50 protein-coding genes and 2 pseudogenes (2 of these 52 running past the window's edge) are annotated in these 56,646 nt (G+C 73.1%); 27 read left to right on the top strand and 25 right to left on the bottom strand.

From position 1 onward, the window contains the following. The 4 genes in view from AB0G56_RS11580 to AB0G56_RS11565 are tightly spaced (at most 55 nt apart) and all read right to left on the bottom strand, a layout consistent with a single transcriptional unit that may run on beyond the window. A protein-coding gene (locus tag AB0G56_RS11580; RefSeq protein WP_360967240.1) for an NADP-dependent oxidoreductase crosses the window boundary here: on the bottom strand, window positions 1-265 show its beginning. It extends 710 nt beyond the left edge of the window; only the first 265 of its 975 coding nucleotides appear in the window; the start codon lies at window positions 263-265; its stop codon lies beyond the left edge, outside the window. Window positions 266-268: 3 nt separating this feature from the next. Continuing rightward, window positions 269-1,168 carry an alpha/beta hydrolase fold domain-containing protein gene (locus AB0G56_RS11575; RefSeq protein WP_360967237.1) on the bottom strand — a complete coding sequence of 300 codons (900 nt, stop codon included), beginning with the start codon at window positions 1,166-1,168 and terminating at the stop codon, window positions 269-271. Between the two features lie 55 nt (window positions 1,169-1,223). After that, the gene (locus AB0G56_RS11570) at window positions 1,224-2,117 is read right to left on the bottom strand and encodes an SDR family NAD(P)-dependent oxidoreductase (RefSeq protein ID WP_360967234.1); all 894 of its coding nucleotides are present in this window, start codon (window positions 2,115-2,117) and stop codon (window positions 1,224-1,226) included. Window positions 2,118-2,162: 45 nt separating this feature from the next. Beyond that, the gene (locus AB0G56_RS11565; RefSeq protein ID WP_360967232.1) at window positions 2,163-2,924 is read right to left on the bottom strand and encodes an SDR family oxidoreductase; all 762 of its coding nucleotides are present in this window, start codon (window positions 2,922-2,924) and stop codon (window positions 2,163-2,165) included. Window positions 2,925-3,061: 137 nt separating this feature from the next. On the opposite strand from AB0G56_RS11565, the gene AB0G56_RS11560 reads away from it, so the two are divergent. Continuing rightward, window positions 3,062-4,003, top strand: coding sequence for a LysR family transcriptional regulator (locus AB0G56_RS11560; protein WP_360967229.1), 942 nt, complete (start codon window positions 3,062-3,064; stop codon window positions 4,001-4,003). 236 nt (window positions 4,004-4,239) lie between these two features. Then, window positions 4,240-4,413 (top strand): hypothetical protein, encoded by a 174-nt coding sequence (locus tag AB0G56_RS11555; RefSeq protein WP_360967226.1) that lies wholly within the window; start codon window positions 4,240-4,242, stop codon window positions 4,411-4,413. Here the strand turns inward: AB0G56_RS11555 and AB0G56_RS11550 are convergent. After that, on the bottom strand, window positions 4,410-4,613 hold the full coding sequence (locus AB0G56_RS11550) for a hypothetical protein (protein WP_360967223.1): 204 nt from the start codon (window positions 4,611-4,613) through the stop codon (window positions 4,410-4,412). The genes AB0G56_RS11555 and AB0G56_RS11550 overlap by 4 nt on opposite strands. 318 nt (window positions 4,614-4,931) lie before the next feature. Beyond that, complete coding sequence (locus tag AB0G56_RS11545; RefSeq protein ID WP_360967220.1) at window positions 4,932-5,585, bottom strand: hypothetical protein; 654 nt, start codon at window positions 5,583-5,585, stop codon at window positions 4,932-4,934. A gap of 50 nt (window positions 5,586-5,635) precedes the next feature. Between AB0G56_RS11545 and AB0G56_RS11540 the strand changes: the two genes are divergently transcribed. Both AB0G56_RS11540 and AB0G56_RS11535 read left to right on the top strand, forming a co-directional pair. Continuing rightward, window positions 5,636-6,313 (top strand): maleylpyruvate isomerase family mycothiol-dependent enzyme, encoded by a 678-nt coding sequence (locus tag AB0G56_RS11540; RefSeq protein ID WP_360967217.1) that lies wholly within the window; start codon window positions 5,636-5,638, stop codon window positions 6,311-6,313. 237 nt (window positions 6,314-6,550) lie between these two features. After that, entirely contained in the window at window positions 6,551-7,273 is a 723-nt protein-coding gene (locus AB0G56_RS11535) for a copper homeostasis protein CutC (RefSeq protein ID WP_360967214.1), read from the top strand. Between the two features lie 78 nt (window positions 7,274-7,351). Here AB0G56_RS11535 and AB0G56_RS11530 read toward each other — a convergent pair whose 3' ends face one another. Next, a complete protein-coding gene (locus tag AB0G56_RS11530) occupies window positions 7,352-9,325 on the bottom strand; it encodes a UvrD-helicase domain-containing protein (protein ID WP_360967654.1) in 1,974 nt (657 codons plus the stop codon). Window positions 9,326-9,977: 652 nt separating this feature from the next. On the opposite strand from AB0G56_RS11530, the gene AB0G56_RS11525 reads away from it, so the two are divergent. Then, window positions 9,978-10,160: a hypothetical protein gene (locus AB0G56_RS11525; protein ID WP_360967211.1), complete on the top strand. Its 183-nt coding sequence runs from the start codon at window positions 9,978-9,980 to the stop codon at window positions 10,158-10,160. 17 nt (window positions 10,161-10,177) lie between these two features. Continuing rightward, on the top strand, window positions 10,178-11,362 hold the full coding sequence (locus AB0G56_RS11520; RefSeq protein ID WP_360967208.1) for a glycosyltransferase 87 family protein: 1,185 nt from the start codon (window positions 10,178-10,180) through the stop codon (window positions 11,360-11,362). On the opposite strand, the gene AB0G56_RS11515 is transcribed toward AB0G56_RS11520, so the two are convergent. After that, window positions 11,325-12,968: a DNA repair helicase XPB gene (locus tag AB0G56_RS11515; RefSeq protein WP_360967206.1), complete on the bottom strand. Its 1,644-nt coding sequence runs from the start codon at window positions 12,966-12,968 to the stop codon at window positions 11,325-11,327. The genes AB0G56_RS11520 and AB0G56_RS11515 overlap by 38 nt on opposite strands. Here AB0G56_RS11515 and AB0G56_RS11510 point away from each other — a divergent pair. Together AB0G56_RS11510 and AB0G56_RS11505 are read left to right on the top strand one after the other, a co-directional pair. Next, window positions 12,886-14,643 carry a recombinase family protein gene (locus tag AB0G56_RS11510; RefSeq protein WP_360967203.1) on the top strand — a complete coding sequence of 586 codons (1,758 nt, stop codon included), beginning with the start codon at window positions 12,886-12,888 and terminating at the stop codon, window positions 14,641-14,643. The genes AB0G56_RS11515 and AB0G56_RS11510 overlap by 83 nt on opposite strands. A gap of 220 nt (window positions 14,644-14,863) precedes the next feature. Further along, window positions 14,864-15,427 (top strand): DinB family protein, encoded by a 564-nt coding sequence (locus AB0G56_RS11505; RefSeq protein WP_360967200.1) that lies wholly within the window; start codon window positions 14,864-14,866, stop codon window positions 15,425-15,427. A gap of 67 nt (window positions 15,428-15,494) precedes the next feature. Here AB0G56_RS11505 and AB0G56_RS11500 read toward each other — a convergent pair whose 3' ends face one another. From AB0G56_RS11500 to AB0G56_RS11490, 3 genes and pseudogenes are all read right to left on the bottom strand, one after another. Next, a complete protein-coding gene (locus tag AB0G56_RS11500; RefSeq protein WP_360967679.1) occupies window positions 15,495-16,004 on the bottom strand; it encodes a hypothetical protein in 510 nt (169 codons plus the stop codon). Window positions 16,005-16,039: 35 nt separating this feature from the next. Then, window positions 16,040-16,321 (bottom strand): annotated as a pseudogene (locus AB0G56_RS11495) (replication initiator); the annotation flags it as partial. A gap of 73 nt (window positions 16,322-16,394) precedes the next feature. Continuing rightward, window positions 16,395-18,968, bottom strand: a complete 2,574-nt coding sequence (locus AB0G56_RS11490) for a helicase-associated domain-containing protein (protein WP_360967197.1) — start codon at window positions 18,966-18,968, stop codon at window positions 16,395-16,397. Between the two features lie 199 nt (window positions 18,969-19,167). On the opposite strand from AB0G56_RS11490, the gene AB0G56_RS11485 reads away from it, so the two are divergent. After that, window positions 19,168-20,349: a hypothetical protein gene (locus AB0G56_RS11485; RefSeq protein ID WP_360967194.1), complete on the top strand. Its 1,182-nt coding sequence runs from the start codon at window positions 19,168-19,170 to the stop codon at window positions 20,347-20,349. A gap of 484 nt (window positions 20,350-20,833) precedes the next feature. Continuing rightward, window positions 20,834-21,514 carry an HAD family hydrolase gene (locus AB0G56_RS11480; protein WP_360967191.1) on the top strand — a complete coding sequence of 227 codons (681 nt, stop codon included), beginning with the start codon at window positions 20,834-20,836 and terminating at the stop codon, window positions 21,512-21,514. On the opposite strand, the gene AB0G56_RS11475 is transcribed toward AB0G56_RS11480, so the two are convergent. Beyond that, window positions 21,490-21,738 (bottom strand): hypothetical protein, encoded by a 249-nt coding sequence (locus tag AB0G56_RS11475; protein ID WP_360967188.1) that lies wholly within the window; start codon window positions 21,736-21,738, stop codon window positions 21,490-21,492. The two genes, AB0G56_RS11480 and AB0G56_RS11475, sit on opposite strands and share 25 nt — an antisense overlap. A gap of 288 nt (window positions 21,739-22,026) precedes the next feature. Here AB0G56_RS11475 and AB0G56_RS11470 point away from each other — a divergent pair, with 288 nt between their 5' ends. Then, on the top strand, window positions 22,027-22,410 hold the full coding sequence (locus AB0G56_RS11470) for a cold-shock protein (RefSeq protein WP_037856949.1): 384 nt from the start codon (window positions 22,027-22,029) through the stop codon (window positions 22,408-22,410). 145 nt (window positions 22,411-22,555) lie between these two features. Here AB0G56_RS11470 and AB0G56_RS11465 read toward each other — a convergent pair whose 3' ends face one another. From AB0G56_RS11465 to AB0G56_RS11450, 4 genes are all read right to left on the bottom strand, one after another. Further along, entirely contained in the window at window positions 22,556-23,449 is an 894-nt protein-coding gene (locus AB0G56_RS11465; RefSeq protein WP_360967185.1) for a 1,4-dihydroxy-6-naphthoate synthase, read from the bottom strand. Next, complete coding sequence (locus tag AB0G56_RS11460) at window positions 23,430-24,188, bottom strand: futalosine hydrolase (protein WP_360967182.1); 759 nt, start codon at window positions 24,186-24,188, stop codon at window positions 23,430-23,432. Before AB0G56_RS11460 ends, AB0G56_RS11465 begins: the two co-directional genes overlap by 20 nt. A 55-nt stretch (window positions 24,189-24,243) precedes the next feature. After that, entirely contained in the window at window positions 24,244-24,711 is a 468-nt protein-coding gene (locus AB0G56_RS11455; RefSeq protein ID WP_360967179.1) for a DUF2771 domain-containing protein, read from the bottom strand. A 163-nt stretch (window positions 24,712-24,874) separates the two neighbouring features. Then, complete coding sequence (locus tag AB0G56_RS11450) at window positions 24,875-26,311, bottom strand: MFS transporter (RefSeq protein WP_360967176.1); 1,437 nt, start codon at window positions 26,309-26,311, stop codon at window positions 24,875-24,877. Between the two features lie 1,530 nt (window positions 26,312-27,841). Here AB0G56_RS11450 and AB0G56_RS11445 point away from each other — a divergent pair. Continuing rightward, window positions 27,842-28,768 (top strand): DUF3027 domain-containing protein, encoded by a 927-nt coding sequence (locus tag AB0G56_RS11445; RefSeq protein ID WP_360967173.1) that lies wholly within the window; start codon window positions 27,842-27,844, stop codon window positions 28,766-28,768. Window positions 28,769-28,871: 103 nt separating this feature from the next. Further along, window positions 28,872-32,018 carry a molecular chaperone Hsp90 gene (locus AB0G56_RS11440; protein ID WP_360967171.1) on the top strand — a complete coding sequence of 1,049 codons (3,147 nt, stop codon included), beginning with the start codon at window positions 28,872-28,874 and terminating at the stop codon, window positions 32,016-32,018. Window positions 32,019-32,060: 42 nt separating this feature from the next. Here the strand turns inward: AB0G56_RS11440 and AB0G56_RS11435 are convergent, their stop codons facing one another. Together AB0G56_RS11435 and AB0G56_RS11430 are read right to left on the bottom strand one after the other, a co-directional pair. Next, entirely contained in the window at window positions 32,061-34,457 is a 2,397-nt protein-coding gene (locus AB0G56_RS11435) for an HAD-IC family P-type ATPase (RefSeq protein ID WP_360967168.1), read from the bottom strand. A 230-nt stretch (window positions 34,458-34,687) separates the two neighbouring features. Beyond that, on the bottom strand, window positions 34,688-34,975 hold the full coding sequence (locus AB0G56_RS11430) for a DUF2530 domain-containing protein (protein WP_360967166.1): 288 nt from the start codon (window positions 34,973-34,975) through the stop codon (window positions 34,688-34,690). 380 nt (window positions 34,976-35,355) lie between these two features. Here AB0G56_RS11430 and AB0G56_RS11425 point away from each other — a divergent pair, with 380 nt between their 5' ends. Next, the gene (locus AB0G56_RS11425) at window positions 35,356-36,807 is read left to right on the top strand and encodes an NCS2 family permease (protein ID WP_360967163.1); all 1,452 of its coding nucleotides are present in this window, start codon (window positions 35,356-35,358) and stop codon (window positions 36,805-36,807) included. A 31-nt stretch (window positions 36,808-36,838) separates the two neighbouring features. Here AB0G56_RS11425 and AB0G56_RS11420 read toward each other — a convergent pair whose 3' ends face one another. Then, the gene (locus tag AB0G56_RS11420) at window positions 36,839-37,021 is read right to left on the bottom strand and encodes a ribbon-helix-helix protein, CopG family (RefSeq protein ID WP_360967159.1); all 183 of its coding nucleotides are present in this window, start codon (window positions 37,019-37,021) and stop codon (window positions 36,839-36,841) included. A 157-nt stretch (window positions 37,022-37,178) separates the two neighbouring features. Between AB0G56_RS11420 and AB0G56_RS11415 the strand changes: the two genes are divergently transcribed. The 3 genes from AB0G56_RS11415 (at window position 37,179) to thpR (ending at window position 39,743) form a co-directional block, all read left to right on the top strand. Next, window positions 37,179-37,616 carry a MarR family transcriptional regulator gene (locus AB0G56_RS11415; RefSeq protein WP_360967156.1) on the top strand — a complete coding sequence of 146 codons (438 nt, stop codon included), beginning with the start codon at window positions 37,179-37,181 and terminating at the stop codon, window positions 37,614-37,616. A 92-nt stretch (window positions 37,617-37,708) separates the two neighbouring features. Next, window positions 37,709-39,070, top strand: coding sequence for an MFS transporter (locus AB0G56_RS11410; protein WP_360967153.1), 1,362 nt, complete (start codon window positions 37,709-37,711; stop codon window positions 39,068-39,070). Window positions 39,071-39,149: 79 nt separating this feature from the next. After that, the gene (thpR, locus tag AB0G56_RS11405) at window positions 39,150-39,743 is read left to right on the top strand and encodes an RNA 2',3'-cyclic phosphodiesterase (RefSeq protein WP_360967150.1); all 594 of its coding nucleotides are present in this window, start codon (window positions 39,150-39,152) and stop codon (window positions 39,741-39,743) included. A 262-nt stretch (window positions 39,744-40,005) separates the two neighbouring features. Here the strand turns inward: thpR and AB0G56_RS11400 are convergent, their stop codons facing one another. The 3 genes from AB0G56_RS11400 to AB0G56_RS11390 all read right to left on the bottom strand — a co-directional run bounded on the left by AB0G56_RS11400 (window position 40,006) and on the right by AB0G56_RS11390 (window position 42,404). Beyond that, entirely contained in the window at window positions 40,006-40,995 is a 990-nt protein-coding gene (locus AB0G56_RS11400) for an aldo/keto reductase (RefSeq protein WP_360967147.1), read from the bottom strand. 50 nt (window positions 40,996-41,045) lie between these two features. Continuing rightward, a complete protein-coding gene (locus AB0G56_RS11395; RefSeq protein ID WP_360967145.1) occupies window positions 41,046-41,633 on the bottom strand; it encodes a Uma2 family endonuclease in 588 nt (195 codons plus the stop codon). An 87-nt stretch (window positions 41,634-41,720) separates the two neighbouring features. Further along, window positions 41,721-42,404: an SGNH/GDSL hydrolase family protein gene (locus AB0G56_RS11390; RefSeq protein ID WP_360967142.1), complete on the bottom strand. Its 684-nt coding sequence runs from the start codon at window positions 42,402-42,404 to the stop codon at window positions 41,721-41,723. Between the two features lie 108 nt (window positions 42,405-42,512). On the opposite strand from AB0G56_RS11390, the gene AB0G56_RS11385 reads away from it, so the two are divergent. Beyond that, window positions 42,513-43,508 (top strand): WD40 repeat domain-containing protein, encoded by a 996-nt coding sequence (locus AB0G56_RS11385; protein WP_360967139.1) that lies wholly within the window; start codon window positions 42,513-42,515, stop codon window positions 43,506-43,508. Window positions 43,509-43,668: 160 nt separating this feature from the next. After that, on the top strand, window positions 43,669-44,961 hold the full coding sequence (locus AB0G56_RS11380; RefSeq protein ID WP_360967136.1) for a M48 family metallopeptidase: 1,293 nt from the start codon (window positions 43,669-43,671) through the stop codon (window positions 44,959-44,961). Window positions 44,962-44,998: 37 nt separating this feature from the next. On the opposite strand, the gene AB0G56_RS11375 is transcribed toward AB0G56_RS11380, so the two are convergent. Continuing rightward, window positions 44,999-45,478, bottom strand: a complete 480-nt coding sequence (locus AB0G56_RS11375; RefSeq protein WP_360967133.1) for a hypothetical protein — start codon at window positions 45,476-45,478, stop codon at window positions 44,999-45,001. Window positions 45,479-45,822: 344 nt separating this feature from the next. Continuing rightward, a complete protein-coding gene (locus AB0G56_RS11370) occupies window positions 45,823-46,257 on the bottom strand; it encodes an ATP-binding protein (RefSeq protein ID WP_360967130.1) in 435 nt (144 codons plus the stop codon). A gap of 139 nt (window positions 46,258-46,396) precedes the next feature. On the opposite strand from AB0G56_RS11370, the gene AB0G56_RS11365 reads away from it, so the two are divergent. Then, window positions 46,397-47,266 carry a helix-turn-helix transcriptional regulator gene (locus AB0G56_RS11365; protein ID WP_360967127.1) on the top strand — a complete coding sequence of 290 codons (870 nt, stop codon included), beginning with the start codon at window positions 46,397-46,399 and terminating at the stop codon, window positions 47,264-47,266. Next, window positions 47,263-47,439 (top strand): DUF397 domain-containing protein, encoded by a 177-nt coding sequence (locus tag AB0G56_RS11360; RefSeq protein ID WP_360967124.1) that lies wholly within the window; start codon window positions 47,263-47,265, stop codon window positions 47,437-47,439. The genes AB0G56_RS11365 and AB0G56_RS11360 overlap by 4 nt, the downstream gene beginning before the upstream one ends. An 83-nt stretch (window positions 47,440-47,522) precedes the next feature. Here the strand turns inward: AB0G56_RS11360 and serC are convergent, their stop codons facing one another. After that, window positions 47,523-48,641, bottom strand: coding sequence for a phosphoserine transaminase (gene serC / locus AB0G56_RS11355; RefSeq protein WP_360967121.1), 1,119 nt, complete (start codon window positions 48,639-48,641; stop codon window positions 47,523-47,525). A gap of 156 nt (window positions 48,642-48,797) precedes the next feature. Between serC and AB0G56_RS11350 the strand changes: the two are divergent. From AB0G56_RS11350 to AB0G56_RS11325, 6 genes and pseudogenes are all read left to right on the top strand, one after another. Continuing rightward, a pseudogene (locus tag AB0G56_RS11350) lies at window positions 48,798-51,705 on the top strand (FAD-binding and (Fe-S)-binding domain-containing protein). Window positions 51,706-51,742: 37 nt separating this feature from the next. Further along, entirely contained in the window at window positions 51,743-51,895 is a 153-nt protein-coding gene (locus tag AB0G56_RS11345; RefSeq protein WP_360967118.1) for a hypothetical protein, read from the top strand. 150 nt (window positions 51,896-52,045) lie between these two features. After that, on the top strand, window positions 52,046-53,050 hold the full coding sequence (locus tag AB0G56_RS11340) for an EamA family transporter (RefSeq protein ID WP_360967116.1): 1,005 nt from the start codon (window positions 52,046-52,048) through the stop codon (window positions 53,048-53,050). Between the two features lie 178 nt (window positions 53,051-53,228). Then, complete coding sequence (locus AB0G56_RS11335; RefSeq protein WP_360967651.1) at window positions 53,229-54,035, top strand: TIGR03084 family metal-binding protein; 807 nt, start codon at window positions 53,229-53,231, stop codon at window positions 54,033-54,035. After that, complete coding sequence (locus AB0G56_RS11330; protein WP_360967113.1) at window positions 54,035-55,720, top strand: acyclic terpene utilization AtuA family protein; 1,686 nt, start codon at window positions 54,035-54,037, stop codon at window positions 55,718-55,720. The genes AB0G56_RS11335 and AB0G56_RS11330 overlap by 1 nt, the downstream gene beginning before the upstream one ends. Continuing rightward, window positions 55,717-56,646, top strand: the 5' portion of a protein-coding gene (locus AB0G56_RS11325) for a carboxyl transferase domain-containing protein (protein WP_360967110.1). Its footprint extends 669 nt past the window's final position; 930 of the gene's 1,599 nt are visible here — the first part of the coding sequence; it begins with the start codon at window positions 55,717-55,719; its stop codon lies beyond the right edge, outside the window. Before AB0G56_RS11330 ends, AB0G56_RS11325 begins: the two co-directional genes overlap by 4 nt.

The raw sequence follows: 56,646 nt of genomic DNA, 5'->3' as shown, positions 1-56,646 counted from the left end.
CAAGGACCGGGTCCCCCGGTGCCCAACCGGCCACTGCGGACCCGGTCGCGGTGACGGTACCGGCCAGGTCACTGCCCTGTCCGGAAGGGAACGTCGCAGGAAAGTGCTCGTGCAGGGCCCCGGTGCGGATCTTGGCCTCGCCCGGGTTGATGCCGGCGGCCCGTACCCGGACCAGGACGTCGTGGGGGCCGAGCGGACGCGGTTCGACGTCCTCGACGCCGAGCACGTCGATGTCTCCGTAGCGGTGGAAGCGTACGGCTCGCATGGGTCAGCCCTCCGGGTGGATGTGGCTGTTGAGGAAGGCGGCGACGTGGTCAAGGGCGCGCGCGGCCTCCTCGACGAGGGGGGCGAAGCCCTGGAAGACGTGCGGTGCCCCGGGGAAGGTCTGCAAGGTGACCGGGATGTCGGCGCGGGCGGCCCGGGCGGCCAGCCGCAGGGCGTCGTCGAGCAGGATCTCCCGGGCGCCGGCCTGGATCAGCAGCGGCGGCAGTCCGCGCAGATCGGCGTGGAGCGGGCTGGCGAGCGGGGTGCGCGGATCCGCCCCGGCGAGGTAGTCGGCGGCCCGGACCTGAAGGGCCCGGCGAGTGAGCGCCGGATCCGCCTCCGCCCGGGTCGACATGGTGCCGCCCGACTGGGTCAGGTCCGCCCACGGGGACAGAACCGTCGCGGACGACGGCTGCGGCAGCCCCGCGTCCCGGATCGCCAGCAGCAGGGCGAGGGCCAGTCCGCCACCGGCCGACTCTCCGGTGACCGCGACCGACCCGGCCGGGACACCCCCGTCGAGCAGCGCCCGGTAGGCGGTGAGGGCGTCGTCGACGGCGGCCGGGAAGGGGTGCTCGGGGGCGAGCCGGTAGTCGACGGAGAGGACGGTGGCCGCGGCGCGCCGGGCTATCTCGGAAACCAGGCCGACACTGGCGGCGGCCGAACCCATCGCGTAGGCGCCGCCGTGGAAGTACAGCACGGTGCGGGCCGGCGGCGCGGCGCCGGCCCGCACCTCGACGGCGGGCACCCCGCCCAGCTCGATGGTCCGGGTGCGGACGTCGTCGGGCAGCGGCGCGGAGCCCAGCATCTCGTCGAAGACGCGGCGCATCTTCTCGACGTCGCCGCCCAGGTCCAGCGGGGAGTTCCGCAGCAGGTCGGAGACGGCATTCAGCTGATCACAGGTCATGTCATTGAGTCCTTGCGAGGGGCAGTGGTTGGCGGAGGGAGGGGTGCGGGGCGGCCTACGCCCGGGCGACGTGCAGGACCTTTTCGAAGCCCATGCGCCGCACGAAGTCCGTACGGGCTTCCAGTACCGCGGAGTTGGCCTGCTCCACCATCGAGTTGGTCAGGTCCACCACGCTGCGGAAGGGGCGCTCGCCGAAGGGCAGGGCCAGGATCCTGGTGATCTCCTCGGCGACCACCACCGGGTCGGCCTGCGTGCCCGGGGTGAACAGATCTCCGGTGGCTTCCTCGTTGCGTGCGGCCAACGGGTCCAGGGCCCGATACCCGGCGGCGACATCGGTGGTGTCCGTGGGCCGTGCCGCCTTGGGGAAGTGGTCGGTGCCCTGGGTGAAGGCACCCGGCATGACGATCACGGTCTCGACGCCGAGCGGGGCCACCTCGTAGGAGGTCACCAGCGCCAGCGCGTCCATGGCCGCCTTGGAGACCACGTACGGGCCGAGGAACGGCGGGGTGGTCACCGGGATGGTGCTGCCCACGTAGAGGAGGGTGCCGTGGCCTTGGGCGCGCAGGTGCGGCAGCACGGCCCGGTTCAGCCGCTGGACGCCGAGGGCGTTGACGTCGATCAGGTGGGCGATCTCCTCGGCGGTGAACGCCTCGACATATCCGGTGACCAGGTGACCGGCGTTGTGGACGACGACGTCAAACGCGCCCGCGTCGTCGAGCACGGCCGCCACCGCGTGGTCGGCGGATTCCTGCGAGGTGACGTCGAGTTCGACCACGTGCAGGTCGAGCCGTTCGGCCGCTGCCAGGCGGTTGAGTTCCTGGGCGCGGGCGGCGTTGCGGGTGCCGGGGGCTCGCATCGAGGCGTAGACGCGGTGGCCGGCCCGGGCGAGCGCCCGCGCGGTCAGGTTGCCGATGCCGGTGCCGGCACCGGTGATGAGGACGGTTGACATGGTGGTCTTCCGATCGGTGAGGTGGGGTGGGGCGGGATCGAGAGGTCAGGCGATACCGCCGTTGCTGTACAGCACCTGGCCGTTGATCCAGCGGCCGCCGGGCCCGGCCAGGAAGGCCACCGCCTCGGCGATGTCCTCGGGGGTGCCGAGCCGCTCCAGGGGTGCGGCGGCGGCGATCCGGGCGATCAGCTCCTCGCTCTTGCCCTCGACGAACAGCGGCGTCGCGGTCGGCCCGGGGGCGACCGCGTTGACGGTGACGTCCCGGCCGCGCAGCTCGCGGGCCAGGATCAGGGTCATGGCCTCAACCGCGCCCTTGGTGGCCGCGTAGCCGCCGTAGCCGGGCTGCTGAAGCCGGGTGATCGAGGTGGAGAAGTTGATCAGCGAGCCGCCGGGGCGCAGTCGGCGGGCGGCGAGCCGGGAGACGACGAAGGTCCCCCGGACGTTGACCCGGTGCATGCGGTCGAAGTCGTCCAGCGTCATCTCGGTGAACGGGGCGAGCAGCATGATCCCCGCGGTGTTGACGACGACGTCGATGCCGCCGAAACGCGCCTCCGCGGCGTCGAAGAGCTCCGCCATCTCCGCCGGCTCGGCGACGTCGCCGGAGTGGGCCATTGCCGTGCCCCCGGCCGCGGTGATCGACTCGACGATCGCCTCGGCCTTGGCCGCGCTGCCCGCGTAGTGGACTACGACGGCCGTACCGTCCGCGGCCAGCCGGCGCGCGACCGCGCCGCCGATGCCGCCCGAACCGCCGGCCACCACGGCCACCGTGGGCCGGCAGGATCCGTTCTCCGCTGTCGCGCCGTCCATGACTGCTCCGATCCCGGCATCCGGACGGATGCCCGTTGTGATGAGGCCGTTCGCGGGCGATTTGCCCGGCGACGTGATCCACCCTCCGCCTCGCACACGTATTTGTCTAATGCATGGAATTCATTTACATTATGTGGATGGTGCATATCGAACGGGTCGACCTGAATCTGCTGGCTCCGTTGGCCGCACTGCTGGAGGAACGGCACGTCTCGCACGCCGCCGAACTCGCCGGGATGAGCCAGCCGGCGATGAGCCGGGCGCTGCAGCGGCTACGCGACACGCTCGGCGACGAGCTGCTGGTGCGCGCGCCGGGCGGCTACCGGCTCACCCCACGAGCCGAGCGCGTGCAGCGCCAGCTGCGAGCGGTGCTGCCGCGGCTGGAAAGCCTGTTCGCCCCCGAGGAGTTCGACCCTGCCGTGGCCGCCGAGGCATTCCGGGTCGCCGGGACCGACTACGCCCGGGTGTTCGCCCCCGCGGTCTTCCAGCGCGTTTTCCAGGAGTCGCCGCGCTCCACGCTGCATTTCCGCACGTGGCACAACGCCATCTACGACGATCTCGACCGAGGCGTCGTCGACCTGGTGTTCTATGCCGGGCCGGGGCCGGTCGCCGTGCTGCGCACGGAGCACTTGTTCGACGACCGGTTTGTCTGCGTCCTGTCCGCGGACCACCCGCTGGCCGAGCAACCGGAGATCGCCCTGGAGGAGTATCTGAACGCCGCTCACGTGATCGTCGGCACCACCGACGAACGCCAGACTGCGATCGAGGGGCGCCTGGAGGGCCTCGGGGCCCGCCGCCGGGCCGGGCTGACCGTGCCCTACCACTCCCTGGCCGCTCACTCCGTCCTGGGCACCCGGCTGATCCTCACCCTGCCCGCGAGGCTGCTCGCGCAGCAGCGCCCGGACACCGGGATCCGGATCCTGCCCGCGCCCGAGGAGATCCGCCCACTGCACTACCAGATGGCCTGGCACCCGCGCCTCGACGGCGACCTGGGGCAGCGTTGGCTCCGGGACACCGTCCGCGCCGTCACGGCCGAACTGCCGGAGCCGGCCCCTGAGGGGACGGGTGGGGAGACAGGCTGATCACCGGGAGCATCTCGCTGTCGGGTGCGTCAACCAGGCGCGAGGTATTCGCACGCGCCTTCGCAGGGATGTCGAATGTCGGCGAACGATCGTTTGACGACAGGCGGCCGACGCGTCCGATGAATCCGTGCAAGGCGGGGGCCCGCAACGCCGCGAATCCAATCAGATCCGATGGTGATCGCTGACAGGGTTTGACGACGGGTGAAGTCCGCCCCTCCGTACGGAAGGGGCCCTCGGTGGCGAACCCGGTCTACAAACCGGTCTCGACCGACCAGCAGTCGACCGCCCGGCAGAATCTCGTCCTGGACGAGGCCGGCATCGAGGGCCCGGTCGTCTTCGAGGAGGACGGCGGCACCTCCAGCCGCCTCCACCCGCTCCGGCGTCCGAAGTTCCGCGCGCTCCTCGACTAAGCCCGGCCCAGGCGGGCCGCGCTCGCCCGGGGGGAGTCGTGCGGCGCGGCCAGGGCCACACCCTGCGCGTCACCGCACTCCCGGCCGTGCACTGCCGGCTCCTCGCCCTCTGCCAACCGCTCGACGGCGGGCAGGGCGCTCGCGGTCCCGGCCCAGCGCAAGGCCCGCCGAGAGTACGAGAACCGGATCAGCGCACTCACGCCCTGACCATGATCGTTCTCAGCGTCAACCGCTGTACCGATGTTCCCCGAGACCGGAGTAGCAGACTGTCAGCTCGGACACCTCGCGCGGGTCCGTGAAGTCCACACGGTTCAAGGTGGCCGCCAGTTCGGCTACGAGGCGGGCCGGGGCGCCGGGAAAGCCGAGTCCGGCGGCGAGTGCGGCCCGTACCTCGCGTACCTCGCCGAGCGTCCGCAGCGGCGGTGGCTCGGCAGGAACTTCCGGTCGCGGGCAGTCCGCTCACGGAACGTGATCCTTCCTGGAGGGAGCGGGCGTGTGCGACGCTACTCAGGTCGAGGTCACCGCGTCAGCAGATCCAGTTCCCCGCCGAGGTTGTAGCGCGCCGTCGCCTCCCAGTGGCGTTGGCCGTAGGGGGTGCGGAACAGCAGGGGCTGGGCGAGGAGCCGGCGCAGGATCGCGGAGCGGCCCTCGCGGAAGGCGTCGCCGGGGACGAAGTGGTACTCCTCGCGGACGGCGGCCGTGTAGGCGGCGTACGCCGACGGCGGCGCGGCCAGGATCGCCAGGTCGGCGTCGCACAGCACCTGGCCGTCGCTGTCGTCGCCGGCCGGGTCGTGGCCGACGGTGAGGCGGACCAGCCGGGCCACCTCGGCGGTCTTCGCGGCCGGCACCCCGGCCTCGGCCAGCGCCCGCTCGGCCAGCCGTGCCGAGCGCTCCTCGTTCTCGGAGCGTTCGGGCAGGTAGACGGCGTCGTGGAACCAGGCGGCGAGCCGGACCACGTCCGGGTCCTCGGCGTACTCCTCCAGTACGTCGACGTGGTCCAGGACCGTGGTGAGGTGGGTGAGCGTGTGGTAGCGCCGCTGCGGCTCCCGCCAGCGGGCGAGCAGGTTGTCCGCGTAGGGCACCGGGTCCGGTCCGCCACCGGGGCCACGGGCGCCCTCGAGGGCACGGGTCCATCGGATGCGCAGGGCGTCGATGTCGACGTGATCGGCCATGCGCTCATTCTCCCGTCGCGGGAGGGGACGAAACCCCTAGCGTGGACCCCATGACTTCTGCTGACCTGCTGCACGAGGTACGTGACCCCGAGCTGCCCGGGCGGCTGCTCACCATGGAGCGGGACGCGCTGATCCCGCTGCTGCGGGCGCGGCCGGAGGCCGACTTCGCGCTGCCGGCCGCCGGGTGCCCGGGGTGGACGGTGCGGGACGTGCTCGCGCACTGCTCCGCCGCGCTCACCCGGGTGGTGGAGAGCCGGTTCGAGAAGGGCGTCTTCTCGCCCGAGTCCAACGCGCGGGACATCGCCGAGCGGGCCGACTGGACCCACGCGCGGGTGGTGGACGAGCTGGAGCGCGGGATGGGCGAGGCCGGGCCGCTGATCGCGCGGGCGGGCGGGGCGCTGGACAAGCTCGCCCTGGGCGAGTGGGTGCACGCAGGTGACGTGCGCGAGGCCTTCGGTGCGCCGGGCGCGTACGCCGGGGCGGGGCTGCCGTACGCGCTGCCGCTGCTCGCGCGCCTCACCCGGGAGAGCGGGCACCTGCCGCTCCACGCCGACCTGGACGACGTCGACGAGCCGCTGCGGCTCGGAGACGTGAGCGGCGAGCGGACCCCGGCGCGCTACATCGGCGACGCCGCCACGCTCGTACGGCTCTGCGCGGGACGCCCGGTGCACGAGAGGGGCTACGAGCTGGCGGGCGCGCGGGAGGGCGAGCTGAACATCTTCGGGTGACGGGTTGCGCCGACCGGTTCCGCCGACGGGTCTTGCGAACGGTCCTGCCGACAGGTCCTTCTCGCAAGTCCTTCCGACAGGTCCCTTCCGACAGGTCCTGCCGGCGGGCTCGCCGGCCCGTTCTCCTGACCCGTTCACCGTTCTGCTGACCGCTTCTGCGCCCGGGGACCCATCCGGCGTACCCTGATATTGGACTAGACCTGTCAAGCCCCAGGGGAAACCGAGGAAAGGGGTCCTATGAGCATGCGTGCAGTCCTGGAGGTGATCGCCCTCGACGCCGGGGACGCGATCGCCGCCCAGGCCGGAGGCGCGGACCGCCTAGAGCTGGTCACCGACATGGCGGCCGACGGGCTCACCCCGCCGGTCGCGACCGTCGCCGCGATCCGCGCCGCCGTCGACATCCCGCTGCGCGTGATGGTGCGCCTCGCGGACGGGTTCGCCGCGGGCGGCGCCGGGGGCCTGGACAGGCTGGCGGAAACCGTGCGCGACATGCGGGCCGCGGGCGCCGAGGAGTTCGTGTTCGGGTTCCTGGACGCGGACGGACTGGTCGACATGGCGGCCGTGGAACGCGTGGTCACCGAGTTGGCCGGCTGCCCCTGGACCTTCCACCGGGCGATCGACAGCTCCGCCGACCGCGACGCGGTGCGCAAGCAGCTGGACGGGCTGCCGGGCCTCGACACGTACCTGACCGCGGGCTCGGCGGGCGGCGTGGACAGCGGACTGCCCACGCTGGTCGCCGAGGCGGCGCGCGGCGGACACCCCGGCTACGAGCAGCGGATCATGGTCGGCGGCGGACTGCGCCTGGAACACGTGCCGCCGCTGCGCGCCGCCGGGATCGACGCCTTCCACATCGGCGGCGCCGCCCGCTCCGGCGGCTGGGCCGGAGCGGTCTGCGCCGACGCGGTCGCGCAGTGGCGTTCGGTCCTGGACGGGCAGACGGCCCCGCAGCTCGCGCTCTGAGCCGTGCGGGCCGTACGAACCGCAGCTCGCGGTCCGAGCGGTGAGGAGCCGTGCGGGCCGTACGAACCGCCGGGTCGGTCAGGCCAGTTGCGCGGGGAGCGGTGCCGTGTGGGTCACGATCAGGCCTGACACGGCACGGGTGAGCGCCACGTACAGGCGGCGCAGGCCGGTCCGTTCGTCCGGCTCGCCGTCGACCACGGCCTGCGGCTCGTCGAGGACCACGTAGTCGTACTCCAGGCCCTTGGCGAGGGAGGCCGGGACCAGGGTCAGCCGGGTCTCGGCCGTCGTCTCCTCGCCCGGGGAGAGGTGGGTCAGACCCGCCGCGGCCAGGGCCTCGGCCAGGGCCGGGATCCGGGCGTCGGCGGCGATCAGGCCGGTCGACCCCTCGTGGCGCAGCAGTTCCTCGCAGGCGGCGACCACGTCGGCGTCCCCCTCGGCGGCCCGGACCCGGAAGAAGCCCGGGTTCTCCCGGACCGAGGCGACCGGCGTCAGCCCCGGCGCGATGTGCGGCAGCAGTCGGGAGGCGTACGTGATGACGTCCGTCGGCACGCGGAAACCGGCCGTCAGCTCCTCGATGACGCCCTCGGTCTTGCCGAGGTGGGCCAGGGCCTCCTCCCAGGTGCGGGTCGCCCACGGCGTGGTGCCCTGCGCCAGGTCGCCGAGGACGGTCGCGGAGCCGGTGGTGCAGCGCCGGCCGACCGCGCGGTACTGCATCGGGGAGAGGTCCTGTGCCTCGTCCAGGACCACGTGCCCCAGGGAGTGGGTGCGCTCCACCAGGTCGGTGGCCTCGTCGATCAGCACGGTGTCGGCCGCCGACCACCTGGCGGACTTCACCGACCGCACGGGCTTCGCCCACAGGACCGTCTTCTGCTCCTCCTCGGTGAGGACCCCCGCGGCGTGCTCGGCGAGGAACTCGGCGTCCGTGAGCAGCCGCAGCACCAGCTTGGCCGGGTCGACCGGCGGCCAGACGGCCTTCACGGCGGCCTTGACCGCGGTGTTGCGGGCCACGGTGTCCTGCACGCGGTCGTCGGGGGCCTCGCCCGCCCGCTCCATCTGCACCAGCACGGCGTGCGCGATGCGCTGCGGCAGGGCCTCGCGGGCCGCCCCGTAGCGGATGCCGCGGTCCAGCAACTCCCGGACCAGTACCTCCAGTTCGTACGCCGGGACGCGCCAGCGGCGCGAACCGCGTACCACCACGACCGGTTCGGCGGGCATCGTGACGTGCGAGTACAGCGCCCTGCGCAGCACCTCGGCCATGCGCGCGTCGCCCTTGACCAGCGCCGCCGCCGCGTCGTCCGTGCCGCGCACCTCGGCGTGGGCGACCAGGTCGTCCACCGTCGCCTGCTGGACGGCCAGCTCGCCGAGGGCCGGGAGCACCTGCTCGATGTAGTGCAGGAAGGACCGGTTCGGGCCGATGACGAGGGTGCCGGTGCGGGCCAGGCGCTCGCGATGGGCGTAGAGGAGGTAGGCGACCCGGTGCAGGCCGACGGCGGTCTTCCCGGTGCCCGGGCCGCCCTGGACGCAGACGGTGCCGCCCAGGCCGGAGCGGACGATCTCGTCCTGCTCGGGCTGGATGGTCGCCACGATGTCGCGCATCGGGCCGACGCGCGGGCGTTCGATCTCCTGCTGGAGCAGCTTGCTGGTGGTGGCGGCCTCTGACGGATCGGCCGGGTCCGACAGGTGCTCGTCCTCGTAGGCGGTGAGGTCGCCGCCGGTGTACCCGAAGCGGCGGCGCAGCCCGACGTCCATCGGGTCCTTCTTCGACGCCCGGTAGAACGGCTGCGAGACCGGCGCGCGCCAGTCGATGACCATGGGGTCGCCGTCGGCGTCGTGCACGTGCCGCCGCCCGATGTAGAAGCGCTCGCCGTCGGCCCCTTCGGCCTGGTCGGCGCCGGGGGCGTGCAGGTAGTCGAGGCGGCCGAAGAAGAGCGGGGTGTCGCTCAGGTCGGCCAGCGCCTTGATGCGCTCGTCGATCTGGCGGGCGAGCACCTCGGCGTTGACCCAGTTCGCGCTGACGTCGCGGATGTCGAGCGACTGGACGTCCTCGCGCATGGCGCGCAGGGCGGTGCGGGAGTCGCTCAGGTGGGACCGCTCACGGGCGAGCGGGTCGTCCCCGGGGGGCGCGGTGGCCGCTGCCGCGGCCGTCCGGGGTGCCGCGGGACGTGCTTCGGGGTCGGTGGGCGTGGACGACGACAAGGGGGTGCCTCCGGAAGACCTACGGGACAGGCGGCGCGGCGCGGTGCCGTGCGCGCGGCGGCGGGTGACGCGGTGCCGTGCGGCGCGGGCGCGCGGGAACTGCCGGCCGGTTTCCGTCCGGTCGGCGGCACTCCGTGGGGAGGCGGGCAAGAGCGGAGATTGTAGAGGGCGGGGGGTAGGGAGGGCCAACCGTTTTTCCGGCGGGCCGCCGGGCGGCCCGCCGGGCGGAGCGGCCGGGCGGAGCGGCCGGACGGACCCGTCGGGTGGGCCTGTCGGGTGGGCGCGCTGGGTGGATCCGTCGGGTGGATCTGTCCGGCCAGGGCGTTCGGCGGGGTGTCCGGCCAAGGCGTCACGCCAGGGCGCCGGGCCAGGGCCCGGCCGGGTCCCCTAGGGGAAGCAGTCCGCCCGGTGTAGGGGACGGGCTCCCTCCAGAGGGGTACGCGAAGGGCAGGAAGGTTGACTCCGCAGACCGATGCCGACCAGGTGCTCCGGGATCCATTCTTGAGTCATGAGTGCAGCGACCATCCATCCGGCACCCGCCGCTCGCCCGGCCGGTGCCACGGCTGTCCAGGGCAGCCACCACCACCGTCTGGGCGACACCCTGCACGCCGTGAAGGTGTTCGCGGGGGCGGTGTTCGACGTGATCATCCTCGGGGAGTACGGCGAGGAAGCGGGCATACGCCGCAAGTGACCCTTTAGGGTCGGTCCGTGACAGAACGGACGGTGGCCCTCCGGTCACACGCGGCGACGCCCCCGGCCCTCCTCGCCGTCTCCTTCCTCGCGCTGGGCGCCGTGTTCGCCTTCCTGCGCCTGCCGATGCCGGACGCGCTGGTGTACCGGGCCGAGGGCGCGGCCGTCCTCCACGGCCGCGACCTGTACGGCTTCGCGGTCACAGCGGGGCACCTCCCGGCCACCTACCCCCCGTTCGCGGCGGTGCTGTTCGTGCCGACGGCACTGCTTCCCGTGCCGCTGCTGAAGCCGGCCTTCCTCGCGGGCAACGCGCTCCTGCTGGCCTGGTTCGTCCACCTGTCCGCGCGCCTGGTGGGCCGCCCGGCCGGGCCCGCGACGCTGTGCACCGCGACGGCCCTCGCCCTGTGGTGCGAACCGGTCTTCCAGACCTTCCGCTACGGGCAGATCAACCTCGCCCTCGCCTGCCTGGTGCTGCGGGACCTCACCCGGCCGCCCGGCGCGCGCGGCAGGGGCGCCGCGATCGGCCTCGCGGCCGGCATCAAGCTCACCCCGGGGCTCTTCGCCGTCTACCTGCTGCTGCGCGGGCGCGGACGCGAGGCGGCCACCGCCGCGGCCGCCTTCGCGGGGACCGTCCTCGTGGGCGTGCTCGCCGAACCCGCGGCGAGCCTCGCCTACTGGACCCGTCACGTCTTCGAGACCGACCGAGTGGGGAAACTGTGGATCGTCGACAACCAGTCCCTCCAGGGCCTGATCGCCCGCCTGCTGCGCGACCCCGATCCCGGGCTCGCCTGGCTGCTGCCGGCCCTCGCGGTGGCCGCCGCCGGCCTGTGGCTGGCCCGCCGGGCCCCCGGCGAGCGGTGGGGTGTCCTGGTGACCGCCTTCACCGCGCTGCTGGTCTCCCCGATCAGCTGGTCCCACCACTGGGTGTGGTGCGTCCCGCTGACCGTCGTGCTCCTGGCCGAGGGGCACCGCGCGTGGGCGGCCCTCACCGCGCTCGTGTTCACGGCCCGCACGCTGTGGCTCGTCCCGCACGCCGGTGACCTGGACCTGCGCCTGCCGTGGTGGCAGGAGCCGCTCGCCTCGCCCTACGCCCTGCTGGGGCTGGCCCTGCTGGCGGCGAGTGCCTCGGGGCGGCTCGGACGGGGCGGCGACGGCTCCGTACCGGTCAGGCCTCCCCGGCCAGCAGCTCGTCCGCGTCCATGATCCGGTAGGCGTAGCCCTGTTCGGCCAGGAAGCGCTGGCGGTGCGCGGCGAAGTCCTGGTCGATCGTGTCGCGGGCGACCACCGAGTAGAAGTGGGCCTGGTGGCCGTCGGCCTTGGGGCGCAGCACGCGGCCCAGGCGCTGGGCCTCCTCCTGGCGCGAGCCGAAGGTGCCCGAGACCTGGATCGCGACCGTCGCCTCCGGCAGGTCGATGGAGAAGTTCGCCACCTTCGACACCACGAGCACGTTGATCTCGCCCTCGCGGAAGGCGTCGAAGAGCTTCTCCCGCTGGGCGTTGGACGTCTCGCCCTTGATGACCGGGGCGTTCAGGTGCTCGCCCAGCTCGTCGAGCTGGTCGATGTACTGCCCGATCACGAGGATCTGCTGCCCGGCGAAGCGGCGCACGATCGCCTCCGTGACCTTCCGCTTGGTCGCGGTGGTGGCGCAGAAGCGGTACTTCTCCTCGGTCTCGGCGGTGGCGTAGGCCAGCCGCTCGGAGTCGGTCAGGTTCACCCTGACCTCGACGCAGTCGGCGGGCGCGATGTAGCCCTGCGCCTCGATCTCCTTCCAGGGCGCGTCGAACCGCTTCGGGCCGATCAGGGAGAACACGTCGGACTCACGGCCGTCCTCGCGCACCAGCGTCGCGGTCAGCCCGAGCCGCCGCCGGGCCTGCAGATCGGCGGTGAACTTGAAGACCGGTGCGGGCAGCAGGTGCACCTCGTCGTAGACGATCAGCCCCCAGTCCCGGGAGTCGAACAGCTCCAGGTGCGGGTAGACGCCCTTCCGCCGGGTGGTGAGGACCTGGTACGTGGCGATGGTGACCGGCCGGATCTCCTTCCTGGTCCCGCTGTACTCGCCGATCTCGTCCTCGGTCAGCGAGGTCCGCTTCACCAGCTCGTGCTTCCACTGCCGGGCGGAGACGGTGTTGGTGACGAGGATCAGGGTGGTGGACTTGGCCTGCGCCATCGAGCCCGCGCCGACCAGGGTCTTTCCGGCCCCGCAGGGCAGCACGACCACACCGCTGCCGCCGTGCCAGAAGTTCTCCACGGCCTGCTTCTGGTAGGGCCGCAGCGCCCAGCCGTCCTCGGCCAGCTCGATCGGGTACGCCTCGCCGTCGACGTACCCGGCCAGGTCCTCGGCGGGCCAGCCCAGCTTCAGCAGCACCTGCTTGATCTGCCCGCGCTCGGAGGGGTGCACGGCCACGGTGTCGGCGTCGATGCGGTTCCCCACCAGCGGGGCGATCCGCTTGGACTTCAGGACCTCCTCCAGCACCGGCCGGTCGGTGGTGGTCAGCACCAGCCCGTGCGCCGGGTGCTTGCTGAGGGTCAGCCGCCCGTACCGGTCCATCGTCTCGGCGATGTCGACGAGCAGGGCGTGCGGCACCGGGTAGCGGCTGTACTGCACCAGGGCGTCCACGACCTGCTCGGCGTCGTGGCCGGCAGCCCGCGCGTTCCACAGGCCCAGCGGGGTCACCCGGTAGGTGTGGATGTGCTCGGGCGCCCGCTCCAGCTCGGCGAAGGGCGCGATGACGCGGCGGCAGTCGTCGGCCTGCTCGTGGTCGACCTCCAGGAGCAGGGTCTTGTCGGACTGGACGATTAGGCAGGACACGCATACCTCCACGGATAAGATCGTCAGCGTGGCAGACACCGCACCTGCCACGGCTCGGGCCATGCCCCGTGCCCGGCGCCGAAAGGGCGTTCCGGCCAGCGCGCCGGGGATGCGCGCCGCTATCTATGTTCGCCTATCGCGTGAAACGGACGAGACGACTTCTCCTGAGCGCCAGAGAGCGGCTTGCGAGGCGTTGTGTGAGGCACGTGGCTGGAACGTCATAGTCGTCGAGGAAGACATCGACGTCTCCGGCTTCTCGCGGGGCCTCGACCGGCCAGGGCTGCAACGCATTCTGACCAGGCTCGCCGCGCTGGACGTGATCGTGTTCTTCAAGATCGACCGGCTCGCACGCTCGACGGTCGACTTCGCGGAGATCATGCGGCTCGCCGAGCACCAGAGTGTGGCGCTCGCGTCGGCGACGGAGCCGCTCGACCTCACGTCGTCCATGGGCCGGGCCATGGCGAAGGTGATCGCGGTCTTCGCCGAGCTGGAGTCCGACACCATCGGGATGCGGGTGTCCAGCGCGCACGTGCACCTGCGCCGCGAGGGCCGCTACACCGGCGGCCGGGTCCCGTACGGGTACATGGTCGTCCCCAATCCCAACGGGGCGGGCAAGGTTCTCGCGGTCAACGAGGACGAGGCCAAGACGATCAGGAAGATCGTGGAACGGGTCCTGGCCAAGGACTCCCTCATGCAGATCATCAACGACCTCAACAAGGAGGGTGTCCCCTCTCCCGGCCACACGTCACGCCAGACCACGGGCAAGCGCAGCGACTCCAAGCAGTGGTACACGACGACGCTGCGCAGCCTGCTGGGCAACCCCCAGTTGCTCGGCCAGGTCATCGAGGACGGAAAGCCGATCCTGCGGACGGACGGTCTGCCCCTGGTCGACCGCCCGCCGATCCTCGACACGGACACCTGGCAGACGCTCCAGGACGAGTTGGAGCGCCGGGCCAATCCCGGTGAGAAGCGCCGGGAGGGGACGTCTCTGCTGCGCGGCATCATGCACTGCGGAGTCTGCGGCGAGCGCATGTGCACCTTCAGCGGGCGCAACGGTCAGCTTCGGTACCGGTGCATCGGCCCTCTGAAGTACCGCCAGCGGGCGGCGAAGGGGGAGGAGAAGCCGGACGTGAGGTGCTACGGGCCGACCGTGGCGGGGGTGACCACCGAGGAGTACGAAACCGAGCAGTTCCTCGCGAAGTACGGGCACCTCTCCGTGATGCGGATGGTCCAGGAGGCGGGCGAGGACTTCCGCCCGCAGATCAGACAGGCCGAGGAAGCGTTGGCCGATCTGCGAAAGGATCGCTACGACCGGGGCCTGTTCAGGGGCGATGACGGAGCGATCAGGTACGCGGAGCAGTACGCCATGCTGGAGGAGCGACTGGCGACCCTGAAGGAGAGGCAGCGAACGGCGAAGCCGGGCGGCGTGAAGGCGGAGCCGACCGGAGAGACGCACGCCGAGCAGTGGAAGCGCTCGGACGTGGCCGGTAAGCGAGATCTGCTGTTGAACGCGGGCGGCTACGTGGAGGTTGCACCCGCACCCGCGAGGCGCGGCGGCAAGAAGCTGGACACGTCGCGTCTGTCGGTGTACTTCGGCGAGGAGGGGCATCTTCGGCGGGCGGCAGCGGCGAAGGAGAGCGAACAGGAGACCGAGGCGGCTGACAGCCAGGGCTGACGCCGACGTCACCGGACACCCGCAGCGACGCCCCCACCGGACGGACGAGGTGGGGGCGCCGCTGCGTGTTCAGGGAGTCTTCGCCATCTTCGAACATGCAGGTCGGTGGCTCTGGCGTGGCGCTTGCCCGGGATACTCATGCTGATCTCGGGCGGCCCACGGCCGGCGACAGCGTCCGCGAGGGTCGCTGCAAGATCTTCGTAGTTTGTAGTGTGCGGCAATGACAAGAAGCGAACGGCTCGCGGAGCAGTCGGACTGGTACTGGCGCAAGAACTTGCGGCCACGGCTGGAGGGTCTTACCGACGAGGAGTACTTCTGGGAGCCGGTGCGCGGCTGCTGGAGCATCCGCCCACGTGGCACGTCGGCCGCACCGATGTCGGAAGGTTCGGGAGAGTGGGCGATGGACTTCGCGTCCCCTGGCCCGGAGCCGGCGCCGGTGACCACGATTGCCTGGCGGCTGGCACACATCATCGTCTCCTGCCTGGGCTATCGGGTCGGATGGTACTTCGGCGGCCAGGACGTCGACTCCGGGACATTCGCCTACGCGGGGACCGCTGACGAGGCGCTGAAGCAGCTCGATGAGATGTATGGGAGATGGAACGCGGGGGTCCGCGAGCTCTCGGACGCTGACCTGGAGAATCCGCCCACGGTGGGTCCCGAGCGGTTTCCCATGGAGAACAGAGTCCTGCACGTCAACAGGGAGCTGATCCATCACGGCGCTGAGATTTCCCTGCTGCGTGACCTGTACCGCTGGCAGGACGGAGCCGTACCGCGCCGAAAATGACTTTCGGTAACCGGCGATCGAGCTTCGGAAACCTACGTGGACTCCGTGACGCTCCGTGGCTGCGAGCTTAGGTGGCGTACTGGTCGGGGTTGCGCCAGGGGCCGATGACCTTGATAGAGGGGCGGCAATACGACAGGGCCGCACCATCGCGGGTTGTGAACTCAACTGTCTCTGCGGCGAGTTCACAGAGGGCGTCCCCGTCTGTCTCGGACAGTGCCGTCCTCAGCTTTGGGACGGATTCCGCCAGGTCCCAGGAGGCGGAACTGAGGCGGAAGCCGCCGAGGGCGTGTGCGTCGGCGAGGCGGAACGAGAGGCGAGTACCGGGCTGGGGTTCATAGCGGGGTGCGGCTGTCAGCAGCCCGGCCTTGATGGATTCGGGGCCGGAGATGACGACCCGCATGGAGGTTGATCGGGGCAGCACTTCGAAGTGGTCGGCTTCGTAGCTGACGTGGGGCGGCGATTGCCTGCCGAAGAGCTGCCCGATGACCGTGGCGACTTCCTCAGCCCCAGTGGAGACACGCCAGGAGCCTTGGCCGCAGTGGAAGCGGCCGACGAACGTCGTCTTGCTGTTGGCCATGAGGAATCCCCCTCCTGCTTGAGGCGTTGGGTGTGGGCTATGTCGTGGCGGACCTGGGCTGCGAGGAACTCCTCACCAGGGCGGTAGCCGCTGCTGAGGTAGGTCCAGGAGGAGGCGGTGACGAGGGTCGTCTCGTCGGTGGCGGGGAGGCCGGCGCGGGCACGGGCGGCTTCGGCCTGGGCGAGACGCCAAGCACGGCGGACGTCGCGGAGTGCGCCGAGGGTCGTGGAGTAGGCGCGTGACTTGGTGGAGAAGTGGCCGCGGAAGCCGAGCATGTGGGCCCACTTCCAGAGCTTGAGGTGGGCGAGCTCCGGCAGCCTCACGACGTGCGGGCGTCCGGACGGCCGCACGGCCGGACCGGCACCGGGACCTTGCAGGACTCCGGCGCCCTCAGCCGGCGTCCGGCTCCAGCTCCGCCACACCCGTGATCCGGTGCAGGGGGTAGGTGCGTACCTCGTCGGCCGTGTGGTCGTACGCCGTCACGAAGCCGCCCTCGACGCGGATGGGGGCGATGACGTGCTGGCCCGCGGTGCCCTCGGCGTTGACGTAGCCGATCCACAGGACCTCGCCGGTGAGGACGGCGGCCTGCATGGTGGCCAGGGTCTCGGCGGAGCTGGTGCGGGGCAGGTCGCCGTCGGCCGCGGCCGAAGCGGTCGGTCTGCGTGGCGCGGTGGAGGCCAGGTCACCTGCCCGGATCGCACGCACGGCCGCCGACAGCAGCGTGGTGTCGGGGACGGGCGGGCCGTCCGGGACCGGTTCGGGGGCGGTGCGCGGCGGGGTGCGGTGGGAGTCGGCCCGGGCGATCAGGACGTCCCCCTCGGCGGATTCGGCCGCCGGGGCGTAACCCATCGCGCGCAGGCCCTCCAGCAGGGTGGCCGGGTCGGCCGGCGTGGCCAGCACGGTCGGGGCCAGACGGCGCAGGCGCAGCCCGGCGGACCGCTTGTCGGCGAGGATCTCGTTCAGCAGCGCGTCGTCGTCGCAGCGCACATAGGCCGACGCGGCACCGACCCGCAGGTGCCCGTGGCGCCGGGCCACGTCGTCGATCAGGTACGCGAGCGGCTGCGGAACCGGCGTACGGGAGTGCTGGGCGAGGAAGGCGTGCAGGTCGGCGGCGGTGCGGCCGGCGTCCAGGGCGCGCCGCACCGAGGCCGGGGTGAACCGGTAGACCGTCGCGCCGCCCTTGGACTCCACGTCGGCGAGCACGCCGAGCACGTCCGCCAGCGGCCGTTGCAGCGGGCCCGGTGCCACCGCCGTCAGGTCCGCCTGGAGCAGGACGTGGTCCAGCGGTTCGGGCAGGAGCGGCGCGAGCAGCCGGGCGGCGGCGGCCGCGGCGGCCTCCTGCTCGGCGGCGGACATCGGGGTGGGGGAGGCGGCTCCCGGCTCCCCGGCGGCGTCGGCCCGGTGGTGATGGTGGACGGGCAGCTTGTCGCCGGGGCCGGTGGATCCGGCCGGCCGTGCCGGGGCCGGGGCGGGAGGCGCGCCGAGCAGCGCCCGCCCGTGCGCGGACAGCGCGCCCCGCCCGGTGACGCCCAGCAGCTCGGCCTCGGACAGCGTCCACCGCGCGAGGCGTTCACGCAGACCGTGGTCGTGGTCGCGCTGCGGCCCGCGCAGCGGACGCTCCCAGCGAAGCCGCGCCAGGACCGACTCGGCGGCCGGGGCGGCTCCCTCCGGCAGTCCGGCCAGCAGGGACAGCACGCGGCGCCGTACCTCCGGGGCGGCCGAGCGGTCAAGGCCCGGGCCGAGCGCGGACAGCGTGCGGTCCTTCGCGTCCCGCCCGCCGACCACACCCGGCGTCCGCGTCGCCGACAGCCACGCCCGGGCCAGCCGCGCCCAGCGGTCGGCGGCGGCCCGTTCCCGCCACTCGTCGTACGCGGGGGTCGCCGCGAACCGCTCCTCGACGTCGCCGTCACAGGCCAGCAGCCCGGCCGCGTAGGCGAGTTCGACCCAGAAGGCGGCGACCGGCTCGGACACGTCCAGGGCGACGGCGGTGCGCTTGAGATCGCGCACGCTCAGGCCGCCCGCGCGCAGCACGGTCGGACCGCCCTCGTCCCAGTCCTTCAGCAGTTCCTCGACGGTGGCCAGCGCGGTGTACGCCTGTCCGGCCGCGGTCGCGTCCACCACCTGCGCGCGGTGCGTGGCCGCCGGCTCCACGGCGGGCGGCACCGGCTCGGGCGCGCGGTGCGCACGGCCCGCCCGCAGGTGCAGTGCCACCTCGCGGGGCAGGACGACCGTGCCGGGCGCCGTGGGCAGCAGCAGCCCGCGGTCGAGCAGCCGCCGCAGGCGCGGGGCCGGGTCGGCGGTGACCTGCCCGTACGGCGGCCCCCACACGAGGCGGTCGAGCACGTTGAGGGAGTCGTCCGGTACGTCGGCGAGCAGCGCGGCCATCCGCTCCCGGTCGCTGAACAGCGCGGTGAGCGAGGCCACCGCGGAGACCGAGTCATGGGTGGAGGGCAGCCCGGCGGCGGTCACGATCTCCTGGATCCGGCCCGGCGACATGCCTGCCGTGGCCTCCTGCACCGTCGGGCCGAGCCCGGTGGGGGAGGGGTGCTGTGCGGAGGGGGCGAGCAGCTCACGGGCGGTGCGCACCAGGCGCAGCCGGTCGTCGCCGCCCCAGACCAGGGCCTGTTCGCGCAGCGTGCCGAGTGCGCGCGGCAGCGCGGCGGCGACGGCGGGCTCCCCTTCGTCGCCGGCCATGAGAGCGAGCAGTTCGCCGTAGGCCGCAGGGTCCGCCGCCACGGCCAGCGCTTCCGCCGTCTGGAGGGCGAACCGGTCCAGCCGCTCCAGGGCCCGCACCACCGAGGCGCGGGTGCCGGCGCGGGTGGCGAGCTGGGTGAGGTCGGTGGGGACCGGCGTGATGAGGTCCGGGCGGCTGCGCAGCAGCGCGCTCAGGGAGGCGTCGTCCCGCGCGCGAAGCGCCTCCGCGAGCGAGCGGGGGGCTGCCGCCGGTTTCTCATCGCTGCTCATCCGACCCACGGTAGCGGGTGCGTACGACACCACGGCAGGCATCCGGCGCGCGGGCGGTGCGGCCGGCGGCGCGACCGCGGGCGGCCACCACCGGGTCCGGCGGCACGGGTGGCGGCGCGTCGCGGGTGGCTACGGCGGCTGCCGCGCACGCGGTACCGTCGTCCCACGGGGTCATCGGCCAGCCGCCCCGGAGGGGTTCGTGGGGATCGAGAGCGACCAGGTCGTCTACGAGTATCTGAGCCGCGTCGGGGACGTGGCGCAGCAGCGCCAGCTGTCCTCGGCCACCCGGATGCGGCTCGTGTCGGAGCTGCGCGACGAGATCGACCGGTGCCGCGCCAGGGCCGCGGTCGACAGCCCCGCCGCGGTGCGCCGCATCCTGGACCGGCTGGGCCGCCCCGACGACATCGTCGCCGCGGCGGGCGGTGGGGACGGCCGGACCGCCGGCTCCCACGGCGACGCGCGGACCCAGGGCCCCGCCGTGCCCGTACAGCGCGAGCCGGCTCCCGGAACCGGAGCCGTGCCCGGCTCCGCACCCTGGTCCAGGCCCGCGCCCGGCCCCGCCGGATCCGCCCGCACGACCGAGGCGGCCGATGCGGCCGGGACCGACGACGGGGCCGCCGCCCCGGCGCGCCGGCTACCGAAGGGCCTGCGCCGGGTCGTACCGCGACCACGCCCGGGCCGCCCCGCCCGCCCGGAGACGGACCCCGCACCGCCGGCGGGCGGCGCGGTCCCGCCGCACCTGGCGACCGCGGACCAACTGGGCGGCGGCACGGGCCCCCGCCCCGACTGGTGGCGCACGGACGACAGCCCCTTCGGGCTCGGTGACGACGTGCCGGCGGGTTTCGTGGGCGGGGTGGAGATCCCGGACCTGCTCAAGGCCCCGCCGCCGAAGATGCCGGCCGAGGCGGCGGAGGCCGTCCCCGCGGCCGACGCGCCGGGAGAGGCGCAGGCGACCGGGCCGGACGCGGCCGGAGCCGGCACGGCCCGGCGGCGGCGCTTCCCGCTGCCGCCCCGGCGGGCGTCGAAGGCGGCGGGCCGCGCCGGGAGATGGAGCAACCCGCTGCTCCTGCTCGCCGCCGCGCTGCTGGTGGGCGGCGCGGTGACCGGCAACCTGGTCGCACTGCTGTTCGGTTGGCTCATCGCGTACGGCTCCCGGCGGCTGACCCCCACGGAGTCCAAGTGGGCGGTCATGGGCATGCCCGGTCTGGCCCTGGCCGCTGGCCTCCTCTGGCTGTGGGGCCGCAACGACGGCCGCTGGGGCACCCCCATCGCCCAGGGCCACATGAACGACGCGGTCAGCCAGACCTGGCCCTGGGTGGTCCGCACGGCGGCCGTCCTGTCGGCCCTGTTCCTCCTGTGGCGCTCACAACGCCGACGGTGAGGCTGTCGGCCGGGGGGCGACGGGGACGGGGCCGAGGGCCCCGGGGACCGGACCGGCGGACGGGCCGAGGGCCGGGGACCGGGGACCGAGCGGTGGATTCGGCAGCGAGGACCGGAACCCGGGGCCGAAGGCCGGCGGACGGGCTGAGGAGCGGGGAGTCGAGCGGCGACTCGGACGCCGAGGGGTGCGGCCGGGAGCCGAGGAACGGTGGCCGGTGCCGGTGCCGGTGCCGGTGCCGGAGCCGGGGACTGGGGACCGAGCGCGGGCGGACGGGGCCGAGGATCGGCGGACGGGCTGAGGAGCGGGGAGTCGAGCGGCGACTCGGACGCCGAGGGGTGCGGCCGGGAGCCGAGGAACGGTGGCCGGGGCCGGGACCGAGCGACGGGGGAGCGCTACCGAGCGGCGGGGGAGCGGGCGCCGGGGGCCGGGGCCTGGTCGGGGACCGGAGGTCGGTCGGAGGCGGTGCGCGGGCACAATGGCTTGCATGACCTCGCGCCTGCTGACCGTCGGTTTCGATCTCGACATGACCCTCATCGACTCCCGCCCGGGCATCCACGCCTGCTACGTGGAGCTGTCCGCGAGGACCGGGACACCCGTCGACGCCGACCTGGTGGTCACGCGGCTCGGGCCGCCGCTGGAGGAGGAGCTGGTCAACTGGTTCCCGGCCGAGCGGGTCCCGGCCGTGGCGGATCTGTACCGCGAGATCTACCCGGCGACCGCCATCGCCCCCACGCTCGCGCTCCCGGGCGCGCGGGAGGCGGTCGCGGCCGTACGGCGGGCCGGCGGGCGGGCGATCGTCGTGACCGCCAAGTACGAGCCGAACGCCAAGCTGCACCTGGAGCACCTCGGCATCGAGCCGGACGCGGTGATCGGCGGCCTGTGGGCGGAGCAGAAGGCGCAGGCGCTGCGCGAGTACGGCGCCCAGGTGTACGTCGGCGACCACGTGGGCGACGTACGCGGTGCCCGCGCGGCCGATGCCCTGTCGGTTGCGGTGGCCAGCGGGCCGTGCGACGAGGAGGCGCTGCGGACGGCCGGCGCGGACGTCGTCCTCACCGACCTGACCGCGTTCCCGGCGTGGCTCTCCGAGTACACGGAGCGCGACGCGCGCTTTTCGGCCGAGAACGGGCCCGGCGGCGCTGCCTATCCCGCCTCGCCGCGGGCCTGACGGCGGCCCGCCGCGATCGACCGGAGCACTCCGCCGGCGGCGATCACGAAACCGACGGCCATGAGCATGCTCAGCCCGAACATGTAGGTCGGAAAGGGCTTCGCCCCGAAGAACAGGGGCGCCACCGTCACCATGGTGGCCAGCGCGCCGATGAAGAACACGATGGCACCGGCACGGATCAGCCGGTCACCGGGAGCGGAATTCGCTTGGGTCTTGTCACGCACCGGTCCAGGGTAGTTCCCCGCGCGGGTGAACGGGCCGGGCGCCGTCCGGCTCACGTCCGAGAGTGGCGGCGCACATCGCCGGCCGGGTGAGCGGGCGCGGACGCGGGCGCGGAGCGTCGCCAACACTTCCCCCCACCGCGCCGCGCCTCTTTTGCGCCACTCGGGGCGCACGGGCGAGAGGCCTTGTCACGGGGCGTGGTTAAGGGCGTGATGGGGCGGGGAGAGCCCCGGTAAGGTGGTTCGACGGCAGTTCAACGGCGTCCGGGACCGATCGAGGGAGTGTGTGCTTTGCCGACTGGCAAGGTCAAATGGTTCAACAGCGAGAAGGGCTTCGGCTTCCTCTCCCGCGACGACGGCGGCGACGTCTTCGTCCATTCCTCGGTCCTTCCCGCCGGAGTAGACACGCTCAAGCCGGGACAGCGCGTGGAGTTCGGAGTGGTCGCCGGTCAGCGCGGCGACCAGGCCCTGACGGTGACGCTCCTGGAGCCGGCCCCCTCGGTCGCGGCGGCGCAGCGCAAGAAGCCGGACGAACTGCTCTCCATCGTGCAGGACCTGACGACCCTCCTGGAGAGCGTCGGCCAGACCCTGGAGCGTGGCCGCTACCCCGAGAAGGCCTCCGGCAAGAAGGTCGCCGGGCTGCTGCGGGCGGTCGCCGACCAGCTGGACGTGTGACGCGGCGCCCCGCCGCTCCCGGCCCCGGTCCGGGCCCCAGCCCCCGCCCCAGCGACGGCCGTCCTGGTCCCGGTGACGGTCGTCCCGGTCCCAGCCCCGGCGACGGTCTTCCCGGGCCCGGTCCCGGGCCCGGTCCCGTTCGCGTTCACGGGAAGGCCAGCGCGTCGGGGCCGAGGGGCGGGACCAGGCCCTCGGCCGCCGCACGGGTGAGCAGTCCGCGGACCGCCGCGTAACCGTCCTCGCCGAGGTCTGCGGTGAACTCGTTGACGTACAGCCCGATGTGCTGGTCCGCGACGGCCGGGTCCATCTCCTGGGCGTGCTCCATGACGTAAGGACGCGACGTCTCGGGATCGTCCCAGGCGGCGCGCACGGAGGCGCGGATCGAGGCGGCGAGCCGGTTCAGGGTGTCCGCGCCCAGCGACCGCTTGGCGATGATCGCGCCGAGCGGGATGGGCAGCCCGGTGGTGTCCTCCCAGTGCTCACCCATGTCGGCGAGCTTGTGCAGGCCGTAGTTCTGGTAGGTGAAGCGGGCCTCGTGGATCACCAGGCCGGCGTCGACCTTCCCGTCCCGCACGGCCGGCATGATCTCGTGGAACGGCATCACGACGATCTCACCGACCCCGCCGGGCACGGTGTCCGCCGCCCACAGCCGGAACAGCAGGTACGCCGTCGACCTCTCGCTCGGCACCGCCACCGTACGGCCCTTCAGGTCGGTGCCCGGCTCCCTGGTCAGCACCAGCGGGCCGCAGCCCCGGCCCAGCGCGCCGCCGCACGGCAGCAGCGCGTACTCGCCCAGGACGTACGGCAGCACCGCGTACGACACCTTCAGCACGTCGTGCTCGCCGCGCTCGGCCATGCCGTTGGTGACGTCGATGTCGGCGAAGGTGACGTCGAGGGCGGGCGCGCCGGGGACGCGGCCGTGGGCGAGGGCGTCGAAGACGAAGGTGTCGTTGGGGCAGGGCGAGTAGGCGATCCGCAGGCTGCCGGGGCCCTGCGGGCGGTCGGTCTTCTGCGGGCGGTCAGCGTTCTGCGGGCTCATGTGGGTTCCAACTCTCCAGTACGGGGACGAGCTTCCCGAAGCCTTCGGTGAGGGCCGCGAGCGCGTCACCGATGCGCCAGGCGGAGCGGTCGCGCGGGCCGACGGGATTGGAGACCGCGCGCAGCTCCAGTACGGGGACGCCGTGCGCACCGGCCGCCTCGGCGACGCCGAACCCCTCCATGGCCTCGGCGAGGGCGCGGGGATGGCGGGCGCGCAGGGCGTCGGCGCGGGCGGCGGTGCCGGTCACGGTCGAGACGGTCAGCACCGTGCCCGTGGCCGCGCCGGTCGCGGCACCGGCGGCCCGTACGAGTGATGCGGGCGGACGGTGGGTGACGGTGCCGAAGCCGAGTTCGGTCACCGGCAGGAAGCCTTCGCCGGTCTCGGCGCCCAGGTCGGCGGCGGTGATCTCGTCGGCGAGGACGAGTGAGCCGACGGGTGCGCCGGCGGGCGTTTCCGAGGGGTGGTCTCCGTCCGAGGCCGGTGCGCGGCTTCCGTCCGCGGACGGTGTGAGGCTTCCGCTCGCGGCCGGTGCGAAGCCGCCCGCGATGCCGGTGGAGACGACCAGGTCGTACGGGGTGCCGCCGAGCGCCGCCGCGGTGAGGGCGGTCGCGGTGGAGGCGGCGGCGAGGGCCGGGCCGACCCCGGCCGCGATCAGGTCGTGGCCGCCGAAGCGGTGCACGGTCACGCCGGGCAGCAGCACCTCACGGGCCGGCCCCGCGCAGGCGAACGCCCGCGCCACCGCGTCCCGTTCGACGGGGACCGCGGTGGCGACGAGTACGCGTACGGAGGACGTGTCAGGAGTCCTTCTGCAGCTTGAAGGACCACACGCCCGTCACGTCCTTGTCGCCCTCCTTGACGGCGATCCAGGTGGAGTTCCCGCTGGCGCCGTACTGGGGGTTGAAGAACACGCTGCCCGGGATGGTCGTGTACGTCTTCTTGCTGGTCTCGGTCAGCGGCTGACCGTTCATCAGGATGGTCCAGCCCTTGTCCGCGATGTCCGGGTCGACGCCGAAGCGGACGGTCTCGTCGGTGTCGACCTTGATGGTCTTGTCCGACTTCAGGCATTTCGGCAGGTCGGCGGTCTTGATCGCCTTGCCGTCGTTGTAGCAGGTGGCCTCCGAGTGCACCGAGTTGTCGCCGACGGTGATCGTGGCCATCGGCGTCGGCTTGTCGCAGGCCGTCAGGAGAAGCAGTCCGGCGGAAACGGCGCCGGCGGCGGCGACGGCGCGGCGGCGTCGCACAGCGGATTGCAGCGAGGTCATGGCGGAAGGCTATCGGGCGCGTCCAGTCCACCGCCCACGCGGGGGTACGGCGTGCCGCCCGCCCACCCGCCCGTGACCTGATCCCCCGCAGCCGGCCCGGCCTTCGGCCCCGCCCCCGGGACGGCGGCCGGCAGGCCCCCGGCGGGCCGGGACGGGGTGGCGGTCAGGCCGGGTGGGGGCGGCTCGGGGGGCTGTGGCGGGCCGAGGTGAGCAGGCCGCGGGCCGTGGACAGCCAGCCGGCCGCGACGATCGCCGCGCCCACCGACAGGCCCAGTACGCCGTTGAGAGGCAGGACGATGCCGATCGCGCCGCCCAGCACCCAGGCCACCTGCAGCAGCGTCTCGGAGCGGGCGAACGCCGACGTGCGCACCGCCTCCGGCACGTCCCGCTGGATCAGCGCGTCCAGCGACAGTTTGGCCAGCGCCTGCCCGAACCCGGCGAACGCGGCCAGGCACGCCACCAGGAACGCGCCGAAGAACACGGCCGCCGTGACCGCCACCCCGAGCACGATCGCGACGACCGTCACGATGATCAGCTCCGGGGCGCGCGAGCGCAGCCACGCGCCCACCGCCGTGCCGAGCGCGTTGCCCGCGCCCGCCGCGACGCCCACTATCCCCAGCGAGACCGCCGCGCTCTCGCCGGTCAGCGGGTGATCGCGCAGCAGGAAGGCGAGGAAGAAGATCAGGAAGCCGGACAGGCAGCGCAGCGCCGCGTTCGCCGCCAGGGCGTGCGTGACGGCCGTGCCCACGCTGCGCAGCCCGGGCCGCCGGGGCGGTGTGCGGCGCGGCCCGTGCGGCCGCTCGGCGTCCGCCGCGAGCCGCGCCCGGTCCTCGCCCTTGGCCGAGTCGACCTTGCGGGGCAGCGAGAAGGACAGGAACGTTCCCGCGACGAAGATCACAAAGGCGCCGTACAGCGGCCAGCGCGGCCCGACCAGGTGGAGCCCCGCCCCGACGGGCGCGGCCACGCCGGTGGCCAGCAGCCCGCCCAGCGTCACCCGGGAGTTCGCCTTCACCAGCGAGAACGAGGGCGGCAGCAGCCGTGGCACCACGGCGCTCCTGACCACTCCGTACGCCTTCGAGGCGACCAGTACGCCGAGCGCCGCCGGATACAGCTCGAGGCCGCCGCCGGCCGCGGCGCCCGCGATGATCAGTGCGAGCAGCGCGCGGGCCAGCATCGCGGCGGCCATCGCGGCGCGCCGCCCGTGCGGCAGCCGGTCCAGCAGGGGGCCGATCACCGGCGCGAGGACCGTGAACGGCGCCATCGTGATGGCCAGGTAGAGCGCGACCCGGCCGCGGGCCTCGTCGGTGGGCACCGAGAAGAAGACGGTGGAGGCGAGCGCCACGGTGATCATGACGTCGCCGGCGCCGTTCACCGCGTGCAGTTCGATCAGCTTGCCGAGCCCGGACTCGCCCGCGCCGTGCGCGTGCGTGACCCGGCGGATCCCGCGCGCGGCACCGGCGAACGGCAGCCGCAGGGCACGGCCCACCGCGCGGACGGACCCGCCGAACCGGCCCGAACCGCTGCCCCGGCTGCTTCCCCCCGCCACCTCCTCGGGCTCACCGAGCCCTGCGGTCTTTGGGGGCGTCCTCGCGGCTGCCACCCCGTCATAGTGCCCCGATACGGCCGCAGGTAGCGCCATTACGGCACGGAACGGCGACGACACCCCCGACGGACGACCCCGACGGGCGCGCCTCTACGACGTCCCCGACCGCCGCGCCCCTACGACGACCCCCACGGGCGCGCCCCGACGACGTCCCCGACGGGCGTGCCCCTACGGACGACGCCACCGGGCGCGTACCCGGGCGGGCGGACGACCTCGGCGGGCGCGCGCCTGCGGACGACCAGGCGGGGCGCACGCGAGAGGGCACCCTGGCGGGCACCGTTGCCCGACCTCTGCCCGGCCCCGGCCGAACCCCGGCCCGGCCAGGGCTGCTCCCGTGCCGTCCCCCGGCCGAGGCTGATGGGCGCGCTCCTGCGGACGGCCCCCGGTCCGGCGGGACACACCCGGCAAGGCGCCCCCGTCCGACCGTCGCCCAGCCTCGGAGCGCCCCCTCGGACCCGGCCCCGCACGGATCCCGAACGGCACGGATCCCGAACCGCACGGATCCCGAACCGCCCTCCGGGCGAGGCCGACGAACACGCCCACCGCGGGCCACGCGGGACGCACCCGGCAGGGCACCCCGGCGGCGCACCCGCCCCCCTGCCGCCCGGCCCGGCCCCCGGCGGATCCCGTGCCGCCCCATGCCGCCCCGGACTGATCCCGTACCGATCCCGGAAGCTCCCCGCCGCTCCCGTCCCCTCTTGGCCGTCTCCGTACCGGTCCCCGGCGCTCCCGTCCGCTCCTGGCCGTCTCCGTACTGGTTCCCGGCGCTCCCGTCCGCTCCTGGCCGTCTCCGTACTGGTTCCCGGCGATCCCGTCCGCTCCTGGCCGTCTCCGTGCTGGTCCCCGCCGCTCCCGTCCGCCCCTGGCCGTCTCCGTACCGGTCCCCGGCGATCCCGTCCGCTCCTGGCCGTCTCCGTACTGGTTCCCGGCGATCCCGTCCGCTCCTGGCCGTCTCCGTACGGTCCCCGGCGCTCCCGTCCGCTCCTGGCTGTCTCCGTACGGTCCCCCGCGCTCCCGTCCGCTCCTGGCCGTCTCCGTACCGGTCCCCGCCGATCCCGTACCGCCCCCGGGCCACCTCCGTACCGGCCCCGGCGGCTCCCGCCCCCCTGGATCGCTTCCGTACCGGCCCCCGGCAGGCCCCGTACCGCCCCCTGATCGCCTCCGAAACCGCCCCCCCCCGGCCACCTCTGCACCCGCCCCCTGGCAGATCCCGGGCCGCCCACCTGCCGTCTCCGGCCCCCCTCGCCCGCCCCCGAACCCCTTCCGCCCCGAGCGCCGGACCCCCGCCGCGCGAGGGTGAAGGGACCGTCGGTGTAGGCCCAGCGGCGGCGAGAAGGTAGCGTGCGTAGCGCGCCGTGGCGAACGTTCTCGGCCGCGCGCCTTACGTGCATACCGCAGAATGGATGACGTAGGTGCGCCCGAGCGCGATCGGGCGCGGACGTCGACGCGGTCCAGGGTCCGCTCCGTCCGCCCCGCCGCCTTCAGGCCGGCGCACCCGTCAGACGGCGTAGGAGAGAAGCGATACCTGTGAGCGCAGCGACCACGCGAAGCCGCACCCCCGACCGCCTGTGCGCCGAGGCGGTCGACCTCGCCCGTGCCGCCGCCGAGGAGGCGGCCGCCCCCGGCGTCGTCGGCGAGCACGCGGGACTGATGTCCGAGGGCGACCGCGTCGTCACGCACTTCTTCGAGTGCAAGGAGCCGGGCTACCGGGGCTGGCGCTGGGCGGTGACCGTGGTCCGGGCCTCCCGCGCGAAGATCGTCACCCTGGACGAGGCCGTCCTGCTGCCCGGCCCCGACGCGCTCCTCGCCCCCGAGTGGGTGCCCTGGAGCGAGCGGCTGCGCCCCGGCGACATGGGGCCCGGCGACCTGCTGCCCACCGATGCCGAGGACCTGCGCCTCGAGCCCGGTTTCTCCGGCGAGGACGAGCCCGCGCCGAACTCCGCCGTCTCCGCCGGGATGGCGGAACTGGCGGAGGCCGAGGACGCCGACGTCACCGCGGGCCCCCCGCGCAACCTGCCCGCGGCCCCCTCGCGCGGTTCGATCGCCGCGGTCGCCGAGGAACTGGGCATGCGCCGCGCCCGCGTCCTGTCCCGCTACGGGCTGCACGTCGCCGCCGACCGCTGGGAAGAGGCGTACGGCGCGAAGACCCCGATGGCCCAGGCAGCCCCGGCAGCCTGCGTGAGCTGCGGTTTCCTGGTGCCGATCGGCGGCTCGCTGGGCCAGGCCTTCGGTGTCTGCGCCAACGAGTTCGCCCCGGCGGACGGCCGCGTCGTCTCCCTGACGTACGGGTGCGGGGGCCACTCCGAGGCCGCCGTCATGCCGAAGCCGCCCCAGCCGGCCCCGCCCGTGGTCGACGAGACCCGCGTGGACCCGTTCCCGCTGCGCCCGGCCCGGGACTCGGGTTCGGTGCCGGACACCTCCGACGAGGACACGGCGGAGCTGGGGCACTCCTAGGACCGCCCGCGGTGCCGGCAGCCGGTTGGGCCCGCTGCGTACGGCGCTCGCCACCTGCCCGGCCCGCTCGCGCGGTACCTTCTTCCTCACCCTCGTGAGGAGAATGAACGACGTGAGCATGTTGGTGCAGCCCTCCGCCGGGGCGGACCCGTTCGGGACCGTGCGGCTGCGGCGCGGTGTGCTGGACGCCTGGGCGACCAGCCCGGCCAGGTTCCGTGAGGACGCCAACGCCGAGGAGGACCTCGTCCTCGGCGGCTACCGGGACCGGCTCGTCGTCGAGCTCGCGCAGAACGCCGCCGACGCCGCCGCCCGCGCGGGCGTGCCCGGCCGGCTGCGCCTGACCCTGCGCGACGGGGTCCTCGTCGCCGCCAACACCGGCGCCCCGCTGGACGCGTCGGGCGTGGAGTCGCTGTCCACGCTGCGCGCCTCCGCCAAGCGGGACACCGCGGCGTCCGACCTGCCCTCCGTGGGCCGCTTCGGCGTCGGCTTCGCCGCCGTGCTCGCCGTCACCGACGAGCCCGCAGTCATCGGCCGGCACGGCGGGGTGCGCTGGTCCCTGGCCGAGGCCCGGGGCCTGGCCGAGGAGACCGCCCGGCACAGCCCCGGCCTCGGCGACGAGATCCGCCGCCGCGACGGCCACGTGCCGCTGCTGCGGCTCCCGTTCGCCGCCGAGGGCACCGCGCCCGACCCGTACGACACGGTCGTCATCCTGCCGCTGCGCGATGCGGCCGCCGCCGACCTCGCCGAACGGCTGCTGCACGCCGTCGACGACGCGCTGCTCCTCGCCCTGCCCGGCCTTCAGGAGGTCGTCGTCGAGGTCGGCGACGCCGCCGCGCGCACCCTGCGCCGCCGCACCGAGGGCGCGCTGACCGTCGTGGAGGACAGCGCGCGGGGCACCAGCCGGTGGCGTACGGCAGCAGCGCACGGGCCGCTCACCCCCGACCTGCTCGCCGACCGGCCGGTGGAGGAGCGGCTGCGGCCCCACTGGTCCCTGACCTGGGCCGTCCCCGTGGACGCCGACGGCGGCCCGCTCGCCCCGCGCACCAGCCCGGTCCTGCACGCCCCCACCCCGAGTGACGAACCGCTCGGCGTGCCCGCCCTGCTCATCGCCTCCTTCCCCCTGGACACCACCCGCCGGCACACCGCGCCAGGGCCGCTCACCGACTTCCTGGCGCAGCGCGCCGCCGACGCCTACGCCGGACTGCTCGCCGAGTGGCGGCCGGTGACCGAGGCCCTCATCGGCCTCGTGCCCGGCCCGCTCGGCAAGGGCGAACTGGACGGCACGCTGCGCCAGGCGATCCTGGAACGGCTGCCGCGCACCTCCTTCCTGCCGCCCGCCGCCGAGCGGACCGAGGGGCAGGACGCGGAGGACCTGCCCGTCTCGCTGCGGCCCCGCGACGCCGAGGTCGTGGAGGGCGCGGGCGCCGAGACCGTACGGGTCCTCGCCGAGGTGCTGCCCACCCTGCTGCCCGCCGGACTCGAACGCCGGGCGGAGCTGCGCACCCTGGGCGTGGCCCGCGTGCCGCTGACCGACGCCGTGGACCGGCTGGCCGGTCTGGAGAAGGAACCGGACTGGTGGCGGCGGCTGTACGACAGCCTGGCCGGCGTCGACCCGGACCGGCTCTCCGGGCTGCCGGTGCCCCTGGCGGACGGGCGTACGACGATCGGTCCCCGGCAGGTGCTGCTGCCCACCGCGGAAGCCGCCGCCCTCGCCGACCCGGACGTGCTGGCCCGCCTCGGCCTGAAGGTCGCCCACCCCGACGCCGCCCACCCGATCCTGGAGAAGCTGGGCGCGCTGCCCGCCACGCCGCGCGCGGTGCTCACCACCCCGCAGGTGCGGGCCGCGGTCGCCGCCTCCCTCGACGAGGACGGCGGCGCGTGGGACGAGGACACCCTGGACGCCGAGGAACTCGCCGACACCGTCCTCGCCCTGGTCAGGGACGCGGGACTGGAACCGGGCGACGAACCCTGGCTCGGGGCACTCGCCCTGGCCGACGAGGACGGCGAACTCGCCCCGGCCGGCGAACTGCTCTTCCCCGGCGGCCCGTTCGCCCAGGTCGTGCGCGAGGGCGAACTCCCCGCCGTGGACGCCGAACTGGCCGCCAGGTGGGGCGAAGAGCCGCTGGCCGCCTGCGGCGTGCTCGTGGACTTCGCGCTCGTCCGCGCCACCGACGTCGTCCTCGACCCGGACGAACTGGAGCCGCGCGAGGGGGACTTCCCCGAGCCCGACGACCCCGGGCTGCTCGACGCGGTCGACGTGTGGTGCGAGGACGTCCTGGACCGCTTCCCGGACACCCCGGTGCCGCCGGTCGCCACCGAGATCGTCGCCGTCCGCGACCTGGACCTGGTGGACGACGAGCAGTGGCCGCAGGCCCTGGCCCTGCTCGCCCGGCCGCCGCTGCGCGACGCCCTCACCCAGCCGGTGCGCATCCTGCTGCCGGACGGCACCCACGAGGTCGTACGCCCCTACACCGCCTGGTGGCTGCGCGGGCACCCGGTGCTCGGCGGGCGCCGCCCGGCCGGTCTGCGCGCAGCGGGCTCCGACCCGCTGCTGCGCGGCCTGTACGAAGAGGCCGACGCCACCGGCTTCGACGACGAACAGGTGCTGCGCGCCCTGGGAGTGCGCACCTCCGTCGCCGCCCTGCTCGACGAACCGGGCGGTGCCGCCGAACTGCTCGACCGCCTCGCCGACCCCGAACGTCCGGTGGCGGCCGCCCAGTTGCACGCCCTGTACGGTGCGCTGGCCGAGCTGGACCCGGAGCGGGTCACCCTGCCCGACGAGGTGCGGGCCGTCGTCGACGGCCGGGTCGAGGTCGTGGACGCGGCCGACGCCGTGGTCTGCGACTCCCCGGACCTGCTGCCCTTCACCTCGGGCGTTCCGCTGCTGCCGGTACGGCCCGCGCTCGCCGCCGAGCTGGCGGACCTGTTCCAGGTGCGGCGCCTGAGCGAGTCGGTCACCGGCTCGGTGGACTCCGAGGGGACCGAGCACGACGTACCGGAGGCGGTGGGGGTCCTGCTCGGGCCCCGCACGCCCGTCACCTACGTCGAGCACGAGGAACTCGTCGTGGACGGCACCGAACTGGACTGGCGCCTCACGCACGACGGCGTCCTGCACGCGGCCACCCTGGAGGGTGTCGCCGCGGGCCTCGCCTGGGCGGCGGGCCAGTGGCCCCGCCGCTTCGAGGTCGCCGCGCTGCTGGAGGACCCGTCCCGCACGGAGGAACTGGCCCGCGACCGCTGGTTCGACTGATTCCCGGCCAGAGGGGCTGCACCTGATTCCCTGGCAGAGGGGCTACACCGTGAAGCGCCGCCCCACCCACTTCCACAGGAACTCCAGCACCACCGCCGCCACGACGGCGATGCCCACCGCCAGCCAGGGCATCGCCGTCCCCACCAGCTTCAGGGCGAAGAACCGCTGGAGGGCCGGGACGGCCAGGACGACGAGGAAGGCCGCGCCCATGGCGGCCACCAGGAGCACCCGCCACCAGGTGTAGGGGCGGGCGACGATCGCCAGCACCCACATGGAGATCAGGAACAGGGTGAGGGTGGCCGCGCTGGTCTCCGCGTCGAGCGCGTCCGGGCCGGTGTAGTGGTGGCGGGCGATCAGGTACGTCACGAAGGTCGCGACGGCGGCCAGGACGCCGCCCGGGACCGCGTAGCGCATGACCCGCCGGACGAAGTGCGGGCGGGCCCGTTCCGTGTTGGGGGCGAGGGCCAGGAAGAAGGCGGGGACGCCGATGGTGAGCGTGGACAGCAGGGTCAGGTGCCGGGGCAGGAAGGGGTACTCCACCTGCGAGCACACCACCAGCACGGCGAGCAGCACCGAGTAGACCGTCTTGACCAGGAAGAGGGTCGCGACCCGGGTGATGTTCCCGATGACCCGCCGGCCCTCCGCGACCACCGACGGCAGGACGGAGAAGCTGTTGTCCAGCAGGACGATCTGGGCGACGGCCCGGGTGGCCTCCGAGCCGGAACCCATACAGACGCCGATGTCGGCGTCCTTGAGGGCGAGGACGTCGTTCACGCCGTCACCGGTCATGGCGACGGTGTGCCCGCGCGATTGGAGGGCGCCCACCATGTCCCGTTTCTGCTGCGGGGTGACCCGGCCGAACACGGTCGCCCCGTCCAGTTCCCTGGCCAGGTCGTCGCGTTCGGCGGGCAGCCGGCGGGCGTCGACGGCGGAGCCGGTGAGCCCGACCTTGGCGGCCACCGCGCCCACCGAGACCGCGTTGTCCCCGGAGATGACCTTGGCGCGCACCTCCTGGTCGGCGAAGTAGCGCAGGGTGTCGGCGGCGTCGGGCCGCAGCCGCTGCTCCAGGACGACGAGGGCGGCGGGCGTGACGTCGCCGGCCACCCCCGGGTCGTCCAGCTCCCGCCCGGCGCGGGCCAGCAGCAGCACGCGCAGCCCCTGCTCGTTGAGGAGCCCGGTCTCGGTGAGGGCGGGGGAGCCGTCGGGCAGCAGCACGTCCGGGGCGCCCAGCAGCCACGTGCTGGACTCGCCGTCGCCCTCGCTGAAGCTGGCGCCGCTGTACTTGCGGGCGGAGGAGAAGGGCAGCGACTCCACGCAGCGCCACTCCTCGCTGTCGGGGCAGGCGTCGATGATCGCCTGGAGGGAGGCGTTGGGGCGCGGGTCGGACTCGCCGAGCGCGCCGAGGACCTGGCGCACGTACGGCTCGGCGTGGCCGTTCAGCATCCGCAGCTCGGTGACGTCCATGCCGCCCTCGGTGAGCGTGCCCGTCTTGTCCAGGCACACGGTGTCGACGCGGGCCAGGCCCTCGATGGCGGGCAGCTCCTGCACGAGGCACTGCTTGCGGCCCAGCCGGATGACACCGATGGCGAAGGCGACGGAGGTGAGCAGCACCAGCCCTTCCGGGACCATCGGGACGATCCCGCCGATGGTGCGGGCGACGGAGTCCTTGAGGTCGTCGTTCTTGGCCACCAGCTGGCTGATGACCAGGCCGATCGCGGTCGGCACCATCATCCACGTGACGTACTTGAGGATCGTGGAGATGCCCGTGCGCAGCTCGGAGTGGACGAGGGTGAAGCGGGAGGCCTCCTCGGCGAGCTGGGCGGCGTAGGCCTCGCGGCCGACCTTGACCGCCTGGAACGCGCCACCGCCGGCGACGACGAAGCTGCCGGACATGACCTGGTCGCCGGGGCGTTTGACGACGGGGTCGGCCTCGCCGGTGAGCAGGGACTCGTCGATCTCCAGCCCGTCGGCCTCGACGCAGGTGCCGTCGACGACGACCTTGTCCCCGGGGCCGATCTCGATCACGTCGCCCAGGACGATCTCGGAGGTGCCGATCTCGGCGGCGGTGCCGTCGCGGCGGACGGTGGGCCGGGACTCCCCGATCACGGCGAGCGAGTCCAGGGTCTGCTTGGCCCGCCACTCCTGGACGATGCCGATGCCGGTGTTGGCGATGATCACGAAGCCGAAGAGGCTGTCCTGGATCGGCGCGACGAACAGGGTGATCAGCCAGAGCACGCCGATGATCGCGTTGAAGCGGGTGAAGACGTTGGCGCGGACGATGTCGGCGAGGGAGCGGCTGCTGCGCACCGGGACGTCGTTGACCTCGCCGCGGGCGACGCGTTCGGCGACCTCGGCGGAGGACAGGCCGCCCGTCCTGGCCGGCGGGACGGGTATGGGGTGCACCGGGTCCAGTTCCGCGCCCGCGTCGGTGTGGCTCATGCTTTCGACGGTACGTGCCGATGTGCGGCTTCACTCGTCGAGCGGGGGCAGAGCCCGGGCCGGCGGGGGCAAGATCCGACCTGGGGATGAGGGACGTCCTGCGGCGGTTGTACGCGGCGCGGTGGTGCGCGGTCCTACGCGGCGGTCGCGGCCAGGAGAGGCGGTGGCCACCGGGGGAGGCGGTCGCGGCCGTACGCGGCGTTCACGGCCCCGGGAGGGGGCGGGGGCGGTTACTCCGCCGACGCCGGGCGGCCCGCCGGGGCCGTGTCGCGCTGCGCCGCCGCGCGCTTGATCGCCGCGTCCCGCTTGCGCACGTACCAGACGCCGACCAGGCCGAGGCAGCCGCCGGCCAGGCAGGTCCACAGCCACCAGGTGTGGTCGTGGTCGTCGAACCAGCCGTAGAAGGGGATCTGGACCAGGAAGAGGACGAACCAGACGATCGTGCCGCCGGTGATGGTGGCGACCACGGGGCCCTCCAGGGGCTCCGGCGCCTCGTGCTTGGGGGTCCACTTCGCCATGGGCTCAGCTTACGGCGCGGCGCCCGCGGGCCAGGGTGCCGGTCCGCACCGCCCGCGCGGTCGGCGGGCGCCGGTCCGCACCGCCCGCCCTGGGAGCGCGCGCCGGGCTCTGCCCCGGACGAGGCGCCCGGTCGGCACGAACAGGACAAAACGAACAGAGCAACTCGAAGGGAACAAGGAGTCTACGCGCGGAGATAGCCTTTTGTGCTTCATATGTTCATACTGAAACGGTCTGAGTCTGGCTACTTCTCTTCGTATGAAACACCAACAGGTCGACCGGGGGGAACCTGCTGGTGACGGAAGTGGCGGGACTCGTTCACGTTTGGTCCCCTTCCCGGCCCGGTACTCACGTACCTCCCCGCATCCTTGAGGTCATCCGCATGTCCACCTCGGCCACCGCCAAGGTTCCCGCCCCGCAGAAGCCGGGAACGCCGCCCCTCTTCGGCGCTCTCGACCGCTACTTCAAGATCTCCGAGCGGGGCAGCTCCCTGGCCCGTGAGGTCCGCGGCGGGTTCGCCACCTTCTTCGCGATGGCCTACATCATCGTGCTGAACCCGATCATCCTGGGCAGCGCGAAGGACATGTACGGCCACCAGCTGGACCACGGCCAGCTGGTCACCGCCACCGTCCTGACGGCGGCGTTCACCACGCTGCTCATGGGCGTCATCGGCAACGTCCCGATCGCGCTCGCCGCGGGGCTCGGCGTCAACACGGTCGTCGCGCTCCAGCTCGCCCCGCGCATGTCCTGGCCCGACGCCATGGGCATGGTCGTCCTGGCCGGCTTCGTCGTGATGCTGCTGGTCGCCAGCGGGCTGCGCGAGCGCGTGATGGCGGCCGTGCCGTTCGGCCTGCGCAAGGGCATCGCCATCGGCATCGGCCTGTTCATCATGCTGATCGGCCTCGTCGACTCCGGCTTCGTCTCCCGCATCCCCAACGAGGCGCACACCACCGTCCCGCTCCAGCTGGGCGCGGACGGCCACCTCAACGGCTGGCCGGTCCTCGTCTTCGTGCTCGGCGTGCTCCTCACGCTCGCCCTGCTGGTGCGCAAGGTTCCCGGCGCCATCCTGATCTCGATCATCGCCATGACCGTGCTGGCCGTGATCGTCAACCTGATCGCGCACGTGCCGTCCTGGGGCCTGACCGCCCCGAAGTGGCCCGGCAACCCCGTCGCCACCCCCGACTTCGGCCTGGTCGGCCAGGTCAGCCTGTTCGGCGGGTTCCACAAGGTCGGCGTGCTGAACGGCGTCCTGTTCGTCTTCACCGTGCTGCTGTCGTCGTTCTTCGACGCGATGGGCACGATCATGGGCATCGGCGACGAGGCCAAGCTGACCAACGCCGAGGGCCAGATGCCCGGCATCAATAAGGTGCTCTTCGTCGACGGCATCGCCGTCGCGGCCGGCGGCGCCACCTCCTCCTCGGGCACCACCTGCTTCGTCGAGTCCACGGCGGGCGTCGGCGAGGGCGCGCGCACCGGGTTCGCGAACATCGTCACCGGCCTGCTGTTCGCCGTCGCGCTGTTCCTCACGCCGGTCGCCACCATGGTCCCGTCCCAGGCGGCCACCCCGGCGCTGCTCGCCGTCGGCTTCCTGATCCTGTCCGGTTCGATCCGGGAGATCGACTGGTCGGACTACACGATCGCCGTCCCGGCCTTCGTGACGATGCTGATGATGCCGTTCACCTACTCGATCACCAACGGCATCGGCATGGGCTTCATCACCTTCGTCGTGCTGCGCCTGGCCGTAGGGCGCGCCCGCGAGATCCCGGTGGCGATGTACGTGGTCTCGGCGGTCTTCGCCTTCTACTACCTGATGCCGGCCCTGGGGCTGACCTGATCCACGGCCCGGGGCCCCTCGGCCGGGGCGCTCAGGTGACCCCGTAGAACCGGTCCGTCTCCTCGACGGCGGCCTGGAACCGTTCGTCGAAATCATTTCGAATGAGCGTCCGGACGACATAGTCCTGGACGCTCATTCCTCTTTTCGCGGCGTGGGACCGGAGCCGTTCGAGCAACTCGCGGTCCATGCGCAGGCTGAGCACGCTGGTCCCCATGGAGACGAGGGTCCCGGCACGGTTCCGCATGAGGTGTCACGTTCCCCGTCCGTATCACCCATATGAGTGATGTGGGCGCACGGGAGTGGCCGGAGTCACGGACCATGTGCGTGTCCGCGGTGGTCTTTAGCGAGAGTAATGAGTTACTCTAAAGAACATGCCGGACCTTACCCATGGCGACGACGCGGCCGCCGTGAACTCCCTGCGATCAGCCGTGATGCGGTTGTCCCGTCGGCTCAAGCACCAGCGGGTCGACGAGTCGCTCAGCCCCACCGAGATGTCGGTGCTGGGCACCCTGTCCAACTGCGGCAGCGCCACACCGGGCGAACTGGCCCGCAAGGAGCACGTGCAGCCCCCGTCGATGACCCGCATCGTCGCGCTGCTCGAAGCCAAGGGACTGGTCCGTCTGGAGCCGCACCCCGAGGACCGGCGCCAGAAGGTCGTCACCAAGACCGAGCAGGCCGAGACCATGCTCGAGGAGAGCCGCCGCAAGCGGAACGCCTTCCTGGCCGGCCTGGTCGACGGCCTCGACGAGGACGAGTGGGCGAAGCTGCGCGCTGCCGCCCCCGTGCTGGAGAAGCTCGCACATCTGTAAGGCCACCTGTCCGTAAGGCCATCTGTAAGGCACGACAGCTCGAAGCACGACAGCAGCACAGCACATCAGCAGCCGCAAGGAGGCGAACCCTTTTGAGTACGGGATCCGGAGCAGCTTCCGCCCCCGCACCGACCGCCCACGACTCCCGGTCCGCTCCCGACACCCCCCGCAAGTCCTCGATGTTCAGCTCCCTGAAGGTCAGGAACTACCGCCTGTTCTTCCTGGGGCAGGTCGTCTCCAACACCGGCACCTGGATGCAGCGCATCGCCCAGGACTGGCTGGTGCTCAGCCTCACCGGCTCCTCCGCGGCCGTCGGCATCACCACGGCCCTGCAGTTCCTGCCGATGCTGCTCTTCGGCCTCTACGGCGGCGTCCTCGTCGACCGGCTGCCCAAGCGGCCGACGCTGCTGTGCACGCAGTCCGCGATGGGCCTCACCGGCCTCGCGCTCGCCGCGCTCACGCTCACCGGGCACGTCCAGGTCTGGCACGTCTACGTCGCCGCCTTCGCCATGGGCCTGGCCACGGTCGTCGACAACCCGGCCCGGCAGTCCTTCGTCTCCGAGATGGTCGGGCCGAAGCAGCTGCAGAACGCGGTCAGCCTGAACTCCGCGAACTTCCAGTCGGCCCGTCTGGTCGGCCCCGCGGTCGCGGGCGTCATGATCACCGGCGTCGGCACCGGCTGGGCGTTCCTCGCCAACGGGCTGTCCTTCGTCGCACCCATCGCGGGACTGCTGCTGATGCGCGCCCGTGAACTGCACGTCGTCGAGCGCGCCCCGCGCGGCAAGGGCCAGCTCCGCGAGGGCCTGCGCTACGTCGCCGGCCGTCCCGACCTGATCTGGCCGATCGTCCTGGTCGGCTTCATCGGCACCTTCGGGTTCAACTTCCCGGTGTGGCTGTCCGCCTTCGCCGACGACGTCTTCCACGCGGGCGCCGGCGCGTACAGCCTCTTCAACACCGTCATGGCGGTCGGCTCCCTGGTGGGAGCGCTGCTCGCGGCCCGCCGCGGCACCGCCCGGCTGCGCGTGCTGGTCGGGGCCGCCGCCGTCTTCGGCGTGCTGGAGGTCGTGGCCGCGCTCGCGCCGTCGTACTGGCTGTTCGCGCTGCTGATGGCACCGATCGGCGTCTTCGGCCTGACCGTCAACGTCACGGCCAACACCGCGGTCCAGATGGCCACCGACCCGGCCATGCGCGGCCGGGTGATGGCGCTGTTCATGATGGTCTTCGTGGGCGGCACGCCGCTCGGCGCCCCCCTGGTCGGCTGGATCACCGACGCCTACGGCGCCCGGGTCGGCTTCGCCCTGGGCGGCCTGATCTCGCTCACCGCCGCCGTCACCATCGGCCTGGTCCTGGCCCGCATGGGCGACCTGCGCCTGTCGGTGCGCTGGCACCGCGGCCACCCGAGGGTCGACTTCGTACCACGCGAGCGCGGAGAGGAACTGACGGCGGCGGCGTGAGCCACCCGGGCGGTCCCCCTTCCGGCGGTACGCACGGTGACCGGGGCACGCCCGGGCCTGCGGCGGGGACACTGGTCCCATGAGACTCTTCGCCGCCCTGCTGCCCCCGGACGACGTCCTGGACGCCCTCGCGGCCGAGGTGGCGGCGTTGCGCGGGCTGCCCGGCTCGGAGCGGCTGCGCTGGACCGGGCGCCCCGGCTGGCACCTCACCCTCGCCTTCTACGGCGAGGTGGGCGAGGAGGCCGTACCCGAGCTGGAGGCGCGCCTGGCGAAAGCGGCGCGCCGGACCGAACCCTTCCCGCTCGCGCTGCGCGGCGGCGGCAGGTTCGGGCGCGGGAAGGCGCTGTGGGCGGGCGTGGAGGGCGACCTGGAGTCCCTGCGGCTGCTCGCCGGGCGCGCGGAGGCCGCGGCGCGCAAGGCGGGCGTCGAGATGGGGGAGCACCGCCGGTACAAGGCCCACCTGACGCTGGCGCGGGGCCGGGACGGCGTCGACGTACGGCCGCACGTCCGGATGCTCGCCGACTTCACCGGCCGCACCTGGACGGTCGGCGAGATCGTCCTCGTCCGCAGCGATCTGCCGACGTCGGGCGTCCCCGGCGAGCAGCCCCGCTACGAGCCCGTCGCCCGCCGGCCGCTCGGGTCCGCCGGACAGGCTTTCGGCGGGGCCGGTTAGTCTCGAAGACGTGGACCCGAAAACCCGGAACCGGATCATGGCCGGTGCGCTTGTGCTGATGTTGGCTGTCGTCGCCGTAGCGGCCGCGCTCGGCCGGTGACGGCGGGCGCGGCGGCCCGACCGCCGCGCCCGCGCACTCACGCTTTCGCTCTACGCCGGCACTCAGGCACCGGGCCTGCCGAGGCGGCGGATGCCGCGCTCAGCCGCCGCGCCCGCGCACTCACGCCTTCGCTCTACGCCGGCACTCCCGTACGGGGCCTGCTCACCAGGCGAAAGCCTCCGGCGCCGGGCCGGGGCCCGGGAAGACCTGGTCCAGTTCGCTCAGCAGTTCCCCGCTCAGTTCCAGCTCGACGGCGCGCACCGCGGACGCGAGCTGTTCGCCGGTGCGCGGACCGACGATCGGGCCGGTCACACCGGGCCGGGTGAGCAGCCAGGCCAGCGCGGTCTCGCCCGGCTCCAGGCCGTGCTTGTCGAGCAGGTCCTCGTACGCCTGGATCTTGCCGCGCAGCGCCGGGTCGGCGAGGGAGTCCGCTGCCCGCCCGCCGGCGCGCCGGCCGCCCTCGGCCTGCTTCTTGAGCACGCCGCCCAGCAGCCCGCCGTGCAGCGGCGACCACGGGATCACGCCGAGCCCGTAGTCCCGCGCGGCCGGGATGACCTCCATCTCGGCGCGCCGCTCGACCAGGTTGTACAGGCACTGCTCGCTGACCAGGCCGTAGGAGCCGAGCCTGGCCGCGGTCTCGTTGGCCTGGGCGATCTTGTAGCCGGCGAAGTTGGACGATCCGGCGTAGAGGATCTTGCCCTGCCGGACGAGGACGTCGATGGCCTGCCAGATCTCCTCGAAGGGAGTGCTGCGGTCGACGTGGTGGAACTGGTACAGGTCGATGTGGTCGGTCTGGAGCCGCTTGAGGGAGGCGTCCACGGCTCGCCGGATGTTGAGCGCGGAGAGCTTGTCGTGGTTGGGCCAGGCCTCGCCGTCGGCGCCCATGTTGCCGTAGACCTTCGTGGCGAGGACGACCTTGTCCCGGCGGGCGCCGTCCTGGGCGAACCAGTTGCCGATGATCGACTCGGTGCGGCCCTTGTTCTCGCCCCAGCCGTACACGTTGGCGGTGTCGAAGAAGTTGATCCCGGCGTCCAGTGCCGCGTCCATGATCGCGTGGCTGTCCGCCTCGTCGGTCTGCGGACCGAAGTTCATCGTGCCGAGGACCAGCCTGCTGACCTTGAGTCCGGTGCGTCCGAGCTGTGTGTACTTCATGACCACCAAGCCAACGGCTTGGAGTGCGCTCCAGGCAAGGGCGACCCGGCTCAGTCGCGGGGGAAGGCGTCGGTTTTGAGGACGAGGTCGACCACCGTGCCCGTCAGGTCGATGTCGTCACCGAAGTCGACCACGGTCCTGTCCCCGTAGTCGCCGTCCTTGGGATCGGTGTATACGAAACACCGCCCCTGGTAAGGATCGGCGATGACGTAGAGGGGAACCTCGGCCTCCGCGTAGGCGGCCTTCTTCGGGCCGTAGTCGTTCTGGGCCGTGCCCTCGGAGATGACCTCGGCGACGAATTCGACGTCCTGGTGGCGCCAGTGGCCCGTGTCGTCCTTCTTCGCCGTGTCCTTGAGCAGGGCGACGTCCGGGCAGAAGCCGTTCTGGTGGCCCGGGAAGTCGATGCGGACGTCGGAGAACACCCGCACGTCCCGTCCGAACCTGTCTTCAAGGGCCCACAGGAACCCTCGGATGACCTCCCAATGAATGCTCCGCTGCGGTGTCATGAAGACGCTGCCCCCGACGATCTCGACCCTGAATCCTTCGGGGACGGGCATACGCTCAAGACGCTCGAACCACGCGTCCAACTGCTCGGTGCCGGCGTCGGTCATCTCGATCCTGTCTTCCAGGACGGTCATCGTGGCGCTCCTCCCCGGTCGCCTCACGGAGAGGGCAACCGCGTAGAACAACGATACGCACCGTGACGAGGAGACGCCGGAATCCGGTCAACCTGTTCCAGCCACGTACGGCTGTCCGATTCCCCACTCCCGGTACATCGCCTCCGCGAACGCCCCCGCGATGGCGTGCTCGCCGCTCGCGTTGGGATGCGTGCCGTCGTAGGTGTCCCGGTGGATGTCGTAGCCGTCCGGCGGGGCCGCGAGCAGCAGCGGCGAGCGCGGCTCGTCCAGGTCGGCCACGGCCTTCGCCAGCAGCTCGTTGAAGAGGGAGACCTGCGCGGCGAAGGGCGCGTCGGTGTCGGCGCGGACGTTGGGTATGACGGGCAGCAGGACCATCCGGACGCGGGGGTTCGCGGCGCGCGCCCCGGCGACGAAGGCGCGCACGTTCGCCGCGGTCTGCTCGGCGTCGGTGTAGAAGCCGAGGTCGATCAGGCCGAGGGAGACCAGCAGCACGTCCGCCCGGTGCGCGCGCACCGCCTCGCCGATGAGCGGGGCCATGTGCGTCCAGCCCTCGCCCCAGCCGGCCAGGTGGGCGCGCGGGAAGTCCGGGTCGGCGTACTCGTACGAGACGGGGGCGTCCGCCGCCTTGTCGTACAGCGCCTCGCGCGGGCCGACGAGGGCGTACGGCCTCCCGTACGTGTCGCGCAGGTGCTGCCACAGCCGGTAGCGCCAGGTGTGTTCGCCCGCGCTCCCGATCGTCATGGAGTCACCGACGGGCATGAACCTGAGCATCCGCTCATGATGGACGATCGGGGCGGCGGGTGGTGCACGAGGGGTGCGCGGAGGGGGTGAGGCCCGCCACCTGACGTGAACGGGCCCGGGGGATGGCAGGCTTGGGGCATGCGCCGACCGTCCGCCCTGCTTGCCGGGGCCCTGCTCGTGGGCGCGTTCGCCGTGCCCGTCGCCGTCCCGCCCGCCTTCGCCGCCGACGGGGACGGCGGGTTCACGATCAAGGACCCGAGGATCAAGGAGTCCAGCGGCCTGGCCGCCTCGCACCTGCACCCCGGCATCTACTGGACCCACAACGACAGCGACGACGGGCCGTACATCTACGCGGTGGACAGCCGCACCGGCAAGACCGTCGCCACCGTCACCCTCAAGGGCGTGGGCCGCCCCCGCGACGTCGAGGCGATCTCCATAGGCCCGGGCAACGAGATCTACGTCGGTGACATCGGCGACAACCTCGACGGCACCTGGCCGCACGTGTGGATCTACAAGCTGCCCGAGCCGAAGGAGCTCAAGGACCAGACGGTGCGGGCCACGCAGTACGTGGTGAAGTACGCGGACGGCGCCCGCAACGCCGAGTCGCTGATCGTGCACCCGAAGACGGGGCGCGTGTACATCATCGACAAGAAGGAGGACGGCGGCCACCTGTTCGAGGGCCCGGCCCACCTGTCCACCTCCGGCACCAACATCTTCAAGCCCATCGCCCCCGTGGACCTGTGGGCCACGGACGCCGCGTTCTCCCCCGACGGCACCCGGCTCGCCGTCCGCGGCTACTTCGGCGGCATCTACTACGACTGGAACGGCGGCAGGATCAAACGCCTCGGCCGCCTCGACGTCCCGCTGCAACGGCAGGGCGAGTCGATCACCTACAGCGTCGACGGCACGAAGCTGCTGTACGGCACGGAGGGCGCCGACAGCCCGGTACAGGTGCAGGACGCGCCGGGGGGAGGGGGCGGCGACGCGAAATCCCCTGCCGGCGAGGGCAGTTCCAGCACCTCGGACGGCAAAGGCGGCACGTCGGGCAAGCTCACGACGGGCGCGGTGGCGGTGCTTGCGGCGGTCCTCGCGGTGTTCGGGCTGGGGAGGCTGTTCCGGCGGCGGAGGTCCTGAAGCCGGCCGCTTTACCCGGGGCGGTTCGCGTGATCAGATTCCTCTGCCATGTTCGGGCGGCCCTTGGGGAGGGGCCGCGGGGAGGGGAGAGAAGGCCTTCATGCCTGCTGCCGTGGGGGAAACGACACAGCCGTGCCCGGAATGCGGGGCGGGGATCCCCGTGGACGACCGGTTCACCGTCTGGTGCGCGGCCTGCGACTGGAACGTCGACCCGAGGCGCCATCAGGAGGAGCAGGAGAAGCGGGAGAAGCAGGCCGAGCGGGGCAGGCAGGGAAAGCGGGCACGGCAGGGCAGGCTGGAGGAGGCCCGGCGTGCCCTGGCCCGGCGGTACGGGGAGAAGCTGCACGCCGAGGTGACGCAGGACGGCGCCGAACTGCGGGCGTGGCGGGACGGTGCCGCGATGCTCGCGTACGCCATCGCCCTCTGCGTGCACGGCCTCACCGTGGCGCTGCTGGCGGGCGGTGTCTACTGCCTCGTGTGGGGCTGGGGCAGCGGCCTCGTGGTACTGGGCGTGGTGCTGCTCGCGATCGCCGTGGCCCTGCGCCCGCGGCTGTCCGGGCCGCCCGCCGAGGGGACCGTGCTGCACCGTGCCGACGCGCCGGAGCTGTACGCGCTGATCGACGAGGTCGCCGGGGTCGTCGGCACCCGCGGCGTGGACACGATCACGGTCGGCAAGGAGATCAACGCGAGCGTCATGTCCCAGGGTGTGCGCGGCCGCCGGGCCCTGACCCTGGGCCTGCCCCTGTGGGAGGTGCTGACCCCGCAGCAGCAGGTCGCCCTCCTCGGTCACGAGCTGGGCCACTACGGCAACGGCGACACCCGGCACGGTCGGGTGGTGGACACGGCGCTGCGCTCCCTGGCCACGTGGCACTACTACTTCCTGCCGATCCCGCGGCCGAACGCCACCGAGATGGTCGTGAACGTGGTCTACGCCGTGCCGCTGCTGCTCGTCCAGGGCACGCTGACCCTCCTCGACCACCTGACGCTGCGAGCGACCCAGCGCGCCGAGTACCTGGCCGACCGTGAGGCGGCCCGCGCCGCCTCCACCGAGGCCGCGGCGGGCCTCATGGACCAATTTCTGGTCGCGGAGTCCGTCGACGTCTTCCTGCGGCGCGAGAGGAACAACGCGGCGCTGACCGGGTCGCGTTCGGCCCGCAGGACGGCGACGGCCTCCGCGGACGGCACGGACGGGCTCTGGCCGCGGCTTGCCGCGCACATGGCGTCCGTCCCGGAGCACGAGTACGAGCGCCAGCGGCGTGCGGGGGCCCGGCGCGGCCACAGCGTGGACTCCACCCACCCGCCGACCCACCTCAGACGCGCCTGCCTCCTCGCCGGCCCGCCCGCACAGGCAGCCGTCCTCCTGGACGACGACCGCCTCGGCCGCATCACCGCCGAACTCACCGGCGCCCGCGCCGAGGTGGCCCGCAGTATCGTCCGCGACGGCGTCGGATGAGGACGCGGACACGGAGGTGCTTGGGCGGGCGGCCCAGTCACCTGGTCCGCGCGGCGAGTGGGCAGGGCAGGTGGGGCAGGGTCCGGCTCGGTGAGCAGGTCACCAGGGCGAGCGAGAGATACGAGGGCCGTTCCAGGTAGAAGCCGAGGGACACGTCACCGCCCGACCGCAGCCGTTCGGCGGCGGCCGTGACGAGGGTGGCCAGGCGGCCCGGGGCGCGCTCGGCCGGGGACGCGAACCGGGGCGCGTGTTCGGCCAGCCGATCACCGAGCCAGGCCGCCGCGCCTCCCGGGTCGGGCCAGCTGCCCCGGACCGCGGTGCGCGGCTTGACCAGCCAGTACGCCGTCTCCAGCGGAGGCAGGTCGGAGGTAGGGAACTCCGCGGCGACCTCCCGGTACCGCTGGATCAACTCGGGCCGGCTCCCGGGCGGGGGCGGCTCAGGGTGCGGCGGGCGCCGTAGCGCGTCCTGATCGAACCGGGCCTTCGGACCGGTCCACAGGTAGGCGTGGTGGTGCACCGGGGTCCTGTTCTGCGTGGGGGCGTTGGGGGACCGTCGGGGTGCGCCCGTCCCGGCCGGCCGGGACGGGCAGGAGGCGTCGGTGAGGTCGAGGGCGTATAGGCCGTTTCCGTGGGGGCATAGGTGTGTCCTTCCCGTATCACCAAGGTGGCGAGCTGATCGCTCTGGGTGATGAATGGATGCGGGAAGGGCGCGACTCAGTCGCGCAGCGACGCCACCAGCTGTCGTACGGCCTCGGCAGCCGCCACACGTACGGGTCCGGCGCGCGGACCTCCCGCCCGAGGTCCCGGTCGTCCGCGCCGGAAGCGGGGGCGCGCGACCGGGCGAAGAGGTGGCCGACCGCCTCACGCACCCGCCGGAACGGCACGAGCGCTCTCCCCCTCCGCCAGCTCTGCCAGCGTGAACCGGGCCCACACGCACTTCGCGTACGGCTCCTGCCGGCACCCCCACGCATCGGCCAACGCCGCTACGAGCGCCAGCCCGCGCCCGCCCTCCTCGTCCGGGGCGGCGTCGTGGAGCCGGGGGAGCCTGTCCCGGTCGGGGTCGGATACCTCTAGGAGCAGTTCGGTTCCGTTCAAAGTGAGGGCGACCCTGACCCGGGCGTAGGCGACCCGGCAGTGGAGTACGGCGTTGGTGACGAGTTCGCTGGCCAGCAGGGTCACGCCGTCGGCGAGGTCGTCGGTGATGCCCCAGTCCGCGAGGGCTTTGCGTAAGTGCTGTCGGGCTGTGGGGGCTTGGCTTCTGTGCTTGGGGATGCGGAAAGTCTTGGTTTCGGGCATGGGGCTGAAGCTAGGGCCGTATTCAGTTCACGCACAACCCGCTCAACTGAATACATTCACCTGTCCACTCGATCGAGTGAACCGTTCTCGGCATCGGCCGTCGGTGTGGCATCGTTGCGCCGAGGAGAGGGGAGATCCCATGCCCGCAGGGGGACGACCGACCGTACGTAGCCGGCGTCTGGGAACGGCGCTCAGGCAGTACCGACTGGCAGCCAAGCTCGACCAGCCGCAGGCCGCCGAGGTCATCGCGTCAAGTCAGGCGCGGGTCAGCCGCATTGAGACGGGCCACGTCACCGCGCGTGTCATCGAAGTGCGGCTGCTGCTCGATGCGTACGGCATCACGGACCCGCAAGTGCGAGCGAAGCTGGAGGAATTGGCCAAGCACTCGAAGAACCGGGGCTGGTGGCTCGAGCACGCGGCGCACCTGCGTCCGGACTACGTCGACCACATCGCGCTGGAGGACGACGCGACGTATATCCGGGAGTGGCAGCCGGTCATGGTGCCCGGTCTTCTGCAGACCTCGGCCTATGCGGAAGCAGTCATCGCCGGTGGCCCCCACTACATCGAACCGGAGCGGGTCGCCGAACTGGTGAAGGTGCGTGTGGGACGGCAGGCGAAGATCGTAGAGGGCGGGGCGTCGTACACAGCCATCCTCTGGGAAGCAGTCATCACACAGCCGCTGGTGGACGTCCAGGTTCACCGGGAGCAGTTGTCCGCGATCCTTGAGGTCGGGAAGCGGAAGAACGTCACCGTGCAGGTGCTGCCGTTCAGCGCGGGTGTTCTGGCCGGTTACTCCTCGGCCTTCTACTCCTTCAGCTTCGACGAGGAACCGACAGTCGAAGCCGTCGCCATGGACAACTTGCGGGGCGCTTCGGTCCTCGAAGGGGCCGAGGACCTTGCCGCTTACGCCAATGCCTACGACCTACTACGATCGTCGGCATTGGCGCCGGACGCGAGCGCGAAGCTCATCCGGGGCATACTCCGGAGCTTGAAGGAAGACGCATCGTGACCGAGGTTGTAAGCCCCTTCCGAAAGTCGTCGTACTCGGGGCAGGAGAACGCCTGCGTCGAGGTCGCCGACACGGCCCCCGGTGGCCGCGCCGTCCGCGACAGCAAGCAGCAGGACGGCCCCCTGCTCACCGTGTCCGGCGACAGCTGGCAGGCGTTCCTGCGGCAGTTCTGATCTGCTGCGTACGCGCGAAGGGCGCCCCGCGGAGACGGTGACGTACTCCGCGGGGCGCCCTTCGCGCGTCGTAGGCGAGACGGCTACAGCTTCTCGATCACGTAGTCGACGCACTTCGTCAGCGCCTCGACGTCCGCGGGGTCGACCGCCGGGAACATCGCGATGCGCAGCTGGTTGCGGCCGAGCTTGCGGTACGGCTCGGTGTCGACGATGCCGCCCGCACGCAGGGCCTTGGCGACGGCGGTGGCGTCGATCTCGTCGGCGAAGTCGATCGTGCCGATGACCTGCGAACGCTTGGCCGGGTCGGTGACGAACGGGGTGGCGTACTTGGACTCCTCCGCCCAGGTGTACAGGCGGGTCGAGGAGTCCTTCGTGCGGGCCGTGGACCAGGCGAGGCCGCCCTGACCGTTGATCCACTCCAGCTGCTCGTTGAGGAGGAAGAGGGTGGCCAGCGCCGGGGTGTTGTACGTCTGGTTCTTGCGGGAGTTGTCGATCGCCGTGGGGAGCGAGAAGAACTCGGGGATGTGGCGGCCGGAAGCGTGGACGCGCTCGGCGCGCTCGATCGCCGCCGGGGAGAACACGCCGATCCACAGGCCGCCGTCGGAGGCGAAGGACTTCTGCGGGGCGAAGTAGTAGACGTCGGTCTCGGAGACGTCGACGGGGAGGCCGCCGGCGCCGCTGGTGGCGTCCACGAGGACCAGCGCGCCCTCGTCGGCGCCCGCCACCCGCTCGATGGGCATGGCGACACCGGTGGAGGTCTCGTTGTGCGTGAAGGCGTACACGTCGACGCCGGCCTCGGCGTGCGCCTCGGGGTGCGTCCCCGGATCGGCGGAGACGACGGTGGGCTCGGCCAGCCACGGTGCGAGCTTGGCGGCCTTGGCGAACTTCGAGCTGAACTCACCGAAGGTGAGGTGCTGCGACTTGTTCTCGATCAGACCGTGGGTCGCGATGTCCCAGAACGCGGTGGAGCCGCCGTTGCCGAGGACGACCTCGTACCCGTCGGGGAGCTGGAACAGCTCGCTGATGCCCTCGCGCACCTTGCCGACCAGGTTCTTGACGGGAGCCTGGCGGTGGGAGGTGCCCATGAGGGACGTACCGGTGGCGGCGAGGGCGTCCAGCGCCTCGGTGCGCACCTTGGAGGGGCCCGCGCCGAAACGTCCGTCGGCGGGCTTGATGTCAGCGGGGATCTGGATGTCGGCCACGAGTCGGAGGGTAGCCGGTGGGCCAAACCGGACGTAACCGTGTCCGTCCGATGAGACGAGATCAAGGAGTGATGTGATGGTGAGTTCGTACGATGAGATCAGCGTCGCTGTGGACAACTCGGCGTGACGATCCGTGGCCGGATGCATTCTGGACCCATGACGGATCCCACGGCCCTCGAGGCGGAACTGCGGGCTGCCGTCCGGGGCGAGGTCGGCTTCGACGTCACCTCCCGGGCGCTGGTCACCATGGACGCCTCCAACTACCGCAGGGTCCCGCTGGGCGTGGTGGCCCCGCGGGACGCCGACGACGTGGCGGCGGTGCTCCAGGTGTGCCGGGAGCACGGCGTGCCGGTGGTGCCGCGCGGCGGCGGCACGTCCATCGCCGGCCAGGCGACCGGGACGGGCGTGGTCCTGGACTTCACCCGGCACATGAACCGGCTGCTGTCCCTCGACGCCGAGACGCGGACCGCCGTCGTCCAGCCCGGCCTGGTGCTCGACCGGCTCCAGGAGGCCGCCGCGCCGCACGGGCTGCGCTTCGGACCGGACCCCTCCACCCACAGCCGGTGCACGCTCGGCGGAATGATCGGCAACAACGCGTGCGGCTCGCACTCGGTGGCGTGGGGCACGACCGCGGACAACGTACGGGAGCTGTCCGTGCTCACCGCGCGCGGGCAGCGGCTGCGGCCCGCGGAGCAGTGGGCCGGGGCACCGCAAGGGCTGCGGGAGTTGGCGCAGGACGAACTGGCCCGCCTGCGCACCGGCTTCCCCGACCTGCCCCGCCGCATCTCCGGGTACGCACTGGACGCCCTGCTGCCCGAGCGGGGCGCCGACGTGGCCCGCTCCTTCTGCGGCTCCGAGGGCACCCTGGGCGTACTGACCGAAGCGGTCCTACGACTCGTCGAAGCTCCCCGCCGCGCGAGCGCTGGCCGTGCTCGGGTACGCCGACGAGAGCGCCGCCGCCGACGCGGCGGCCGGCCTCCTGCCCCACCGGCCGCTCACCGTGGAGGGCATGGCACGCGACCTGGTGCCCCCCGCGACCACCGGACTCCCCCGGGGCGGCGCCTGGCTGTTCGTGGAGACGGGCGGGCACACGGAAGCCCAGGCACACGCGCGTGCGCGGGCGATCGCGGACGCGGCCGACGCCGTGGACACCCTGACCGTCACCGATCCGGCCGCACAGCGCGCGCTGTGGCGCGTAAGGGAGGACGCGGCCGGCACGGCCACGCGCATGCCGGACGGCACCGAGGCATGGCCGGGATGGGAGGACTGCGCCGTACCGCCGGACCGGCTCGGCGCCTACCTCCGGGACTTCCGGACCCTGCTGGCGGACCACGGACTGCGCGGCACCCCCTACGGCCACTTCGGGGACGGCTGCATCCACGTCCGGATCGACTTCGACCTGCTGAGCCCGGCGGGCGTCGGCCGCTTCCGGCACTTCTCGCAGGAACTGGCCGACCTGGTGGTGGCACACGGCGGCTCCCTGTCCGGGGAGCACGGCGACGGGCAGGCCCGCGCCGAACTGCTGCCGAGGATGTACGGCCCGCAGACGGTCGCCCTGTTCGAACGGGCCAAGGCCATCTGGGACCCGGACGACCTGCTCAACCCGGGGATCCTCGTCCGCCCGGCCCCGCTCGACGCGAACCTCCGGTTCGCCGCGCTGCCACGCGAGCCCGTCGACGTGACCTTCGGGTACCCGGCCGACGGCGGCGACTTCGCGGCGGCGGTGCGCCGGTGCGTAGGCGTCGCCAAATGCCGTACGACCCAGGCGCCCGGCGCCGCCGTGATGTGCCCCTCCTTCCGGGCGACCGGCGCGGAGGAGCACTCCACACGCGGGCGCGCCCGGCTGCTGCACGAAATGCTCGCGGGCGAGCTGGTCACCGACGGCTGGCGGTCGACCGAGGTGCGGGACGCGCTCGACCTGTGCCTGTCCTGCAAGGGCTGCCGCTCCGACTGCCCGGTCGGCGTCGACATGGCCACCTACAAGGCGGAGTTCCTCCACCACCACTACGTCGGCCGACGCCGCCCCGCCGCCCACTACTCCATGGGCCTGCTCCCGCGCTGGCTGCGCTGGGCAGCGGCCACCCGCACGGCACCCGCCCTCAACGCACTCGCCTCCCTGCGCCCCCTCGCCGCCGTGGCGAAACGGCTCGCCGGAATCGCACCCGAACGGGAGATCCCGCGCCTGGCGGCGCAGCCCTTCACCCGCTGGTGGCGCAGACGACAGCGGCGGAGCCGGGAGAATGGCGGTGACCTTGTCGTCCTGTGGCCCGACACCTTCACCGAACACCTCTCGCCGTCCGTGGGACAGGCCGCCGTACGGGTGCTGGAGGCGGCCGGGCTGCGCGTGGCGCTGCCGCCGACCCTGCGACTGCCCGGACCGCAGATCGGCGACGGAAGGTCCGCGACACTGAACCCCGCATCCCTCCTACGGGGCCGGGGCCGGGTCTGCTGCGGCCTGACGTACGTCTCGACGGGCCGGCTGGACCAGGCCCGCGCCGTCATGCGCCGCACCCTCGACCTGATGGAGCCCGTCCTGGACACGGCCGCTCCGGTCGTCGTCCTCGAACCGAGCTGCGCCGCCGCCCTCCGCACCGACCTGCCCGACCTGCTCCCCGACGACCCGCGCGCCCGCCGCCTGGCCGACCGCGTCCTGACCTTCGCCGAGACACTGGAGCGCCACGCCCCGCGCTGGCGGCCACCCCGCCTGGACCGCCCGGTCACGGGCCAGACCCACTGCCACCAGCACGCCGTACTCGGAGACGACGCCGACCGGCGGCTGCGCGCGGCGGCGGGCCTGACCGGCGACCTCGCGGGCGGCTGCTGCGGCCTGGCAGGCGATTTCGGCTTCGCGAAGGGCCACTGGGAGGTCTCCACGGCCTGCGCCGAGGAACAACTCCTCCCGTCGGTGCGCAACGCCCCGGACGGCACGGTGCTCCTGGCCGACGGCTTCTCCTGCCGCACACAACTGGAGCAACTGGCGGGGGTGCGGGGTCGCCACCTGGCGGAGGTGCTGGCGGAGGCGTTGGAGAGGGAGGGACAGGGGGGTGGGGGAGGGGCGGGATAGGGGATGGGGGCTGCTCGGCCCGGGCGTCGATCTGCGGGTGACACCGTTCGACATCGAGGCGGCGACCGCCCGGCTGGTCGCGGAGTGCGGCTACGAGGACATCGCCGCCTGGGCCGACTACTTCCTGCACGCTCGGGCGACGGACACGGAGGTGCTGGAGTTCTTCCGGAGCCGCGACCCTTCGGAATGACAGCCTCCGGGGTGGGAGCGTAAGTTCCATAAGAGGTTCACACGCCTGACGTGGTCCACTATCGTGGACGAATCGGTACACCGTGATGAACGAATCCCCGGACTCGCCCCGAGCGCCCGGGGCCGCCCTTGAACCACCCCAGGATCGCCCGTGAGCACCCCCGACGCCGCCCCCACGCCTCCGTCCTCGCCCTCGCGCCCCGCACCGTCGTCCTCCGCATCGACCTCGGTGCTCACGGCCGGGTCCGCACCGACGCCGGGGGCACCCGCAGCCGGAGGGCCGGGGCGCCTCGGCTCCTTCGGTCCCGTGGGGCTGGTGCTGGCGGGTTGCGTGTCCGTGCAGTTCGGTGGCGCGCTGGCGGTGACGCTGATGCCGAGGGCCGGCGCACTCGGAGTGGTGAGCCTGCGCCTGCTGGTGGCCGCGATCGTGCTGCTGGTGGTCTGCCGGCCCCGGCTGCGCGGCCACTCGCGTGCCGACTGGGGCACGGTCGTCGCCTTCGGGGTCACGATGGCCGCGATGAACGGCCTCTTCTACGAGGCCGTGGCCCGCATCCCCCTCGGTCCCGCCGTCACCCTCGAAGTCCTCGGCCCGCTCGCCCTGTCGGTCGTGGCCTCGCGCCGGGCGATCAACGCCGTGTGGGCGGGCCTGGCCCTCGGCGGCGTCTTCCTGCTCGGCGGCGGGGGCTTCGGCAGCCTCGACGGCGCCGGAGCCGCCTTGGCGCTGGGCGCGGGGGCGATGTGGGCGACGTACATCGTCTTCAGTGCCCGCACCGGCCGGCGCTTCCCGCAGGCCGACGGGCTGGCCCTGGCGATGGCGGTGGGCGCGATCCTGTTCCTGCCGCTGGGGATCGCCGAGTCGGGCACGAAGCTGGCCGACCCGACGACCTTCGGTCTGGGCGCGGCGGTGGCCGTGCTCTCCTCCGTGCTCCCGTACACCCTCGAACTCCTCGCGCTGCGCCGCCTGCCCGCTCCCACCTTCGCGATCCTCATGAGCCTGGAACCGGCCATCGCCGCCCTGGCCGGATTCCTCATCCTGAGTCAGTCCCTCGCCCCCTTGGAGATCGTGGCGATCGCCCTGGTCATCGCGGCGAGCATGGGTGCGGTCCGGACGCAGGTGGGCCGTCGGAGGGCCCCGGCCCCCCGGACCGACTCCTGACTGCGGGGCCGCGGGGCCCGGGCTCCCCGTAGTCTCCCGCCCAGCCGGCCGGACGGCGGGGCGTGGAAGGTGGCGGGAAAGAATCATGCAAGCATGCTTGATTGTTTTTTCCTGCGCTGCCATGCTCCCAGCCATGCCCGAGCCGACGCCCGCGCCCGACGTCCCCGCCGTGTCCGATGTGTCCGCTGTGTCCGCCGTGTTCGACGATCTGCGTGAGGAAGGCGAGGAGCTGGACCGGATGGTCGCCGGTCTGGGTCCTGAGGGGTGGGGGCTGGCGACTCCCGCGCCCGGGTGGACCGTCGCGCACCAGATCGCGCACCTCGCCTGGACCGACCGTTCCGCGCTGCTCGCCGTCACCGACGCGGACGGATTCCGCGCGCTGGTGGAGAAGGCGCTCGCCGCACCCGGCGGGTTCGTCGACCAAGGGGCGGAGGAAGGGGCCGGGCTGCCGCCCGCCGAGCTGCTGGCACGGTGGCGCGAGGGCCGGGCCCGACTGGGCGCGGCGTTGCGGGCGGCGGTGCCCGGCGCCCGATTTCCCTGGTATGGGCCGCCCATGTCGGCCGCGTCCGTGGCCACCGGGCGGCTCATGGAGACGTGGGCGCACGGGCAGGACGTCGCGGACGCGTCGGGTGTGGTGCGCGCACCCACGCACCGGCTTCGGCATGTGGTGCGCATCGGGGTGCGGGCACGGGACTTCGCGTTCGGGGTGCGGGGGCTGCCCGTGCCGGGGGAGGAGTTCCGGGTGGAGGTCACCGGCCCCTCCGGGCAGGTGTGGGCGTACGGCCCCGAGGACGCCGCCCAGCGGGTCACCGGGCCCGCCCTCGACTTCTGCCTGCTGGTCACCCAGCGCGCCCACCGCGCCGACCTCGCCGTACGCGCCGAGGGACCGGACGCCGACCGCTGGCTGGACATCGCGCAGGCGTTCGCCGGACCGCCCGGCGCCGGGCGCGCGCCACGGACGGGCGACGGGGAGGCGAGGGTGTGATGTTGCGCATCGGCAACGCCTCCGGCTTCTACGGCGACCGTTTCGACGCGCTGCGCGAGATGCTCACCGGCGGTGAACTCGACGTCCTCACCGGTGACTACCTCGCCGAGCTGACCATGCTGATCCTGGGCCGGGACCGGCTGAAGGACCCGGACGCGGGGTACGCCCGGACCTTTCTGCGGCAACTGGAGGAGTGCCTGGGGCTCGCGCACGAGCGGGGCGTGCGGATCGTGACCAACGCGGGCGGGCTGAACCCCGCCGGGCTGGCCGAGCGGGTGCGGGAGCTGGCCGGGCGGCTCGGGCTGCCGGTGCGGGTGGCGCACGTCGAGGGCGACGATCTCACCGCCCGCCACCCGGGCAGCCTCGCCGCCCACGCCTACCTCGGCGGCTTCGGGATCGCCGCGTGTCTGCGCGCGGGCGCGGACGTCGTCGTCACCGGGCGGGTCACCGACGCGTCCCTGGTCACGGGTCCGGCCGCCGCGCACTTCGGCTGGCGGCCGGGCGAGTACGACCGGCTCGCGGGTGCCGTCGTCGCCGGGCACGTGCTGGAGTGCGGCGCGCAGGCCACCGGCGGCAACTACGCCTTCTTCGCCGACCACGCCCTCGAACGCCTCAGGCGCCCCGGTTTCCCGCTCGCCGAGATCCACGCCGACGGCGGTTGTGTCGTCACCAAGCACCCCGGCACCGGCGGTGTCGTGGACGTCGGCACGGTGACGGCCCAGCTCCTCTACGAGACCGGCGGCGCCCGCTACGCGGGTCCCGATGTCACCGCGCGGCTGGACACCGTGCGGCTGAGCCAGGACGGGCCGGACCGGGTGCGCGTCGACGGCGTGCGCGGGGAGGCGCCGCCGCCCACCCTCAAGGTGGGCCTCAACCGGCTGGGCGGCTTCCGCAACGAGGTCACCTTCGTCCTCACCGGCCTCGACATCGAACGCAAGGCCGACCTCGTGCGGCGGCAGATGGACGACGCGCTCGCGGCGGCCGAGGCCCGGCCGGCCGAGGTCCGCTGGGATCTCGTGCGCACCGACAGGGCCGACGCCGACACCGAGGAGAGGGCGAGCGCCCTGCTCCGGCTCGTCGTACGGGACGGGGACCCGCAGGCGGTGGGGCGGGCGTTCAGCGGGGCCGCCGTGGAGCTGGCGCTCGCCGGATACCCCGGTTTCCACGTGCTCGCGCCTCCTGGGAAGGGTGCGCCCTACGGCGTCTTCGAGGCCGCGTACGTCCCCCAGGACACCGTCGGGCAGGTGGCCGTCCTCCACGACGGCCGGCGTGTCCCCGTCTCGCCGGCCCACGAGACGCGTGTGCCGGCGGACGTACCCGAGCCGCCGCTGCCGCAGCCGCTTGCCGCAGGTCCCACGCGTCGGGCGCCGCTCGGTCTGGTCGCCGGGGCGCGCAGCGGGGACAAAGGCGGGGACGCCAACGTCGGGGTGTGGGCGCGCACGGACGACGCCTGGCGGTGGCTCGCGCACGAGCTGACCGCCGACCGGTTCCGGGAGCTGATCCCCGAGAGCCGGCCGCTGCCCGTCACCCGGCACGTGCTGCCGCGTCTGCGCGCGCTGAACTTCGTAGTCGAGGGGATCCTCGGCGAGGGCGTCGCCGCCCAGCACCGCTTCGATCCGCAGGCCAAGGCCCTCGGGGAATGGCTGCGCTCCCGCCACCTGGACATTCCGGAGGCCCTCCTGTGACCGTCCTCTCCTCCTCCCTGGACATCGCGTCCGCCGATTACCGGGCCCATCGGGAGGCGATGCTCGGCAAGCTCGCCGGCCTCCGGGCCGAGCACGCCAAGGCGCTCGCGGGCGGCGGCCCGAAGTACGTCGAGCGGCACCGCCGGCGCGGCAAGCTGCTCGCCCGCGAGCGCATCGAGCTGCTGCTCGATGCGGACACGCCGTTCCTGGAGCTGTCGCCGCTGGCCGCGTGGGGCACCGAGTACACGGTCGGCGCATCGCTCGTCACCGGGATCGGCGTCGTCGAGGGCGTGGAGTGCCTGATCACCGCGAACGATCCGACCGTGCGCGGCGGGGCCAGCAATCCGTGGAGCCTGAAGAAGGCGTTGCGGGCCAACGACATCGCGCTCGCCAACCGGCTGCCCTGCATCAGCCTGGTCGAGTCGGGCGGCGCCGACCTGCCCTCCCAGAAGGAGATCTTCATCCCCGGGGGTGCCGTCTTCCGCGATCTCACCCGGCTTTCGGCGGCCGGCATCCCCACCGTCGCCGTCGTCTTCGGCAACTCGACCGCCGGGGGCGCCTACGTCCCCGGCATGTCCGACCACGTGATCATGGTCAAGGAGCGTGCCAAGGTGTTCCTCGGCGGGCCGCCGCTGGTGAAGATGGCCACCGGTGAGGAGAGCGACGACGAGTCGCTGGGGGGGGCCGAGATGCACGCGCGCGTGTCGGGTCTCGCCGACCACTTCGCCGTCGACGAGCGGGACGCGCTCCGGCAGGCGCGTCGCGTCGTCGCCCGCCTCAACCACCGCAAGGCTCATCCCGATCCCCCCTTCGCGGAGCCGCCCGAATACGACAACGAGGAGCTGCTCGGGATCGTTCCGGGCGATCTGAAGGTCCCCTTCGACCCGCGCGAGGTGATCGCCCGGATCGTCGACGCCTCCGACTTC

The organism is Streptomyces sp. NPDC021356 (genome assembly GCF_040641015.1).
Taxonomy (GTDB): domain Bacteria; phylum Actinomycetota; class Actinomycetes; order Streptomycetales; family Streptomycetaceae; genus Streptomyces.
Note: the sequence above shows the minus strand (reverse complement) of the source record. Positions and strands in the feature narration are given on the sequence as shown.

Bases quoted from the DNA above. Each gene is read 5' to 3' on its own strand.
- AB0G56_RS11575 (WP_360967237.1), bottom strand. From the start codon at position 1,168: ATGACCTGTGATCAGCTGAATGCCGTCTCCGACCTGCTGCGGAACTCC.
- AB0G56_RS11570 (WP_360967234.1), bottom strand. From the start codon at position 2,117: ATGTCAACCGTCCTCATCACCGGTGCCGGCACCGGCATCGGCAACCTG.
- AB0G56_RS11565 (WP_360967232.1), bottom strand. From the start codon at position 2,924: ATGGACGGCGCGACAGCGGAGAACGGATCCTGCCGGCCCACGGTGGCC.
- AB0G56_RS11560 (WP_360967229.1), top strand. From the start codon at position 3,062: ATGGTGCATATCGAACGGGTCGACCTGAATCTGCTGGCTCCGTTGGCC.
- AB0G56_RS11545 (WP_360967220.1), bottom strand. From the start codon at position 5,585: ATGGCCGATCACGTCGACATCGACGCCCTGCGCATCCGATGGACCCGT.
- AB0G56_RS11540 (WP_360967217.1), top strand. From the start codon at position 5,636: ATGACTTCTGCTGACCTGCTGCACGAGGTACGTGACCCCGAGCTGCCC.
- AB0G56_RS11535 (WP_360967214.1), top strand. From the start codon at position 6,551: ATGAGCATGCGTGCAGTCCTGGAGGTGATCGCCCTCGACGCCGGGGAC.
- AB0G56_RS11530 (WP_360967654.1), bottom strand. From the start codon at position 9,325: ATGCGCGAGGACGTCCAGTCGCTCGACATCCGCGACGTCAGCGCGAAC.
- AB0G56_RS11525 (WP_360967211.1), top strand. From the start codon at position 9,978: ATGAGTGCAGCGACCATCCATCCGGCACCCGCCGCTCGCCCGGCCGGT.
- AB0G56_RS11510 (WP_360967203.1), top strand. From the start codon at position 12,886: ATGACGCGGCGGCAGTCGTCGGCCTGCTCGTGGTCGACCTCCAGGAGC.
- AB0G56_RS11505 (WP_360967200.1), top strand. From the start codon at position 14,864: ATGACAAGAAGCGAACGGCTCGCGGAGCAGTCGGACTGGTACTGGCGC.
- AB0G56_RS11500 (WP_360967679.1), bottom strand. From the start codon at position 16,004: ATGGCCAACAGCAAGACGACGTTCGTCGGCCGCTTCCACTGCGGCCAA.
- AB0G56_RS11490 (WP_360967197.1), bottom strand. From the start codon at position 18,968: ATGAGCAGCGATGAGAAACCGGCGGCAGCCCCCCGCTCGCTCGCGGAG.
- AB0G56_RS11480 (WP_360967191.1), top strand. From the start codon at position 20,834: ATGACCTCGCGCCTGCTGACCGTCGGTTTCGATCTCGACATGACCCTC.
- AB0G56_RS11465 (WP_360967185.1), bottom strand. From the start codon at position 23,449: ATGAGCCCGCAGAACGCTGACCGCCCGCAGAAGACCGACCGCCCGCAG.
- AB0G56_RS11455 (WP_360967179.1), bottom strand. From the start codon at position 24,711: ATGACCTCGCTGCAATCCGCTGTGCGACGCCGCCGCGCCGTCGCCGCC.
- AB0G56_RS11440 (WP_360967171.1), top strand. From the start codon at position 28,872: ATGAACGACGTGAGCATGTTGGTGCAGCCCTCCGCCGGGGCGGACCCG.
- AB0G56_RS11435 (WP_360967168.1), bottom strand. From the start codon at position 34,457: ATGAGCCACACCGACGCGGGCGCGGAACTGGACCCGGTGCACCCCATA.
- AB0G56_RS11430 (WP_360967166.1), bottom strand. From the start codon at position 34,975: ATGGCGAAGTGGACCCCCAAGCACGAGGCGCCGGAGCCCCTGGAGGGC.
- AB0G56_RS11425 (WP_360967163.1), top strand. From the start codon at position 35,356: ATGTCCACCTCGGCCACCGCCAAGGTTCCCGCCCCGCAGAAGCCGGGA.
- AB0G56_RS11420 (WP_360967159.1), bottom strand. From the start codon at position 37,021: ATGGGGACCAGCGTGCTCAGCCTGCGCATGGACCGCGAGTTGCTCGAA.
- AB0G56_RS11415 (WP_360967156.1), top strand. From the start codon at position 37,179: ATGCCGGACCTTACCCATGGCGACGACGCGGCCGCCGTGAACTCCCTG.
- thpR (WP_360967150.1), top strand. From the start codon at position 39,150: ATGAGACTCTTCGCCGCCCTGCTGCCCCCGGACGACGTCCTGGACGCC.
- AB0G56_RS11400 (WP_360967147.1), bottom strand. From the start codon at position 40,995: ATGAAGTACACACAGCTCGGACGCACCGGACTCAAGGTCAGCAGGCTG.
- AB0G56_RS11395 (WP_360967145.1), bottom strand. From the start codon at position 41,633: ATGACCGTCCTGGAAGACAGGATCGAGATGACCGACGCCGGCACCGAG.
- AB0G56_RS11390 (WP_360967142.1), bottom strand. From the start codon at position 42,404: ATGCTCAGGTTCATGCCCGTCGGTGACTCCATGACGATCGGGAGCGCG.
- AB0G56_RS11385 (WP_360967139.1), top strand. From the start codon at position 42,513: ATGCGCCGACCGTCCGCCCTGCTTGCCGGGGCCCTGCTCGTGGGCGCG.
- AB0G56_RS11370 (WP_360967130.1), bottom strand. From the start codon at position 46,257: ATGCCCGAAACCAAGACTTTCCGCATCCCCAAGCACAGAAGCCAAGCC.
- AB0G56_RS11365 (WP_360967127.1), top strand. From the start codon at position 46,397: ATGCCCGCAGGGGGACGACCGACCGTACGTAGCCGGCGTCTGGGAACG.
- AB0G56_RS11330 (WP_360967113.1), top strand. From the start codon at position 54,035: ATGTTGCGCATCGGCAACGCCTCCGGCTTCTACGGCGACCGTTTCGAC.